Source organism: Microcoleus sp. D3_18_C2, from assembly GCF_036702395.1.
GTDB lineage: Bacteria > Cyanobacteriota > Cyanobacteriia > Cyanobacteriales > Microcoleaceae > Microcoleus.
In genome coordinates this window covers 1-51,902 of sequence record NZ_JAUBTG010000046.1, presented here as the reverse complement: position 1 = coordinate 51,902, position 51,902 = coordinate 1, and the positions used below count along the sequence as shown (strand labels likewise).

At 47.2% G+C, this 51,902-nt stretch carries 41 protein-coding genes; 26 read left to right on the top strand and 15 right to left on the bottom strand.

Going from position 1 to position 51,902, the window contains the following annotated elements; genetic code table 11:
- The first annotated feature begins 239 nt into the window (after positions 1-239).
- The gene (gene glgP, locus QUA88_RS22410; protein WP_333273896.1) at positions 240-2,798 is read left to right on the top strand and encodes an alpha-glucan family phosphorylase; all 2,559 of its coding nucleotides are present in this window, start codon (positions 240-242) and stop codon (positions 2,796-2,798) included.
- A gap of 161 nt (positions 2,799-2,959) precedes the next feature.
- Here glgP and QUA88_RS22405 read toward each other — a convergent pair whose 3' ends face one another.
- From QUA88_RS22405 to QUA88_RS22390, 4 genes are all read right to left on the bottom strand, one after another.
- Positions 2,960-3,184, bottom strand: coding sequence for a hypothetical protein (locus QUA88_RS22405; RefSeq protein ID WP_333273888.1), 225 nt, complete (start codon positions 3,182-3,184; stop codon positions 2,960-2,962).
- A 403-nt stretch (positions 3,185-3,587) separates the two neighbouring features.
- A complete protein-coding gene (gene mnmG, locus QUA88_RS22400) occupies positions 3,588-5,504 on the bottom strand; it encodes a tRNA uridine-5-carboxymethylaminomethyl(34) synthesis enzyme MnmG (RefSeq protein WP_333273885.1) in 1,917 nt (638 codons plus the stop codon).
- 226 nt (positions 5,505-5,730) lie between these two features.
- Entirely contained in the window at positions 5,731-6,060 is a 330-nt protein-coding gene (locus QUA88_RS22395; protein ID WP_333273882.1) for a transcriptional regulator, read from the bottom strand.
- Between the two features lie 13 nt (positions 6,061-6,073).
- Complete coding sequence (locus QUA88_RS22390; RefSeq protein ID WP_333051469.1) at positions 6,074-6,445, bottom strand: type II toxin-antitoxin system RelE/ParE family toxin; 372 nt, start codon at positions 6,443-6,445, stop codon at positions 6,074-6,076.
- A gap of 746 nt (positions 6,446-7,191) precedes the next feature.
- On the opposite strand from QUA88_RS22390, the gene QUA88_RS22385 reads away from it, so the two are divergent.
- The 7 genes from QUA88_RS22385 to QUA88_RS22355 all read left to right on the top strand — a co-directional run bounded on the left by QUA88_RS22385 (position 7,192) and on the right by QUA88_RS22355 (position 18,844).
- Positions 7,192-7,521, top strand: coding sequence for a hypothetical protein (locus tag QUA88_RS22385; RefSeq protein WP_039887994.1), 330 nt, complete (start codon positions 7,192-7,194; stop codon positions 7,519-7,521).
- A 198-nt stretch (positions 7,522-7,719) separates the two neighbouring features.
- Positions 7,720-9,249, top strand: a complete 1,530-nt coding sequence (gene psbB / locus QUA88_RS22380; protein WP_333051466.1) for a photosystem II chlorophyll-binding protein CP47 — start codon at positions 7,720-7,722, stop codon at positions 9,247-9,249.
- Between the two features lie 418 nt (positions 9,250-9,667).
- Positions 9,668-9,763: a photosystem II reaction center protein T gene (locus QUA88_RS22375; RefSeq protein ID WP_006635641.1), complete on the top strand. Its 96-nt coding sequence runs from the start codon at positions 9,668-9,670 to the stop codon at positions 9,761-9,763.
- Positions 9,764-9,957: 194 nt separating this feature from the next.
- Complete coding sequence (gene nrdR, locus QUA88_RS22370) at positions 9,958-10,515, top strand: transcriptional regulator NrdR (protein WP_333051824.1); 558 nt, start codon at positions 9,958-9,960, stop codon at positions 10,513-10,515.
- A gap of 640 nt (positions 10,516-11,155) precedes the next feature.
- Entirely contained in the window at positions 11,156-12,271 is a 1,116-nt protein-coding gene (locus QUA88_RS22365; protein ID WP_333051464.1) for a 30S ribosomal protein S1, read from the top strand.
- 715 nt (positions 12,272-12,986) lie between these two features.
- Positions 12,987-14,396 (top strand): adenylate/guanylate cyclase domain-containing protein, encoded by a 1,410-nt coding sequence (locus QUA88_RS22360; protein ID WP_333209233.1) that lies wholly within the window; start codon positions 12,987-12,989, stop codon positions 14,394-14,396.
- A gap of 233 nt (positions 14,397-14,629) precedes the next feature.
- The gene (locus tag QUA88_RS22355; RefSeq protein ID WP_333273877.1) at positions 14,630-18,844 is read left to right on the top strand and encodes a chemotaxis protein CheB; all 4,215 of its coding nucleotides are present in this window, start codon (positions 14,630-14,632) and stop codon (positions 18,842-18,844) included.
- 13 nt (positions 18,845-18,857) lie between these two features.
- Here QUA88_RS22355 and QUA88_RS22350 read toward each other — a convergent pair whose 3' ends face one another.
- Positions 18,858-19,700, bottom strand: coding sequence for a transposase (locus tag QUA88_RS22350; protein WP_333051458.1), 843 nt, complete (start codon positions 19,698-19,700; stop codon positions 18,858-18,860).
- On the bottom strand, positions 19,660-20,292 hold the full coding sequence (locus tag QUA88_RS22345; RefSeq protein ID WP_333051457.1) for a helix-turn-helix domain-containing protein: 633 nt from the start codon (positions 20,290-20,292) through the stop codon (positions 19,660-19,662). The genes QUA88_RS22350 and QUA88_RS22345 overlap by 41 nt, the downstream gene beginning before the upstream one ends.
- Positions 20,293-21,431: 1,139 nt before the next feature.
- Here QUA88_RS22345 and QUA88_RS22340 point away from each other — a divergent pair.
- Positions 21,432-22,172 (top strand): HAD family hydrolase, encoded by a 741-nt coding sequence (locus QUA88_RS22340; protein ID WP_333054410.1) that lies wholly within the window; start codon positions 21,432-21,434, stop codon positions 22,170-22,172.
- 341 nt (positions 22,173-22,513) lie between these two features.
- Here QUA88_RS22340 and QUA88_RS22335 read toward each other — a convergent pair whose 3' ends face one another.
- Both QUA88_RS22335 and tsaD read right to left on the bottom strand, forming a co-directional pair.
- Positions 22,514-23,005 (bottom strand): N-acetyltransferase family protein, encoded by a 492-nt coding sequence (locus QUA88_RS22335; protein WP_333054409.1) that lies wholly within the window; start codon positions 23,003-23,005, stop codon positions 22,514-22,516.
- A 232-nt stretch (positions 23,006-23,237) separates the two neighbouring features.
- A complete protein-coding gene (tsaD, locus tag QUA88_RS22330; RefSeq protein WP_333054408.1) occupies positions 23,238-24,311 on the bottom strand; it encodes a tRNA (adenosine(37)-N6)-threonylcarbamoyltransferase complex transferase subunit TsaD in 1,074 nt (357 codons plus the stop codon).
- Positions 24,312-24,641: 330 nt separating this feature from the next.
- Between tsaD and QUA88_RS22325 the strand changes: the two genes are divergently transcribed.
- The 4 genes from QUA88_RS22325 (at position 24,642) to ilvN (ending at position 27,680) form a co-directional block, all read left to right on the top strand.
- A complete protein-coding gene (locus tag QUA88_RS22325) occupies positions 24,642-25,130 on the top strand; it encodes a Photosystem I reaction center subunit III (protein WP_333037176.1) in 489 nt (162 codons plus the stop codon).
- 119 nt (positions 25,131-25,249) lie between these two features.
- The gene (psaJ, locus tag QUA88_RS22320) at positions 25,250-25,378 is read left to right on the top strand and encodes a photosystem I reaction center subunit IX (protein ID WP_333037175.1); all 129 of its coding nucleotides are present in this window, start codon (positions 25,250-25,252) and stop codon (positions 25,376-25,378) included.
- A 252-nt stretch (positions 25,379-25,630) separates the two neighbouring features.
- Positions 25,631-26,443, top strand: a complete 813-nt coding sequence (locus QUA88_RS22315) for a carbon-nitrogen hydrolase family protein (RefSeq protein WP_333054406.1) — start codon at positions 25,631-25,633, stop codon at positions 26,441-26,443.
- Positions 26,444-27,161: 718 nt separating this feature from the next.
- Positions 27,162-27,680 (top strand): acetolactate synthase small subunit, encoded by a 519-nt coding sequence (ilvN, locus tag QUA88_RS22310; protein ID WP_333054405.1) that lies wholly within the window; start codon positions 27,162-27,164, stop codon positions 27,678-27,680.
- Between the two features lie 222 nt (positions 27,681-27,902).
- On the opposite strand, the gene QUA88_RS22305 is transcribed toward ilvN, so the two are convergent.
- Together QUA88_RS22305 and QUA88_RS22300 are read right to left on the bottom strand one after the other, a co-directional pair.
- Entirely contained in the window at positions 27,903-31,340 is a 3,438-nt protein-coding gene (locus tag QUA88_RS22305; protein ID WP_333054404.1) for an EAL domain-containing protein, read from the bottom strand.
- A gap of 228 nt (positions 31,341-31,568) precedes the next feature.
- Complete coding sequence (locus QUA88_RS22300) at positions 31,569-32,711, bottom strand: transposase (RefSeq protein WP_333233951.1); 1,143 nt, start codon at positions 32,709-32,711, stop codon at positions 31,569-31,571.
- 37 nt (positions 32,712-32,748) lie between these two features.
- Between QUA88_RS22300 and QUA88_RS29560 the strand changes: the two genes are divergently transcribed.
- Together QUA88_RS29560 and QUA88_RS22295 are read left to right on the top strand one after the other, a co-directional pair.
- Positions 32,749-32,880: a ribbon-helix-helix protein, CopG family gene (locus QUA88_RS29560; RefSeq protein WP_445243008.1), complete on the top strand. Its 132-nt coding sequence runs from the start codon at positions 32,749-32,751 to the stop codon at positions 32,878-32,880.
- 137 nt (positions 32,881-33,017) lie between these two features.
- Positions 33,018-34,022 carry a zinc-dependent alcohol dehydrogenase family protein gene (locus QUA88_RS22295; RefSeq protein WP_333273891.1) on the top strand — a complete coding sequence of 335 codons (1,005 nt, stop codon included), beginning with the start codon at positions 33,018-33,020 and terminating at the stop codon, positions 34,020-34,022.
- Positions 34,023-34,471: 449 nt separating this feature from the next.
- Here the strand turns inward: QUA88_RS22295 and QUA88_RS22290 are convergent, their stop codons facing one another.
- The 3 genes from QUA88_RS22290 to QUA88_RS22280 all read right to left on the bottom strand — a co-directional run bounded on the left by QUA88_RS22290 (position 34,472) and on the right by QUA88_RS22280 (position 38,814).
- Positions 34,472-36,199, bottom strand: a complete 1,728-nt coding sequence (locus QUA88_RS22290) for an asparagine synthase-related protein (protein WP_333273870.1) — start codon at positions 36,197-36,199, stop codon at positions 34,472-34,474.
- A gap of 29 nt (positions 36,200-36,228) precedes the next feature.
- Positions 36,229-37,677: a serine/threonine-protein kinase gene (locus QUA88_RS22285; RefSeq protein ID WP_333273868.1), complete on the bottom strand. Its 1,449-nt coding sequence runs from the start codon at positions 37,675-37,677 to the stop codon at positions 36,229-36,231.
- A gap of 132 nt (positions 37,678-37,809) precedes the next feature.
- A complete protein-coding gene (locus tag QUA88_RS22280) occupies positions 37,810-38,814 on the bottom strand; it encodes a LysR family transcriptional regulator (protein WP_015174889.1) in 1,005 nt (334 codons plus the stop codon).
- Between the two features lie 237 nt (positions 38,815-39,051).
- On the opposite strand from QUA88_RS22280, the gene QUA88_RS22275 reads away from it, so the two are divergent.
- The 6 genes from QUA88_RS22275 (at position 39,052) to QUA88_RS22250 (ending at position 46,908) form a co-directional block, all read left to right on the top strand.
- Positions 39,052-39,765 (top strand): NnrU family protein, encoded by a 714-nt coding sequence (locus QUA88_RS22275; protein ID WP_333054397.1) that lies wholly within the window; start codon positions 39,052-39,054, stop codon positions 39,763-39,765.
- Between the two features lie 44 nt (positions 39,766-39,809).
- On the top strand, positions 39,810-40,187 hold the full coding sequence (locus QUA88_RS22270; protein ID WP_333054396.1) for a thioredoxin family protein: 378 nt from the start codon (positions 39,810-39,812) through the stop codon (positions 40,185-40,187).
- Between the two features lie 389 nt (positions 40,188-40,576).
- Positions 40,577-42,622: an NAD(P)H-quinone oxidoreductase subunit 5 gene (locus QUA88_RS22265; RefSeq protein WP_333273864.1), complete on the top strand. Its 2,046-nt coding sequence runs from the start codon at positions 40,577-40,579 to the stop codon at positions 42,620-42,622.
- 521 nt (positions 42,623-43,143) lie between these two features.
- Complete coding sequence (locus tag QUA88_RS22260) at positions 43,144-44,730, top strand: NAD(P)H-quinone oxidoreductase subunit 4 (protein ID WP_445243009.1); 1,587 nt, start codon at positions 43,144-43,146, stop codon at positions 44,728-44,730.
- Positions 44,731-45,003: 273 nt separating this feature from the next.
- Positions 45,004-45,819: a DMP19 family protein gene (locus QUA88_RS22255; protein WP_333273861.1), complete on the top strand. Its 816-nt coding sequence runs from the start codon at positions 45,004-45,006 to the stop codon at positions 45,817-45,819.
- A 381-nt stretch (positions 45,820-46,200) separates the two neighbouring features.
- Entirely contained in the window at positions 46,201-46,908 is a 708-nt protein-coding gene (locus QUA88_RS22250) for a methyltransferase domain-containing protein (protein WP_333054393.1), read from the top strand.
- A 212-nt stretch (positions 46,909-47,120) separates the two neighbouring features.
- Here the strand turns inward: QUA88_RS22250 and QUA88_RS22245 are convergent, their stop codons facing one another.
- On the bottom strand, positions 47,121-47,465 hold the full coding sequence (locus QUA88_RS22245) for a metalloregulator ArsR/SmtB family transcription factor (protein WP_333054392.1): 345 nt from the start codon (positions 47,463-47,465) through the stop codon (positions 47,121-47,123).
- A gap of 97 nt (positions 47,466-47,562) precedes the next feature.
- Here QUA88_RS22245 and QUA88_RS22240 point away from each other — a divergent pair, with 97 nt between their 5' ends.
- The 3 genes from QUA88_RS22240 to QUA88_RS22230 are packed head-to-tail and all read left to right on the top strand — an operon-like array spanning position 47,563 to position 49,731.
- Entirely contained in the window at positions 47,563-48,264 is a 702-nt protein-coding gene (locus QUA88_RS22240) for an MBL fold metallo-hydrolase (RefSeq protein WP_333209220.1), read from the top strand.
- A 31-nt stretch (positions 48,265-48,295) separates the two neighbouring features.
- Positions 48,296-48,847: a rhodanese-like domain-containing protein gene (locus QUA88_RS22235; RefSeq protein ID WP_333054390.1), complete on the top strand. Its 552-nt coding sequence runs from the start codon at positions 48,296-48,298 to the stop codon at positions 48,845-48,847.
- Positions 48,844-49,731: a sulfite exporter TauE/SafE family protein gene (locus QUA88_RS22230; RefSeq protein WP_333054388.1), complete on the top strand. Its 888-nt coding sequence runs from the start codon at positions 48,844-48,846 to the stop codon at positions 49,729-49,731. The genes QUA88_RS22235 and QUA88_RS22230 overlap by 4 nt, the downstream gene beginning before the upstream one ends.
- Before the next feature lie 142 nt (positions 49,732-49,873).
- Here the strand turns inward: QUA88_RS22230 and QUA88_RS22225 are convergent, their stop codons facing one another.
- Positions 49,874-50,626, bottom strand: a complete 753-nt coding sequence (locus QUA88_RS22225) for a LuxR C-terminal-related transcriptional regulator (RefSeq protein ID WP_333259571.1) — start codon at positions 50,624-50,626, stop codon at positions 49,874-49,876.
- Between the two features lie 178 nt (positions 50,627-50,804).
- Between QUA88_RS22225 and QUA88_RS22220 the strand changes: the two genes are divergently transcribed.
- Both QUA88_RS22220 and QUA88_RS22215 read left to right on the top strand, forming a co-directional pair.
- On the top strand, positions 50,805-51,233 hold the full coding sequence (locus QUA88_RS22220; protein WP_333054384.1) for a DUF6220 domain-containing protein: 429 nt from the start codon (positions 50,805-50,807) through the stop codon (positions 51,231-51,233).
- 9 nt (positions 51,234-51,242) lie between these two features.
- Positions 51,243-51,677, top strand: coding sequence for an MAPEG family protein (locus QUA88_RS22215; protein ID WP_333273856.1), 435 nt, complete (start codon positions 51,243-51,245; stop codon positions 51,675-51,677).
- Positions 51,678-51,902: the final 225 nt, after the last annotated feature.

Genomic DNA, 51,902 nt, shown 5'->3' with positions numbered 1-51,902 from the left:
CGTCCTTTTTGGACGGGCGGGACGCCCATCCCACAATAACAATTAAAATTGTAAGTTATTTAATTCGCGATCCTTAGCTGAGTTAGGGACACGGCACTGCTGTGTCATTGCAGATAGTCGATACAGATCGGCATCGCGATCGCCCCCCGCAGCTTAAAACTTAAAATAGTGTGCAGAATAACGGACTTGTACCTAAAGACAGAGGAAAATATCGCTACCCCAACATAAATGCTTTGTCTATGCAGCCAATTCGCACATTTAACGTTTCCCCCTCGCTACCGACAATTCTCGAACCCCTACGCAAGCTTGCCTACAACTTGCACTGGGACTGGAACGTCGATACCAAAGACCTCTTCCGCCGCCTCGATCGAGACCTGTGGGACTCCAGCAACCAAAACCCGGTGCTGATGCTCGGAACCATATCTCAAGAGCGACTGCAAGAAATGGCAGAAGACGAAGGCTTCATTGCCCAAATGAACCGAGCAGCCCAGCAGTTAGACGATTATCTCAAAAATCGCGCCTGGTACCGGAAACAGCGCGGCACCGAGCAGCAAGAATGCTACGCTTACTTTTCGATGGAATTCGGCTTAGTTAAAGCCCTACCCATCTATTCCGGCGGTTTGGGCGTGCTCGCAGGCGACCACCTCAAATCAGCTAGCGATTTGGGCTTGCCCTTAGTCGGTGTCGGCCTGCTTTACCAAGAAGGCTATTTTTCGCAGTATCTCAACGCCGACGGCTGGCAGCAAGAACGCTATCCGCTCAATGATTTCTACAATATGCCGCTGCACCCAGAACGCAATCCCGACGGTTCGGAATTGCGGATTGAGGTAGACTATCCCGGCCGCAAGGTGTATGCCCGGATTTGGCGAGTACAAGTGGGAACGGTTCCTTTGTACCTAATGGATACAAATATTGAACCTAACAGCCGCTACGACCAAGATATTACCGACCAACTGTATGGCGGTGATAAAACTCTGCGGATGCACCAAGAAATCATGCTGGGCATCGGTGGCGTGAAAATGCTCAAGGCATTGGGGCTGACAGTTACGGCTTATCACATGAATGAAGGCCACGCGGCTTTCATGGCTTTGGAACGCATTCGGATGCTGATGGAGGAATATCACCTGAGTTTCGTGGAAGCGGAACAGGTGGTGGTTTCGAGCAGTATGTTTACGACTCACACTCCTGTGCCTGCTGGGTTTGACTTGTTCGAGCCGGATATGGTGATGCACTATCTGAGTCACTATCCCAAGATGTTTGGCTTGTCGCAAGATGAGTTTCTGGGATTGGGCCGGGAGAATACTGGCGATTTGTCCGCACCTCTGAATATGGCAATTTTGGCAATTAAAATGTCGAGTTTTGTCAACGGGGTGGCGGCTTTGCACGGTGTGGTGTCGCGCCCGATGTTTCAGGGTTTGTGGCCGGGTTTGCCCCAGGAAGAAGTACCGATTACTTCGATTACCAACGGGGTGCACGCTCGCAGTTGTGTGGCGAAGTCTACTCAGGAGTTGTACGATCGATATCTCGGCCCGGACTGGGAAATGACCGGTAAGGACGATCGTCTATGGGACAGGCTTTCGTCGATTCCTGATGAGGAACTATGGCGCAATCACGAACGCTGTCGATCAGAGTTGGTGGTGTTCGCGCGGGAGTGGCTGCAAAAGACTTTGCGCGAGCGCGGTGCGGCCCAAACGGAAATCGAACACGCGCGGGAGGCTCTCAATCCGAAGGTGCTGACGATCGGGTTTGCCCGCCGCTTTGCTACTTACAAGCGGGCGACGCTGTTTTTGCGCGATGTCGATCGAATTATGCGGATCATGCGGGATCAAAATCGCCCGGTGCAGTTTGTGATTGCTGGGAAGGCTCACCCGATGGATATTCCGGGTAAGGAATTGATTCGGGATATCGTTCACTTCATCCGCGAGCACGAGACGATGAGCTCGATGGTGTTTTTACCGAACTACGACATTAACGTGGCTCGGATGATGGTGTCTGGCTGCGATGTGTGGCTGAATACGCCGCGCCGCCCGCGTGAGGCTTCGGGTACATCCGGGATGAAAGCTTCGATGAATGGTTTGCCGAATCTGAGCATTCTTGACGGATGGTGGGATGAGGCTGATTATGTTCGTACCGGTTGGCCGATCGGACATGGCGAGTTTTACGAAGATACTAAGTATCAGGATGAGGTAGAGGCGAATGCTTTGTACGACTTGATGGAAAAGGAAGTTGTACCGCTGTTTTACAACCGGGATGCTGACGGCATTCCGCGCGGTTGGACGGAGAAAATGAAGGATTCGATTCGCTTGAACTGTCCTTTCTTCAATACTGCTCGGATGGTGAAGGATTACGCGCGGCGGGCATATTTCCCGGTGAGCGATCGCTACCACACCATGACTTCGGATAATTGCGCTCCCGCCAAGGAGTTGTCTCACTGGAAGAAGCACGTTCTCGCGAAGTGGCACGATATTAAGATTGAGGCTGTTGATATTTCCCAGGATAAGGAAGTTAAGGTCAATCAGTCGATCGCTGTTAAATCTCGGATTAATCTGATGGGATTGACGCCTGCAGACGTGCAAGTCGAACTTTATCAAGGTTCGGTTGATGCTAACGGCGATATCATTGGTGGCGTGCCGGTAGTGATGGAGTATTTGGGAGAAGATTCTCAGAATGCTAGCCTTTATACGGCTGACATTACTTATACTTCTAGCGGTTTGCAAGGTTTGTCGTTGCGCGTTTTGCCGAAGCACGATAATCTCAGCAGTCCTTATGAAGCTGGCGTGATTCTCTGGGCACATTAAAGGAAGGAAGAAGGAAGAAGGAAGAAGGAAGAAGGAAGAAGGAAGAGGGGCACGACACGGATTCGGACACGGATACACGGATGAATTTAACTGTGTTTCCCACTTCTCCCCCTCTCTCCCACTCTCCCACTCCCTCTCTCCTTATCTTCCTTGGGGAATGACTATGTAGCCGGCTGGGAAATGATCGCCCAATACCAAATTCCGCTGGATTCCCAGTACCACCAGTGAGCGCGTATATAAGCGTATAGCAAGGCATCTCGCTGTTCTTTTAAGGCTTTGAGGGTGGCAACACTGGTGGGGCTTTCGGGAAGGTTTGAACCACCGATGAACGCTGATTCTTCTGCGGAATATTTGCGAAACTCAGACTTGGTTCGACGATTGATCAATATCTACAATATACTGGCAGAATTTCATCAATTAGAGTTGACATTCTGCCAGTTTTCCTTATTTTTGGTGTTGCTGAATACAGGTATAAATTCAAGATTTCGGAATTTTTATAAGCCCAGTATGGTGAGTTTTGTAACTTCCGATAAAAGTTGATTTATACCGTGAATCAGCAAAGCCCAGAATCTATATCCCTCAATAGGAAAGCCGCCGAACAAAATAGTGGTTCCACAATAGTCACACTTTTTCATCCTGCTATTCCATAAAATTGAAGGCAGCTTTGAGACACCTCTATAGCGCTTCTCAAAAAAGTGAGGTATGCGCTATGCCCTATGCGCTATGCCCTATGCCCTATGCCCTATGCCCATGAGTACCTCATCTTTCTGAGAAAGGCTATAGTTTAGCTTATTTACCTACACCCGCTGGCTGCTGACGGTTTCGCACTTCCAGAAAAATCAACAAAGCATTAACATCAGCGGGATTTACCCCACCAATTCTGGCAGCTTGACCAATCGTCAGCGGTTTCACCTTAGCCAACTTTTCCCGCGATTCTTTGGAGAGAGTTGTAATTGCCATGTAATCCAAATCGGCAGGCAATTGTCGGCGTTCGTGTTTGGCAATGTCATCGATTTGATTTTGCTGTCTTTGCAGGTAGCCGGAATATTTGATGTCAATTTCTGCACCATCTTTCTCAGCCAACTTCAGACTAGAATTGCCTAAATTGTAGCGTTCCAAATCCACATAATGAAAACCAGGACGACGCAACAAATCAGCAAGAGTAATTGAACCTTTAATCGCTTGTTGAGTGTCAGCAAAAATTGCCTTGCCTACTTCCTCGTGCTCTTTCACCCGCGTTGAGTACAAGCGTTCCTTCTCTGCCACAATATTAGCTTGTTTGCGATCGAACAACTCCCAGCGGCGATCGTCAATCAAACCAATTTCCCGTCCCAGGGGCGTCAAGCGTTGGTCAGCATTGTCCGATCGCAATAATAGCCGATATTCCGATCGCGAAGTCAACATCCGGTAAGGTTCCCGCAAATCCTTCGTACACAAATCATCGATCAAAGTCCCGATATAACTTTGCTCGCGAGGAAACACAATCATCTCCTGATTTTTCGCAAACCGAGCCGCATTAATCCCCGCCACAATCCCCTGTGCAGCCGCCTCCTCATATCCAGTTGTACCGTTCACCTGACCCGCGCAAAACAGCCCTTCGATCTTCTTAGTCATCAGCGTTGGAAAGCACTGAGTTGCCGGCAAATAATCGTACTCCACAGCATAAGCAGGGCGCATCATCTCGCACTTTTCCAAACCCGGAAGAGTCCGCAGCATTTGCAATTGCAAATTTTCCGGTAAACCAGTAGAAAAACCTTGGATATAAAGTTCAGGAATATCTCTACCTTCCGGTTCAATAAAAATCTGGTGACTTTCCTTATCTGCAAACCGCACAATCTTATCTTCAATACTCGGACAATAGCGCGGCCCCTTCGCATCAACCCAGCCGCCGTAGACTGGAGAAAGGTGCAAATTGTCTCTAATTAATTGATGAGTAGCTGGCGTAGTTCGAGTCAAATAACAAGGCATTTGTTCCCGTTCGATCCAAACTTCTGGATCGAAACTAAACCAGCGAACCTCTGCATCTCCCGGCTGCGGTTCCAGGTGGGTGTAATCGAGAGTACGTTTATCAACTCTTGCCGGAGTTCCTGTTTTTAACCTGCCAGTTTCAAAGCCCAAACGATTGAGAGTTTCCGTCAACCCAACGGCGGCAAATTCTCCCGCACGTCCGGCGGGCATCGACTTATTGCCCACCCAAATCGTGCCACCTAAAAAAGTACCTGTGGTCAGAATTACTGCTTTGCATTCAAAGGCGACGCCGAAGTATGTTTCGACTCCGATTACTTCTTCGTTTTTACCCAAAACTAAGTCTGTTACCATCGCTTCCCGGATGGTTAAATTCTCTTGATTTTCGACAATATTATTCATCACAGCGGCGTATTCCCGCTTGTCTGTTTGTGCTCTCAGCGCCCAAACTGCGGGGCCTCTCGAAGCGTTGAGGACGCGCTTTTGTAAGTAGGTGCGATCGGCCATTTTGCCAATTTCCCCGCCTAACGCATCAACTTCGTTAGTAAGTTGGGTTTTAGCCGGGCCGCCGACAGCGGGATTGCAAGGTTGCCACGCAATTTTGTCGAGGTTGAGGGTGAGGAGAAGGGTGCGACAGCCGAGGCGAGAAGTGGCGAGGGCGGCTTCGCAGCCGGAGTGTCCGCCACCAACTACGATGATGTCGAAACTGTCTTGGAATTCTACGGGTGTTTGTGCAGTCATTCGATTTTAGATTTTAGATTTTAGATTTTAGATTGAATAATAGACATCTGGCAAAATTAGGTTTTAGTCCAGGTAGGGAAAGGCTGACAAAATCTTTTTAGAAGATGTCTAATTGACTTCAGAGTTTAATGCGGATGCGTACTTATCGGATACGATGTTTTTGATCATCGGTCTCTAGATGCGAAAAGGTTCGATCGCTCTCACTTTAACAACAGGTGTTCCTCAATTAAAACTCTTCCTCTCCATTAGTGTAGCTGCTTTCTTCAAACATCGATGTTAATCCAGTAATTTTTACGGGGGGTCGATCTTTGAATTCTACGACAAATGACAACTCCCCACCCATTGCCGCGATATAACTTTGCAAAGTAGATACCAACAAATCCGCACGGCGTTCTAGTCGCGAGACATTTTCTTGACGCATATTTAATAATTCTGCCATGCGAATCTGAGTAAACTTCCTTGCTTTTCGTAAGTCTTGCAATGTCATTTCTTCAGCCATTAATTCAACCGATCGCTTTTCGACTATTGCTCGTTGTTCGGGAGGCAAATTATCCATAATAGTCTTCAGGCTAATTGTCATCGGTTTCTGGCTCCATTAACTTATTCAAATGGTCGGTAAATCTACTATCTGCTATCTTAATTATTTGCTTGTAAAATCGCTTCTCACTACTACCCGATTTGTCCCCAGCTACCAACAAAATCGCTTCTCTGCGGGGGTCAAATGCAAAAGCGACTCGCCAAACTCCATCAGCCGCCTGAAACCTAAGTTCTTTCATATTGGTGTAGGTAGAACCATTGAGAGTATCGACGTGAGGACGCTTGAGGTTTGGGCCAAATTCTTGTAACAGTGTGAGTTTTGCTAAAAGCTCTAATCTGACATCAGTGGGGAATTCGCTAAACTCAGAGTAAAAATCAAAGTGAAACTGAATGTTCCATGTCATTTGGATCGATTATGCCTTACATAGCATATTATAGACAATAGTCGATCGAATAACAATATTTATATGCACGCTGAAAACAACTTTGAAGGCTCGATCGATCGCGAACTCCTTCCCTAAGCGAAGAAAGATATTTAATCAGAAACCCACGACTGCGAGAGTCCTGGGTTCCTTTATTGAATAAGATTTTAGACAGGCGCACGGTATCTCAACCGTACCATACCTCCCCGTGCAGTTCGGGGCACCTGGTCTCTGACAGGCGCACGGTATCTCAACCGTACCATACCTCCCCGTGCAGTTCAGGGCACCTGTCATTTAATACCATTATATAGTATATTAAAAGGTTTGGTCAAATATCGAACGCTCATAATTGGCGCATATTAACCGAGATTAAGATGATGCGATCGACAGCCAGCGACCAAAACAGCAAAATTACCACAACCTTGTTAGGGCCCGAAGGCACATTTGAATGTTTAGAACTTTCTGACCCAAGCGAGCCGCTGTGACGAGTATTCCTCCTCGAAATGCTGGGAACTGCACTCGACTTGAAAAATCTAAGATTGGATATTTTACCGATCGACCAGACCGAAACTTATCGGACAATTCTGTAGATTTACCCAACAGCTTGCAGATTACCTACATCTTCTCTCCTCTTCCTTCGCGTCCTTGGCGTCTTCGCGGTTCAACAATTCCGTACTTTTCCAGTTTTGCGTTATGTTAGACAAAAAAATCTCAACAAGCGTACACAAGTGAAATACTTCTTCTTATCCGACGGCTGGAAAGTTGGGCGCGTTTGGGGCGTCGGCGGCGAGTGGAGTCACGCCGCCTGGAGGCGGGCGCCGGACATCCAACAGCTCAACCTCTGTCTTTCCGATCGCAACGAAAAAATGTGGCTCTACCGCGTAGAAGACGCCGTACTCATGGTAGAAGTCCAACCCGCAGTCCGTCCCGATCCCGCCGATCCCGCCAAAAATATCGGCAACGTCACCCTCACCAGACTGATCGATGCCGAGCAAGTCCTCGAACGCCTCGGGACGATCGCCGCCCGCTGCGAAATGGGCAACCCGCAACTAATGTAATGCTCAACATATTGCAATCGGTTCTAACACTCGATACACTTCTTTAAATAACTTTCATTTTTATGCCTCCACCTTTGAAGGTAGATGGCAGTCGGCAAAAGGCAGAGTTTAAACCCTGCAGGTAACTGCTGGGGATTGAGAATCTGATTTTTCCGTAAAAATAGACATCATCACTTACACCTTGGAGAACCGCAGTCAATGGGACTACCCTGGTATCGCGTACACACAGTCGTCTTAAATGACCCAGGCCGATTGATTTCTGTACACTTAATGCACACAGCCCTCGTGGCAGGTTGGGCCGGCTCAATGGCCCTTTATGAACTAGCAGTTTTTGACCCCACAGACCCAGTTCTGAACCCAATGTGGCGTCAAGGGATGTTCGTGTTGCCCTTCATGACTCGCTTGGGAGTTACGGGTTCTTGGGGCGGTTGGAGCATCACTGGCGAAGGTAACGTCGATCCGGGCTTCTGGTCCTTTGAAGGCGTCGCAATCGCTCACATCGTCCTCTCTGGCCTGCTGTTCTTAGCAGCAGTTTGGCACTGGGTATTTTGGGACTTAGAACTTTTCAGAGACCCTCGCACCGGTGAACCAGCCCTCGACTTGCCAAAAATGTTTGGCATTCACCTGTTCCTCTCCGGCTTGCTCTGCTTCGGCTTCGGCGCATTTCACCTTTCGGGACTTTTTGGCCCCGGAATGTGGGTGTCCGACCCCTACGGCCTGACCGGTCACGTCCAGCCAGTGGCGCCTGCTTGGGGCCCTGAAGGCTTCGATCCGTTCAATCCGGGCGGCATCGTGGCTCACCACATTGCAGCGGGCGTAGTCGGCGTAATTGCCGGTTTGTTCCACTTGACAGTGCGGCCGCCGGAACGTCTTTACAAAGCCCTGCGGATGGGGAATATCGAAACTGTACTTTCTAGCAGTATCGCTGCCGTGTTCTTCGCAGCCTTTGTGGTTGCGGGTACGATGTGGTACGGTTCTGCTGCAACTCCGATCGAACTTTTTGGCCCGACTCGCTATCAGTGGGACAGCGGCTATTTCCAACAAGAAATCGATCGCAGAGCTCAAGCTAGCTTGGCCGGTGGCGCTAGCTTCCAATCCGCTTACGAACAAATTCCCGAAAAATTGGCTTTCTACGACTACGTGGGCAACTCTCCTGCTAAAGGCGGTTTGTTCCGGGCCGGCGCGATGGTCAATGGCGACGGTATTGCTAAATCTTGGCTGGGCCATCCAGTATTTACTGACAGCGAAGGTCGGGTATTGTCGGTTCGCCGCCTCCCCAACTTCTTTGAAACTTTCCCAGTAATTTTGACGGACAAAGATGGGGTCGTTCGCGCTGACATCCCCTTCCGCCGTGCTGAATCAAAATACAGCTTTGAACAAAGCGGAGTTACCGTCAGCTTCTACGGTGGTGAACTTAACGGTCAAACCTTTAATAATCCTCTAGATGTTAAGAAGTTTGCTCGCGCTGCTCAAAAGGGTGAAGTGTTTGAATTCGATCGCGAAACCTTGAATTCTGACGGCGTTTTCCGCACTTCGACTCGCGGTTGGTTCACTTTCGGACACGTTTGCTTTGCTTTGCTATTCTTCTTCGGCCATATCTGGCACGGTTCTCGGACTATTTTCCGCGACGTGTTTGCTGGAGTTGAGGCTGACTTGGAAGAACAAGTCGAGTGGGGCCTGTTCCAAAAACTGGGCGACGTGACCACCAGAAGACAAGAACCTCTCTAAATTTTGCCCGCCTCTGGCTAGCCGGGAAACATCCCCGGTGTAAAAAACCCGGTTTCTTCAAGAAACCGGGTTTTTTTAGTTAATAATAAAACCAGCAATTAACTACCAGCCGGGAAGTCCCGAACCTATATTTAGAGGGGATTAATCTGAGCGCTCGGCCCCGTACCTCGTTGGGAATTACTCCTTGGGATGAAAGGTTTGTTGGGTTTTGGTACCGAAACCGACAATTATTCTTTTAAACCCCAAGATGATCGGGAAATACTCTGATACTATATTAGCAAGTGGGGGTGGAACTACCTCACTATAAAAAGCCTTTGAAAAAAAGGAAAAAGAAGCCTGCGGTCTAACTGTACTCAGTTGACCGTCAGGTTTGTTCACGATAAAATAATACGGCAAGGGAAGATAGGGAAAATTTAACATGGAAAGTGTTGCTTACATTTTGATTCTGGCTTTAGCCATAGGCGTACTATTTTTTGCGATCGCATTTCGGGAACCTCCCCGGATTGGCAAATAATTAGCTATACGCCTGCGGTAAGTCCAAAATATCCTGAACCGGACTGCGGTTAGCCCGCATCATAGCGATCTAATTTGGTGCGGGACTCTTTCACCGCTGTGTGCTAAGTGATTTTTCTAGTCCAGCCATTCATCAGACCCCAAGCGGTTAGATGAATGGCAATTTGCTGGCAATGCCTGTTAAAATCAGCAATCATGCGCTGTTCCTCCTGCCAACACACAAATAGCCGCGTTCTAGAATCGCGTTCAGCCGAATCAGGTCAAAGCATCCGTCGGCGGCGTGAGTGTTTGAACTGCCAGCACCGCTTCACAACCTACGAACGCATAGAATTTGTGCCGATTACGGTGATCAAGCGGGACGGCAAGCGCGAATCTTTTGACAGGTCAAAATTAGTTCGGGGATTGATTCGGGCCTGCGAAAAAACCGGTTTGTCTTCCGGGCATCTCGAAACTCTGGCAGAAGAAATCGAGGCACAACTTCAAGGTCGATCGCTCCGAGAAATCGCCAGTTCAGAAATAGGGGAACTGGTGCTGTTGCACCTGCGACCCCTCAGCGAAGTCGCTTATGTCCGTTTTGCCTCGGTATATCGGCAATTTCGAGGCATCCGAGATTTTGTAGATACCCTAAATCACCTTCAGAATCCCCTCAACGAAGCTGAAGATACAGAAACAGGGACAAATTTTGACGCAGATTTGCCGGATTCCGAAGCAGTCGATCGAGAAAGCCCAGCATCCTGTGCAACTCCCAGCTAAGCTCGCTTAAATTAATTTAGAGAAATATTCGCTTGAGATTGAAAACCGTGTCCCGATGAAGGCCCGGAGGAATAGCGACTCAAGGGACTCTCATTCGAGCGAGTGTTCTTTTTTCTCAGTAACAGTGCTGGGTGTGATATGATCGTCATCGGTCTAAAATAGAGTATAACTAGACAACGTAAAAACTTAACTGGATTAGTTGAGTGCGTAGTCACACCTAACGGTGTTGCAGTTTAGGAAAGCTCGCATTTGAACAAAACCTAACTAAAGCTCGGTGACTAATTAAATACGGTAGGACATACCGAAATTTACGCTTCTGGAGAAACCGACCTCTACTTAGACTGGAGTAATCCTGTCGCCAGCAAGTCGGCTCGTTGAACGAAGAATCTCAGTTTATTTATACCTGAGAGTGTCAAAATAGTCTACTTGACTCGGAATGTTAAGATTCAACGTTTTAACACAGAGTATGGAGTAACAGTAATGGCAAGCGCTGGTGTGCAGTTGCACCTGGCAAAAGTTAGCGAAAACTGACTTTAGTAAAAGATTTTGAAAAAAGTTAATCGCTTTTTCACCAAAATCTCGAATATCTGCCGGCACAAACGAAAAACATGAAGGAGAGAAATCCTAGGAAACTATTCGCATGGTCAATCTCAAAACCACAGTCAAAGACATCGGCTTTACTCACGAAGATTTTGCAGCCCTACTTGATAAATATGACTATCACTTTAGCCCGGGCGATGTAGTAGCGGGTACAGTTTTTAGTATAGAACCGAGGGGCGCTCTGATTGATATCGGTGCTAAAACAGCAGCTTACATTCCCATTCAGGAAATGTCCATCAATCGAGTGGAAAGCCCTGAAGAGGTATTGCAATCAAACGAAACCAGAGAATTTTTCATTCTAACCGATGAAAATGAAGACGGACAATTAACCCTGTCCATCCGGCGCATCGAATATATGCGGGCGTGGGAAAGAGTGCGACAACTGCAAGCAGAAGATGCCACAGTACGATCGCAAGTATTTGCCACCAACCGCGGCGGCGCACTCGTGAGAATAGAAGGCTTGCGAGGCTTTATTCCCGGTTCTCACATCAGTACCCGCAAACCGAAGGAAGAATTAGTCGCCGAAGAATTACCATTAAAATTCTTAGAGGTAGACGAAGACCGCAACCGCTTAGTATTGAGCCATCGTCGCGCCTTAGTTGAGCGCAAGATGAACCGCCTCGAAGTCGGGGAAGTCGTCATCGGTACAGTACGCGGTATCAAGCCTTACGGTGCCTTTATCGACATCGGCGGCGTCAGCGGCTTGCTGCACATCTCGGAAATTTCACACGATCACATCGATACGCCTCATAGCGTCTTCAATGTCAACGACGAAGTGAAAGTGATGATCATTGACTTGGATGCCGAGAGGGGCCGGATTTCTCTCTCAACCAAGCAGTTGGAACCGGAACCGGGCGCGATGGTCAAAAATCGCGAATTGGTATACGAAAAAGCTGAGGAAATGGCAGCTAAGTTCCGCGAGAAAATGCTGGCTCAAAAGCAAGCTAAAGCAGGCATAGACATTCCTGTAGACTCAACTGATGCTGATGATGACTTCTCCGACGAACTCGAAGATGTGCCCTCAGCAATGGAAGAGGATCTGCCGGAAGTAGCACCCGAAGTAGCACCCGAAGCAGCACCCGAAGCAGCACCCGAAGCAGCACCCGAAGCAGTATTAGATGTAGAGGAAGAAATCCCTCCTGCGACGGAAGAATAAGATCACAGTTAGTGTGATTAAAAGAGGGAAAATTCCCTCTTTTTTTTTGCCTTAAACGTCCCAATTACCAATCATTAATTACCAATTAATATCAATTCTGAAAAGTACGCGGGCATTTGTAGGGAAACGGAATTGCCCATAGGTGTCAACTTAACGTTAAACCCATAGTCCGGCAAGGGTTGAAACCCCTGGCGGACTGACGGGATGACTAACGAACTTGGCGAGCTAACAGCTTAAGTTGACACCTATGGGCATTGCTGTCTCCCTACTTAGTGGTTGACAATTAGCAATTACCAATTAGCAATTACCAATTACCAACAATTTAATATGTTCCTGCAGGCAGATGCAGCGATCGCACTTGGAATTAAAACAAGTGACAGCGCGATCGATCTGCCTAAATAAACCTAGCCTTTACGCTGCTAATTTGTTAAGATTTACAAACATCAGGGACATCCGCACAAGTGCCAACTCATCGGGAGCATCTCAATGAAAGCAGGCCTCCGCTAGAAATTGGAGTTTTGAGGCAGGAGTTTTGAGGCAGGAGGCAGGAGAGAAGAGAGAAGAGGAAGAAGGAAGGAGCCAGAAGAAGTGTTTTTACAAATATGAGATGCTCCCCAACTCATCAGCATTCTCAGGCAAAAACACACTAGACAAGCAAATTACACAAAAGAATACTTAGAAATTTCTTGCCATGAGGCTCAAAGGCAAGTGAATCATGAAAATCGGACTATTAAAAGAAAAATTAGAACAGCTCAAAAAACGTCCCAATTCGAGCAAAGGAACGATCGACCAAATCGAAAACTGGTTAATCGGTTCCCACATTTTGCAGAGATTGAGAATTAATCCTTACTACGTAGCAGGCGATACAGTCAAGAATGTTAAAAAAATTACTTCCGAATTTCTGCACGGAGTAAAAGCCGGTGTCTTCGACTTGCACTGGGATATTCACTGCCCGCACTGCAACATGATTACAGAAGAATTTAAGGATTTGGCAGACACATCAGAAATGTCTTTTTGCCCGATGTGCGAGCGCGAGTTCAACATTGATTTGCTCGATCGCGTGGAAGTCACTTTTTCCCTGAACAAAGAAATCGAAGACCCGCAACTGCGGCCCGTCTGCGCTCCCCCTCCCGTACTCCAGAGCAAACTGCAACTGGTAACACCTTTATACTGCACCGAATCCGAGATAGTTAGCTTAGAAAAAGGTCGATATCGCTACTGCTGTCCCCTGACTTTAGCTAAAGGGATTTTAAAGGTGGAAGGCGAAGAAACAGAAGAGATACAAGAAATTCAACTCCAGCAGTTGGCCGGCCCAGATTTCGATAAAAAAGAGCTTGCCGTGCGTCCGGGAAAACTCAAGATAGAATTAACTAATAGCGAACACAATTTGTCGGGGCTGATTTTGCATTCAGATGAATTGCCCGATGAATTAACTGTCGAACAACTGCCCCTGCGGCTGTCAGGAATGCAACTGCTTCATCACCCGGATTATAAGCGTTTGTTCGGCGATCGAGTAATCTCGGAAAGAGAGCGAGTCAAGATTCGGGCGATTACTATTATGTTTACTGATATTACCGGTTCTACCAGAATGTACGAAACACTGGGAGATACCAAAGCTTACAATATTGTGCGCGATCATTTTGAAATTTTCTTTGAGTCGATCGAGAAATTTGGCGGTAAAGTCATTAAAACCATCGGCGATGCTGTCATGGCTTCCTTTATCAGCAACGAACAAGCAATTATGGCTGCCGCTGGTGCTGTAGCCTGTTTGAGAGAGTATAACTCAACTCGCCAACCACAAGAGTGGATTCAAGTCAGAATTGGCATTCACCGAGGTACGGCTTTGCTGGTAAATCTTAATAATTCGATCGACTATTTTGGCTCTACAGTCAACAAAGCCGCCCGCATTCAAAATCTTTCTAAAAGTGACGAAGTTTCATTTTCCGAAGATGTTTACAGCGACGAAGCATTTTTAACAGCATTAAAAGCTGCTGGAGTCTCCGAAATTCAAAAACGAGTAGAAGATTTAAAAGGAATACAAGGCGCACAAGTCGCTTATACTGCTAGAATTAATACGGAATCAGTAATCCCGCTGTCTGCTACACTTGTCGGTGAAAAAAGCTAAGTAGGCAAGCAGATATACTACTTGGTTATTGCCAGCCTCTCGTTACGATCGCCCCAACAGCAGATAGAGTTGTTCGAGAGCGCTCAGATCATGGCTCCAACAGTATACTTACTCATTAAATGAGTTGCATAATACCTATAACTTAAGGTATACTTAAGTATAGTACGGGTTCTTCAGCGGCATCTTGCGAGAACTGTAGGTTGCTGAATAGCTGAAGTCCTCGACTTCATAGCATGACTTCTCCTCAATTATCTCCAGAAAATACACCCGAAGCCATCGCACCAGCCGCCCTCGACAGCGAACAATTAACCGAAACCGATGCCCCCTTTCCCATTGTTGGAATTGCCGCCTCAGCAGGAGGGTTGGAAGCATTCACGCAGTTACTCAGCCATTTACCGGCCGATACGGGTATGGCGTTTGTGCTGATTCAGCATTTAGATCCCAATCACAAAAGTCTGCTTAGCGAGATTCTCGCGAGAACCACCCAAATGCCTGTGAATGAGGTAAAAGACGGCGTAGCTGTAGAACCCAATCAAGTCTACGTTATTCCGCCTAACACCAAGATGGTGCTATCTAAAGGCGTCCTGCAACTATCACCGCGCGAGAAGGTTTATGGCAAATATATGCCGGGAGATGCGTTTTTTACCTCATTGGCGATCGATCGCGGGCACAAAGCGATCGCCGTAGTATTATCCGGGGGAGACGGAGACGGTTCACTCGGGCTCAAGGCAATCAAAGCAGCCGGAGGCATGACTTTTGCTCAATGTCAAGACACAGCAAAATTCGATAGTATGCCGAATACCGCTGTTGCGACAGGCAATGTCGATTTCGTTCTGCCACCGGAAAAAATTGCCGAGGAACTGGCAAACTATAGTCACAATCCCCTTCTCACTGGCCCGCTTGCCATGACAAAAGTTGAGGAATCGCCCGAACAGGGAGATGCCCTGGCTACTATTTTTGCGCTGCTGAAATCCACCACAGGCGTTGATTTTAGCCAGTACAAACCCAGGACGATCGCTCGACGCATCCAGCGACGGATGGTGTTGTACAAGCTGGAAATCTTGGATGATTACGCCCAACATCTTCGATACAATTCGGCTGAAGTCACAGCCCTGTATGAAGAAATCCTGATCCACGTTACCAGTTTTTTCCGCGATCCCGAAGCCTTTGAAAAGTTAAAAGAACTGGTTTTCCCCACGATTACCAAAAATAAATCGGCCGAAACTCCGATTCGGATTTGGGTGGCGGGATGTTCGACAGGTGAAGAAGTTTATTCGATCGCCATTTGCTTGTTAGAGTTTTTGGGCGATCGAGCCATTCAGCCACCGATCCAGATTTTTGCCACGGACATTGGCGAACACGCTATCAACAAAGCGAGGTGTGGCGTCTACTCAGAAAACCAGATGGTAGATGTTTCACCAGAACGACGTACTCGCTTCTTTATTGCCGAAGCAAGAGGTAGCTATAGAATCAGCAAGGCAGTCCGCGAACTTTGTGTATTTGCCCGACAAGACTTAGGCAGTGACCCGCCTTTTTCCAATATCGATTTAGTTAGCTGTCGCAATGTGCTGATCTACTTGGGAGAGTCATTGCAAAAAAAAGTGATGCCGATTTTCCATTACAGTCTTAAGCCAACGGGCTTTCTCCTGTTAGGCACTTCTGAGAGTACCGGAGAATTTTCCTACTTGTTTACTTCAGTGGATAAAAAGTCTAAAATTTATGCCAAAAAGTTGACTGCGACTCGTCCCCATTTTTCGTTTACGCCGAGTTCCTATCCCGTCGCTAAAGCACGTGAACGGGAGGAAGTGAAAAACAATTTTACGAATAGCTTGGATTTACAACAAGAAACTGACCAACTGATTTTAAATCGATATGCCCCAGCCAGTGTGGTTGTCAACGAGCAGATGAAAATCCTGCAAGTGCGGGGAGACATCGATCCTTACTTGAGAGTGGTAGCCGGAACGCCCGACTTAAACTTGCTGGCAATGGCAAGGGCAGGCTTGCTGGTTGAGCTTCGCACCGCGATTTATCAGGCACAAACGCAGAACGTAACCGTTAGGAAAGAAAGGGTATTGCTTGAATCGGGCGGACGATCGAGTATCGTCAATTTTGAGGTGATTCCCTTCGGGCCACCGGCGGTCGAAGGACGCTACTTTTTGGTGGTATTTGAAGAGGCTGCACCCCCCGTGCTTAACTTCAGCACTCTCCCTTCTGAAAGCTTCGAGCAAGCTGATTTAGTGCGCGAAATTGAGCTGCTGAGCCAGCAAGTTGCAGCGGCTAACCAAGAAAAAACTGCGGCTCAATCTCAACTGCAAGCGGTGATCCAGGATCAGGAAAGTCTCAACCAAGACCTCAAAATTGCCAACGAAGAAATCCTATCCAGCAACGAGGAGTTGCAAAGCACGAATGAGGAGTTAGAGACTGCCAAAGAAGAGATTCAAGCCACTAACGAGGAACTCACTACCACTAACGATGAACTTCGCAGCCGCAATACTGAACAAAGCCTGGTGAATAACGATCTGATAAATTTGCTTTCCAGTATCAATATCCCTATTTTAATGCTGACAAACGATTTACAGATTCGACGCTTTACGCCAACGGCACAGCAAATTTTTAGTGTGATTCCCACAGATGTTGGACGGCCTTTTAGCGACATCCGCTCAACTCTGAACGTTCCTGACTTGGAACAGATGATTTTGGAGGTGATTGATACTCTCCAGACGAAAGAACAAGAAGTTCAAACTTTATCGGGATATTGGTACAACCTCCGCATTCGTCCTTACCGGACAACGGAAAACCAGATTGACGGTGTGGTGATGGTTTTGCTCGATATCGATGCTCTTAAACGCAGTGCCAGAACCTTGGAGGAGGCCCGAAATTATGCTGAAACCATTGTGGAAACTGTGCAAACGCCTTTAGTCGTCCTAGATGCTGATTTCCGAGTGAATAAAGCAAATCGCTCGTTCTATGAAACGTTTCAGGTTTCATCCCCAGAAACAGCGCAATCTTCGCTGTTTGAATTGGGAAATGGGCAGTGGAATATCCCGCAATTGCGATGGATTCTGGAAGATATTCTGGTTAGTGATGTTCAGCTTGAAAACTTTGAGTTGGATCACCTGTTTGAGCAGATCGGGCAGAAAACCATGCTGCTGAATGCTTGTAAACTTGAACGAGAAGATCAAGCTTTAATGATTCTGTTGTCGATCGAGGATATCACGCAGCGCAAGCAGTTTGAGACTGTACGATCGCAGTTATTACTGCAGGAACAGTTGGCCCGCCACCAAGCAGAAACAGCCAACCGTAGTAAAGATCAATTTCTGGCGAATCTATCCCACGAATTACGCAATCCTTTGACTCCGATTCTGGGCTGGGCACAAATTCTGCGTTCGGGGAAACTGAAGGAACCAGACGTTACTAAGGCTTTAGAGGTGATCGAGCGCAGCGCGAGAGCCCAATCTCAGTTAATCGAAGATATCCTGGATATTTCTCGGATTACGAGTGGTAAGCTTCAACTGTGCATTTGTCCGATCGATCTGCGGTTAGTGGTGCAAGCTGCGCTGGAGGGGGTTCAATTATCAGCCGAAGCAAAAAACATTCAAATTGTTTCGCAGTTGATTTCTACGACTGTTTTAGGGGATATCAATCGCTTGCAGCAAGTTGTGTGGAATCTTCTGTCGAATGCGATTAAGTTTACTCCGCCGGGGGGACGAGTGGAAATCATGCTATCGACGATCGAGGATCATGCTCAACTTCGAGTCAGCGATACGGGAAAAGGCATTGATGCACAATTTTTGCCCTATATTTTCGATCGTTTCCATCAAGGCGATTCCAGCAGCGTTAAGGCAAATCAAGGGCTGGGATTGGGTTTATCGATCGTGCGTCACCTGGTTGAATTGCACGGGGGAACGGTGCAAGCCGAAAGTCCGGGTGAGGAACAAGGAACTACAATGACTGTGAGATTGCCGTTGCGATCGCTGCCTCAAGAGTTGACATCGGCGATCGATTTAAAGTCAACTGCTTTGGTAGGGCCTTTAAACGCCTCTAGCGATCGCGTCCCCTCTCTAGAAGGCTTGCACATCTTAGCCGTAGACGATCAGATCGATACCCGCGACTTTTTACAATTTGTGCTTGAAGGCTACGGGGCTGAGGTTTTGGCAGTTGCATCTGCCAGAAGTGCGATCGCTGCTTTGACTGAAAATCCGGGCAGATATGATGTGCTCATCTCCGATATCGGAATGCCAGAGGAAGATGGGTATTTCTTAATTCGAGAAGTGCGATCTCTTGCTGCGGAAGCCGGAGGAGAAATCCCAGCCGCGGCGCTGACTGCCTATGCGAGCGATAAAGAACGCGAAATGGCGATCGAAGCTGGTTTTCAAAGGCATATGGTTAAGCCGATTCAGCCGGTTGTACTAGGATTAATGGTGGCTAATTTAGTAGGACGATTGTGAACGAACCTGACGGTCAACTGAGTACAGTTAGACCGCAGGCTTCTTTTTCCTTTTTTTCAAAGGCTTTTTTGAGTGACGGAGTTCCCCCGCCACTTTTGTAACTCAGACCAATTTTTCTTATGAGTTTGGCTGAATTTTCATCTCGATCCAAAGATTCTCCACATTGACAAGAATGCCACCGTTCCGATAATTCTTTCGGGACTTTGTTGAGGCAGTTCCAACAGTGCTGGGAAGTTCCCTTTGGATCAACAAATAAAACACTTTTACCTAGTTTCCAGGCGACATATTTCAGAACGTTGGCGAATTGCCCGTGAGCAGCATCAAGCATGGATTTATTCAAACCACTCTTAGCTGACTGACCGTTAGGCAAATAAACCAAATTACCATTCTCAATATCAGTCTTGGGCTTGGCACGTCTAGTTAGATTTTTGACGCTCAAATCTTCAACAACTAAAACCTCACACTTGCTAAGTAGCTCATGTGCAGTTTTAAATTGAAAATCTAATCTAGCTCTAGCTACGAACTGATGGAGTTGGGAAACCTTGTCCTTGATTATTTTCCAAGGTTGAGAACCCTTGACTCTATTAGCTAACTTCGCTTGAAGCCTTGCTAATTTCTGAGCCGATTTCCTCAAAAATCTAGGATTCTCAACTCTTTCGCCATTGGAAAGATAGACGTAATTAGTGACTCCCAAATCAATGCCAACAGTATTTTCGACCGTCGGCTGAATTTCTGCAACCGTTACGGGAACCGTTTTATCTTCTAGCGTCAGGGAAATATACCACCCATCCGCTTCTCTGATAACTGTACCCGTCTTAACTTTGAACTTTGTTGGTATTGGACGGTGGAAAACCATAGGCACGCTTACCTATTTTGGCGAGACTAATACAAATCCTATCTTGCTCGTCCTTGACAATATCTAAGTTATCTAGTTGAGGATAAGTGAAGGATTTGTAGTAGTGAAGCCCTTTGAATCTGGGCTGACCTCTACGATTGCCGTTTTTATCGGGCGTGGTGAAATTTGAAAAGGAAGTTTCAACTCTGTTGACGACATCTTGCAAAACCTGAGAATCCAACGCTTTGTAGTCAGGAAATAGTTTTTTAGTGTTTTTCAGGTCAGCTAATTGTATCGTCTGCCACTGTACATATCCGCCTTCAATGTTTGAGAAAACATCACCTTTCCTGGTTAGAGGATTGCCTGACTCATCCTTTTTTCTGCCATCCCTAGTTTGCAATCTAGTCAAGGGAATATTTCGATAAATCTCCTCAACAGGGACTATCGAAACAATCAATGGGCAGGCGTTGATAGGTGTTCTCGTGGTTTCCCACCACCTAAATCTTTCGCCGATTCGGTAGTTGTACTGCCGACGGCAGAGTTCTAAATGAGCCACAATAGTTGATAGTTGGGGCTTGGTTGGTTTGAGGCGGTATTTGTAAGTGAGTTGCATTTTTAGCTTCTTTTTTCGACCTACCTTAATATACCATTTCTTTTGTTTTAATATCTAGGAAGTACATCATAGTTAAAGGTACTCGCAATGTCTAATTGTCGGTTTCCGTACCTACACCCGACGAGCCTTTCATCACGCGGGCGTAATTTATTCGGGGTACTTCGCGCAGCGCTCAGATTAATCCCCTCTAAATATACCGAGGGACTTCCCGGCTGGTAGTTAAATATTTTGTATGATATCATGTCCGGTCGATCGATCGTAATATCCGGCCGGGGCGGGTTTATTGAATTTGGGATTTGTGTTGAAGATCAGGGTGAACCCGCCCCTACAGAAATCATGTCAATTGAGCGTGATTCTTGGAGGGGCGGGCGATGCCCTGAGTGTAGTCGAAGGGTTCACCAACAATACCTGCCAATAATTGACAATCTCAAAAACCCGCCCCGGCCACTGATATGATCTCCGGTCATCGAGCGCGATTTTCGTAGGGGCGGGTTCACCAACAATACCTGCCAATAATTGACAATCTCAAAAACCCGCCCCGGCCGCCATGTTATGGTTCAATACTCTTCTGTAGGTGGGCTCCGAGCGTAGCGCACCCTCCGTTTCACGGGCCCAACCTACGCACGATCGGTTTTTTTCACCGAAAAACGAGCGGGAAGCCCCTGGCTTTAGACATGGGGAGGAACGTGGCTGCGACTTATTTAGTCGCCTTAAAATAATTGCACAAATTTAATTGAAATGATACACTAATTACATCGATTAAGAATAACCATCTACGTGTTGAAATAATTTAATAAGGTGAAACTCCTGAGTTGGTTCGTCTCGGCTTGACCGTAGCCTGACCAAACAAGTAACAGTGAATTATTGAGCGTACCTATCTGGCGTTGCGATGGACTCTGAAAGTATAAAAAGCTAAAAGTATACGCAAGGTTTGGACTCGTTCAAGCTGAGTGGGTAGAGGTGCCTTGATAACGCCTTTGAAAGTTCTTTTATGGAATACGTCAAGAATCCCCCCGATTCATCGGTGGGGAGTATCAAACTAACCCAAGCGTATTGTATTATGGTTAATCGATCGCACATGATATTGTAGGGACACAACATTGTTGTGTCCTGATATAAATATTACGGAGTTCAGATTCTTGGTAACTATTAAATGTCGGGGCATTACCTTCTCGAATATCCAAGCCGTAATCTTTGACAAAGACGGCACTCTAGAGGATTCTCAAGAATTTTTGAGATTGTTGGGGATTAAGCGATCGCGCCTCGCAGACGCTCAAATTCCGGGCGTTGGAGAGCCTTTACAAATGGCTTTCGGCATCGAAGGTGGCAGCATCGACCCCACAGGCTTGCTGGCCGTCGGTAGTCGTAGGGAAAATGAGATTGTGGCGGCGGGATACATCGCCGAAACCGGCAGGGGATGGCTAGAATCTTTAACTATTGCGCGTCGCGCTTTTGATGAAGCTGACGAAATGTTTAAAAATAGTGCAGTTTCTCCTTTATTTGTCGGCAGTTTGGAAGTGCTGAAATATCTTTCGGAAGCGGGTTTAAAACTGGGAATTCTTTCGGCTGCTACAACAGAATCGGTGCAGAAGTTTGTGAAACACCACGCATTAGCTGACTACATTCAGTTAGAAATGGGAGTTGATTCAACGCTTCATAAACCAGACCCGAAATTGTTTTTGCAAGCTTGTGAGAAACTCGGAGTAAATCCCGCAGCAACTTTGATGGTGGGAGATTCAGCGGGCGATATTCAGATGGGTAAAAATGCGGGCGCGGCTGGCTGTATCGGGATTTGTTGGGGAAAGGCCCAGGTTAGTCATTTGGAAAATGCTGATGTGGCGATCGCATCTTTGGATGAAATTACAATTTTACCAGATTGAGCCAGGGAAACGGCAATGCCGTTTCCTCCAAATTAGGACACGGCATTGCCGTTTCCCTACAAATCAAGACAAGGTGTTGCCGTTTCCTCCAAATTAGGACACGGCAATGCCCATTGGTGACAACTTAACGTACAACCGATACTCCGGCAGGGGTTTCAACCCCTGCCTCAAAGCGAAAGTCCTCTTAAGAGGACTGAGAAGAAAAATTTAAGATTCATTAGTCCTCTTAAGAGGACTTTCGCTATTAGACAGGGAATTCATTCCCTGGCGGACTGACGGGCGGACGGAATGATTGGGCGGACTGACAGTTTAAGCTGACACCAATGGGCATTGCCGTTTCCCTAAAGACAACGCAAACCCAGAATTACGACATCTCTTTCAACGCCGTCAAGTTCGGCAACTTGCGGCAGATATCCCCACCGCTGAAAGCCAAATTTCTCAAACAATCTTACACTCGGCTGATTGTGAGCAAAAATTATTCCTATGAGAGTTTTTAGCTTCAATTCTGGACTCCGCACAATTGCCGATTGCAATAATTTTTGTCCGATTCCGCAGCGTTGGCGATCGGGTGCGACGTAGATGCTAACTTCTGCTGTATGCTGATAGGCAGCGCGTCCGTAGAAAATCTGCAAACTCAGCCAACCAACAATATTTTGTTCTGATTCCATTACCCAAATCGGCCAGGAATTTGGGGAGTGTTCTCTGTACCACGGGAGGCGGCTTTCGACTGAGACTGGTTTTAAATCGGCTGTGGCCATTCTGCCCGGTATTGCTGCGTTATATATTTGGACAATTGCTGGCAAATCGCTTTCTTTTGCGGATCGGATTTTCATCGTTGGGTTGACTGTTGACTGTTGACTGTTGACTGTTAACTGTTAACTAATGATATTATGTCCTGTCGATTACCCTTAATACGGTAGGGGCGGGTTCACGAAAAACATCTGCCAATAATTGACAATCTCAAAAACCCGCCCTTTTAATCGCGGTCACTCGATCGGATATGATATGACTGTTAACTAATGACTAATAACTAATGACTAATAACTAATGACTAACAACTAATGACTAATGACTCTTGTACAGTTCCATAATATCGCTGACAGCCATTCTTGAATTTGCTCCCAAAGTGAGTGGTGATGTGTGTCCTCGCTGCAAGTGTTCTGCCGCCGCACAGCCGATCATTGCTGCGTTGTCTGTACAATATTTTAATGGCGGAAACAATACCCGCAAGTTGTGTTTGGCTGCTGCTGCTTGTAAGTGTTTTCGCAGTCCGCTGTTTGCTGCAACTCCGCCGCCGACTACAATAGTGGTAAGCCCGAAATTTACGGCACAGTCGATCGCTCTTTTTGTTAAACCCTTAGCTACAGTTTCCTGAAAGCTGGCCGCAATATCATTAATTGTAGAGGCAGTCAAGATGCCTTCCTCACCCACATTGTTATTTTGTTTCTTGAGTTTCTGCACTAATTGCAAAACAGCAGTTTTCAACCCGCTAAAACTACTGTCGTAAGGATGGTAGCCACCACCGGGCAAGGAAATTCTGCCTTCTGGTAGAGGGTATGCTTGGGGATTGCCAAGGGCGGCCAATTTGTCAATCAGCGGCCCGCCGGGATATCCTAGCTGCAACAGTCTCGCGACTTTATCAAAAGCTTCGCCTGCGGCGTCGTCGCGTGTGTGTCCTACTGTTTCATAAACGCCGCAATCTTTGACGTAAATAAAGCTAGTGTGGCCCCCGGAAACTAACAAACACAAAAACGGTGGCTGCAAGTCGGGTTCGGTAAGGTAAGAAGCGTAGATGTGTCCTTCGAGGTGATGGACGCCTAAAAAAGGTTTTTGATGGACTATTGCCAAGCTTTTCGCCGCTGTCAGCCCGACTAACAATGCACCTACTAAACCGGGGGCACAAGTCGCTGCAATGCCGTCAATTTCTGACCAACTCAGGTTTGCTTCACCGAGACACTGGGCAATTACCTGATTGAGCATTTCTAGGTGACTCCGCGAAGCGACTTCCGGTACTACCCCGCCAAACTGCTGGTGGATTTTAATTTGCGATGCTACAACATTGCTGCAAACTTGACGATTCTTAACAATTGCTGCTGCTGTTTCGTCACAACTTGTTTCGATTGCGAAAATGGTTGCCATTAACTGCTAATTTTATTTGATAGGTTAGTTATTGCTAGCTTAACTAATTCGGCGCAAGTCCCCCGCTCTACCTGTACTCAGGTTATTGTTAAGGGATTTTTGCCCGATCGACAGGTAAGACCATCATCGGATGCAATGAAGGAATATCCTCGCGGTATTGCTAGCTCAGCATTGACCTATGAGAACGGGAATCCCTCATTCTATTGGACTTTGCCACATCAATGATGGATACTTTACACTGTCAACAAACACGGTAATCTGGATTCCAGATCGGCAAGTTGAAATGCTTGTACAAAAACTTATTGTTTTGTAACAAAAGGAAACAATTCCATGCGACGATTGTTTGCTGCAATTTTAGTGTTGAGTGTCTGGATCAGTTTTGCTCCAGTTGCTTCGGCTTACAATTTAGTGCCGTGCAAGGACTCTCCCGAATTCAAGGAACTGGCTAAAAATGCACGTTCAACCAATGGCGACCCCGCATCTGCGAAAGCAAGATTCGATCGCTATTCTCAAGCTATGTGCGGCCCGGAAGGATACCCGCACTTAATCGTAGACGGCAACTTGAGCAAAGCAGGGGACTTTTTGATTCCTAGCATACTGTTCTTGTATATCGCAGGTTGGATTGGTTGGGTGGGCCGTTCTTATCTGCAAGTTACCAAGAAATCAGCAACCCCAGAGGAAAAAGAGATTATTATCGACGTTCCTTTGGCAATCAAATGTATGCTGAGCGGCGTTTTATGGCCTCTGGCAGCTCTCACATCAATCACCAGCGGTGAAATGTTTGCGAAGGACGACGAAATTACTGTTTCCCCCCGCTAAAATTGGGAAATGGAGAAGAGCTAATAGCTAACAGTTAAGTAGTTAACTAGAAAATAGCAATTAGCGCGCTAGACCGATCGGCAATTACCAACTGTCTGGAATTTTCAGGAGCAGAATTCATGCAATACTTTGTCAAGTTTCTTTCGACAGCACCAGTATTGGCTATCCTTTGGATATCTATTCAAGCTGCGGCTTTAATTGAATTTAACCGCTTTTTCCCCGACCTGCTTTTCCATCCGATGCCGTAAGATTTGAAGGAAATTAGGTTACAAAACCTAGGAGTAAAAAGTTGAGAGTTTTGAGTTTTGAGTGATGAGTTACAGGCTAATTTAAAACTCAAATATCAAAACTCTCAAACCATACCAGTTCGGGCAAAACCAGCGCCGAGATGGGTAAAACCCAAGGATCTAAACTATTTAGTTATCAAATTAGTTCCCAATGGCTAATGACTAATGACTAATGACTATTGACTATTGACTATTGACTAATATTTTGAATCGATGAAGTCTTATCTCGCCGCAGCAATTCAAATGACTAGCTTGCCTGACCTGCAAAAAAATTTGGTTCAGGCAGAGGAATTAATCGACCTGGCAGTGCGTCGGGGTGCGGAGTTAGTTTCCTTACCAGAAAATTTCTCGTTTATGGGCGAAGAGGAGGAAAAGATTGCTTCAGCAGAGGCGATCGGCATCCAAAGCGAAAAATTCCTCAAAACGATGGCCCAGCGGTTCCAGGTAACGATTCTGGGCGGCGGATTTCCAGTGCCGACGACCGGGGGGAAGGTATACAATACTTGTTTGCTGGTAGACCCAAACGGCACTGAAGTGGCAAGGTACAGAAAAGTACATTTGTTTGATGTGAATGTGCCAGACGGCATTACTTACAGGGAATCGAACACTGTGAAAGCTGGTGAAGATTTGCCCCCTGTTTATGTGTCGCCGGATTTGGGCACCCTAGGACTTTCGGTGTGCTACGACGTGCGGTTCCCGGAGGTGTACAGGCATTTGTCGTACAAGGGGGCTGATATTTTGTTCGTGCCGGCGGCGTTTACTGCTTACACTGGCAAGGATCACTGGAAGGTTTTGTTGCAAGCTAGGGCGATCGAGAATACTTGTTATACGATCGCACCTGCACAGACTGGACACCACTACGGCCGCCGTCAAACACACGGTCACGCGATGATTGTAGACCCTTGGGGTGCCGTTTTGGCGGATGCTGGAGACGAACCGGGTGTGGCAATTGCAGAAATTAATCCCGATCGACTAGAACAAGTCCGCCGCCAGATGCCATCTCTGCAACACCGGGTTTTTCTCTGAAGGAATTTTGAGACCAATTGGTCTCAAAATTTCAGTCCCAGTGGGCCGCCCGACCTTTCAAGTTTTTATTCGCTCAAGTAATTGTGTAGGTTCGTACACAAAAAAACTTAGATCATGTGCGTGCGATCGACAAAAATAAGCGGGTGGGGGCGGATTTACGCCGATCTATGAGTGATATTGTCGATCGGGCGTTACTAGGCGCCCCGACAGCTTAATATATTGTTTTTTCCTGGAAAGGAACGGCCAGTAACTCGCGATAAAATGTCTAAGGCAGGTTGAATGGGCGTGCACTTCTGGTCTCAGGCGAATGGGCGAAAGTAGAATTGCACGAAATGCGTCTTTTTGGAGAATTGACATCCACCCCGACCGTCGCGGACGGGGATTCCCAAACCTCACGATTTGAATTTCTGCTTCTTCGCAACTGCCTCCACCCTAAAAGAGATTTGGTCTTATGTTCGCTCCACAGACTAACCCCGCAAGAGAAAGCGGTTTTTATGTGTCGAATACCAAACGGAATTCTTCTTCGTTTTGATTCTAGGGATGTTTACCATTGCCCTATCCTCTTGAACCGGTCTACCGATTTTGCTTCGCCGCCAGCACCTCGGGCTGAACTTCGCTCGTATAGGCTGTTTGATCCATCGTCTCGGGTGGGTCGTTGACCAATTATATTGTAATATAAAGCCGTCCTAAAAGGACGAGGTTTCTACCCAATTTTCTGATGAAACACACTCTTTCGGTTTTAGTTGAAGATGAAGCGGGTGTCCTCACTCGAATTGCTGGTTTGTTTGCCCGTCGGGGTTTTAATATTGAAAGTCTGGCCGTTGGCCCGGCGGAACAAGGGGGAGTGTCTCGGATTACGATGGTTGTACCCGGAGATGACCAAGTTATTGAGCAGTTGACAAAGCAACTGTACAAGTTGATTAACGTGCTTAAAGTTCAGGATATAACGGAAATTCCCTGTGTGGAACGGGAGTTGATGTTGCTGAAAGTTAATGCTGCTAGCGGGACGCGATCGGAGATCATTGAGTTAGCTCAAATTTTTAGAGCGCGAGTGGTGGATATTGGTGATGATACGCTGACATTGGAAGTTGTCGGAGATCCCGGTAAAATGGTGGCGATCGTCCAGGTGCTGAATAGATTTGGGATTAAGGAAATTGCTCGTACTGGGAAAATTGCCCTGACGCGCGAGTCGGGGGTAAATACTGAGTTTCTCAAGTCCTTGGAAGCGAAAGTTTAAGTCATTAGTCATTAGTCATTAGTCATTAGTCATTAGTCAGAAGGAATGTTTTAACTTTTAACTTTCGACTTCTTATTACCAACTACCAATTACCAATGGCTGATGACCAATGACTAACGACTCCTGACTAATTAGGAATGAGAATTAAATAACTTCCACAAGATTGTGGGACGCCCATCCCACAATAACAATTAAAATTGTAAGTTATTTAATTCGCGATCCTTACCATTGGGGTTGACTTTCTATTAAAAGTGTGGCTGCGATGCTGTCTATCGGCTTTGAGAAAAAGTATCCTTGTCCGTATTCGCATTGCAGCGCTCTAAGTAAATTAAGCTGTTCGCTGGTTTCGATGCCTTCAGCAATTACATCCATGCCTAAATGACTGGCTAAAATTAAAATAGTCTGTACAATCGCTTCGTTTCCTTCATCTTCAGTCATGCGGCTGACAAAAGCTCGATCGATTTTTAAAGCATCAGTTGGAAAAGTGTGCAGGCGGCTCAAAGAAGAATAGCCAGTGCCGAAATCGTCAATATATAATTGAATTTGTAAATTTTTCAATTCCGCGAGGATAGCCACTGCTGATTCGGCATTCTCCATGATGACGCCTTCAGTAATTTCTACCTTTAAAGTGCGGGGGTCAAGCTGAGTTTCTTGTAAAATGTCGCGAATGCGATCGATTAAATCCGGTTGTTTAAATTGTTGGTTAGAAAGGTTGACGCTGACAGTCAACGGCGGATTTTCGGGGAATTTTTGGTGCCACTCGTGGATCTGATGGCAAGCCGATCGCATCATCCACCAGCCAATAGGTATAATCAATCTAGTTTCTTCAGCTACTAAAATAAACTCGCCAGGAGCTACGACACCCCGCTGCGGGTGATACCACCGCAGCAGCGCTTCAAAACCGCTGATTCTACCAGTAACAAGAGAGACGATAGGCTGATAGTAAAGCTGAAATTCCTGGGAGTCTAAAGCGCGTCGCAGGTCGTTTTCCAGTTGCAAAAGGGCGACGGCGCGAGTGTGCATACTTAAGTCAAAAACTTCGTGGCGAGCTTTGCCCAATCCCTTAGCATGATACATGGCCGCATCTGCATCTCGGAGCAGTTCTTCAGGCCGATCGTACAACATTGGGAACGGGACATTGGGAACAGGAGAGTCGGAAGATAAGCCAGACAAAGAAGTTTCCCGATCGATATTTCCCAAATTTTCGGGACTCGACAGTTTGCTAGTTTCCCTTGGATATCGAGGCAAACCAGAACAAACAATCCCAATGCTAGCACTGGTAAAAACTTGATATTCGTTAAGGTAAAAAGGCTCTGCCAGTTCCGCTTGCACTCGTTCGGCAATCTGGATCGCATCCTCGGTGCTTTTGATATTTTCCAGCAAAATAGCGAATTCGTCGCCACCAAGACGCGCAACGGTATCTCCAGCGCGCAAACAGATTCCCAGGCGCTGCGCGATCGCGATGAGCAACCGATCGCCCACTAAATGCCCCAAACTGTCGTTAACAACCTTAAAGCGATCGAGATCGATAAACAGCACCGCAAACAAAATTTCGGGGCGGCGTTTGGAAAGATCGATCGCGTGCCCCAAGCGATCCATAAATAAAGCTCGGTTGGGCAAACCGGTTAGCATATCGTGCAAAGCATCGTGTACCAACTTATCTTCTGCTATTTTGCGGAGGGTAATATCTTCGACAGTGCCTTCGTAGTAAAGTAAATTTCCGTCAGGATCGCGAACTGCCCGGCCGTTCTCGGAAACCCAGATAGTAGTGCCGTCAGCGCGGTAAACTTGGGACTCGAACTCAGACACAAAACCGTGTTTTTCGATCGCGCGCAAAAACTCGACACGGCGGTTGGGATCGAGGTAGAGTTGGCTGTCGATGTTGCGTATGTTCGCGATCAAGTCGGCGGCCGAGGAATAGCCGTAAATTCTCGCCAAAGCAGGGTTAGCGCTGAGGTAGCGTCCGTCGGGCGTTGTCTGGAAAATGCCTTCGATCGCATTTTCAAAAATACTGCGGTATTTCTCTTCGGCCTGTTGCAGCGCGAATTCTGCCTGCTTGCGATCGGTGATATCGGTCAACGTGCCGAGATAGCCTAGAACTTCCCCGCTTTTGGTAATTTCTGGCACTGCTTGCCAAAATACCCAGGTTGTCAACTCACCGTTGCAAAAGCGGTACTCTAACTTACATGGCAACTTGTCTATGACAGCGCGATACCACTGGCTCAAAACACGCTCGCGGTCTTCGGGATGCAAACTTTGCGCCCAACCTTCGCCGAGTGCCTTTGGCGCAGTCAGTCCCGCCATCTCCAAAAATCGCTCATTGACGTACAAGCAATCTCCAGCAGCATCGGCGCGGAAAATCCCGACCGGCAGTATTTTTGCCAAGGTGTAATAGCGATATTCGCTTTCTAGCAACGCGCTGGCAGCTACTTTAGTCTCTGTGATGTCAAACATTGCGCCTTGAAGGATGACAGACTTGCTTGCTTCATCGCGAACTGCGGTAGCTTGATCGCGGAACCAGACGACTCGACCGTTGCGGGCGATCGCGCGGTATTCTGAAACCAGCGACCCCTCGCAGAAGATATCTTCTCCCTCGCTGAATTTCTGTGTGGCGTTTTCCACTAACACGCGATCGCGGTCTTCTGGGTGAACGAGTTTCAGCCACAGGTCGGGATCTGCTCTCCATTCAGCTACAGAATAACCTAGAAAAGTCTCAATTTGCGGGCTGATGTAAAGTTTGGCAGCCTTGCGGTTGAGGGGAGAAATGTAGGTGACAGCGGGCATTTGTTCTACCAGGGCACAGTATTTCGCTTCTACAGTAGACAGTGCTGCTTCTAGGCGCTGCCGCTCTAATTCAGCGGCCGCCCGTCCAGCAAAGATACTGAGAATTAATCGGAATTTGGCAAGATGTGCTTCCACCAGGGGTCGATCGTGAAAAATACAAATAATCCCTAAAGGTTCGCCGTAAGAGTTTTTCAGCAAGACTCCCAGGAAACTGCGCGCACCCGTAACTACCGGTCTGCGGTCTTCTGGAAAGGTTTCCCCGAGGTAGTCTGGACAGGAATACATTCCCTCCTCCAGCACCCGCGCTTCGGGAGTATTGGCAGTGTCGCACTCAAAATTTGGCTGCTGCTGTCCGTCGCTCCAAAAACTGATAAGTTGCAATCTATCGGCAGCAGTATCGGTGCGTGCCTTCGACTTAATCGATTTGGCAGCGACGGCGGTGCGAACTCCGAGTGCTGAGGCTAAGTGGCAAACTAAGGCATCAAAGAATTCTGCTCCCCCCGGCGAATCAGTACCTGCTAGGATTTCGCCCAGTAAATCTTCCTCTAATTGCGCGGAAGCAGTAACTTTGGGAGGATTCTCGGCATTCGGGCGATCGGGATTTTGCCCCATCGAACCCGCAATGCTCAGACTTAGCGTTTTGCTATTTCCAGGCCCCAGAATAGGCGAATAATTCACACTTAGGCGCTGTTGCTTAGCCAAGAATACAGCGCGACCCATACCTAAAACTTTACCCAAGAAGCTGTCAGTTGCCGGCAACCGATTTGAGTTGGGAAAAATCACAAAGTTTTTCCGAATTTTCAATCCGGCAGATAAATCATCGTTTAATTGTGGCAACTGCCGTTGCTCTTCGGCCGGCGGCAGACGGGGGGGCATTGGCTGCCACTTAAGATAAATCGCGGACGCCAAGGCTAAAATCGCCGATAATCCCAGAAGATATGCAAAAATCTCAAAGTAAAAAAATAAATTTAGATCGAACATCGATTAACACCGCTCGAAAATTGTTGTAGTTATCTGAAGCCAATCTATTTAAAAATAACTAAGTATCTTGAAATACTCACCGACTATCAGGTGCGGTGATTCTTGACGCTTCACAGGGTTCTGCTAACCGTTGCTAGTCTGACAATCCCTCTGCGTCCGTTTAGAGTCGTGGCGATTCCCCATCCCGACTTGTTCTATATTCCTAGAAGCGTTTTTATCTCTGTCTTGCTCAGTACCACAACTCAGGCAAAGCACTGAACGAATAGACAAATCGATTTTACCCCATTTAAAGCCACAGTCCGCACAAACTTGACTGGTAGGTTCCCACCTGCTAATTACTTGAAACTCTCTGCCAAACTTTTCGGATTTGGCTTCACAGAGAGTTCTAAACTCCCTCCATCCTTGCTGACTAATTGCCCTTGAAAGTTTCCGATTCTTTAGCATTCCTGACACGTTCAAATCTTCCAGAATAATCACTTGGTTTTCGTTGACTATTTTGGTTGACAGTTTGTGTAGGAAATCTTTACGGGTATCGGCAATGCGATTATGTAGTTTAGCAATTTTAATTCGAGTTACATTTCTTCTTTTAGAATCTTTGGGCTGACGGGCCTCTTTGCGCTGGAGTTGGCGAACTTTTCGGTCTAACTTTTTATAACTGGGACTTTTAGCTTTTTCACCCTTACTCATTACTGCAAAAGTTTTAATCCCTAAGTCAATTCCGATACTTGGACTCTTAGCCTCAATTTGAATTGGCCCAAGCTCTACAACAAAACTCAAAAAATAGCGGTTTGCACAGTCTTTGATTACTGTGACAGAGCTAGGTTTAGACGGCAATTTCCTAGACCATATAGGGTTGACGATTCCTATTTTGGCTAAATAGACACCATTGCCTTTAAAAGAAAAACCACCGCGAGTAAGTCTTGCCGACTGGCTGCTAGTCCTTTTTTTGAACTTAGGATAACCAACCTTGCGTCCCTTTCTCTTGCCCTTACAGGAGTCGAAAAAGTTCTTAAATGCTGTCTCTAAATCGGCTACAGACTGCTGTAGTGGAATGTTTGACACTTCCCGCAACCAAGCTCTTTCGATTGTCTGCTTTGCCTGAGTAATTACTATTTTCTGAAGCTCTGCGGATTTGGGCTTTTTCTCTGATTGCTTGCACAGCGCTAGAGCATCGTTCCACACTACTCGCACACAACCAAACAACTGAGCTAAGCTCTGTTGCTGTTGGTCGGTTGGGTAGAATCGGTACTGGTATCTTGCTTTCATGTTATTATCTTAGCATAACTGACGGCATATTGACGGCATGAAAAAGTTAACTATTAGATGTTCTGATGAAGAATATGAGAAACTTGCGGAATATTGCAAGCTTACGAATAGAACGCAAAACGATGTATTCAGGGAGCTTATTAGGAAAATAAAGATAAAGCCGTCCTAGAAGGCGATGTACTGAGCCCTTCGGCGGATAAACTCCGCCGAAGTGACGGGGCTTGTATCCCAGTTTCTTGGTCATGAATGAGTAACGCATACAAGGTAGGATTGCAGGTGAAAGCGACAAGAGAGTTAATATCCCTGATGAAAGCAATCGTTTTTGAAACGCCCGGAAGCCCGTCCGTATTGAAACTGCAAGATATCCCCGCCCCTACTATACAAAGAGAAACTGAAGTTTTGGTGCGGTTGCGAGCGGCGGGTATCAATCCGATAGATACTAAGTTGCGATCGCGCGGCACTTTTTACCCGGACAAAACTCCTCACGTTTTGGGGTGCGACGGTGCAGGAGTCGTAGAGGCTGTCGGTGCTGGTGTGCAAAGTTTCCAAGTGGGAGACGAGGTTTTTTTCTGCAATGGCGGTTTGGGCGGGTCGATCGGTACTTATGCCGAGTTTGCCGTTGTAGACCAACGTTTTCTCGCCCTCAAGCCTGCTGCTTTAAGTTTTGCTGAGGCGGCGGCGGCACCGTTAGTTTTAATTACAGCTTGGGAATCGCTGTACGATCGAGGGCGCTTGCAAGCCGGTCAAAAAGTCCTGGTTCAAGCTGGTGCCGGCGGTGTCGGCCACGTCGCGGTACAGTTGGCGAAGTTGCAGGGTGCAGAGGTTTGCACGACTGTTAGTTCGGAGGAAAAAGCCAATTTTGTCAAGCACTTAGGTGCAGATTCAGTTATTTTATACAAAAATACCAATGTTGTCGATGAGGTTTTGACTTGGACTCAAGGACAAGGAGTTGATTTGGCTTTCGATACTGTCGGGGGAGAAACTTTTTACCAAACTATTCCGGCTGTGAAGATTTATGGAGATTTAGTAACCATTTTGGAACCCGATCCAGCTTTGGGCAATTTGAAAACAGCGAGAATGCGGAATCTGCGAATTAGTCTGGAATTAATGTTGACACCAATGCTGGAAGGTTTGGTGGAGGAACAGGAACAGCAGGCTCATATTTTGCAGAAGTGTGCTCGTTTGTGCGATCGCAACTTGCTAAAAATTCACGTCAGCAAAACTTTCCCTCTCGAAGAAGCGCAAGCCGCTCACGAACTGTTAGAAACAGGCTCAGTAACCGGTAAAATAGTGCTTGAAATTGGGGGTTAAAAATGCGAATTGTTAAATTTGTGGGTTGAAGAATCGCGGGCGATTTCAATAGACTGTTGGCGAATTAAAAAAGCCTGAAACCAAACATCCCATAATCATCGCAGGAGAGCTAAAGCAATTCTTGCAGGAGTCGTAAACTTTTTACCCCACCCCAACCCTCCCCTTACCAAGGGGAGGGAGCAAGAAATTGACAAATGATTTAGGATGGCTATATACAGCGTATCCCAGGTTTATGAAATACACTGTATATCAAATCCGTTGGCATCGGAATGATTCATCTGTCTCTTCCGTTTCTCTGTATCCTCTGCGCCCTCTGCGGTTTAATTCGGTTCTATAAACAAGAGCGAAAACCGCATAGGGAAAATGCCATTGTCGATCGACAAATTGGGGCGTCAACTGCTGAAGTTGACACGACGAAAGGCACAGCGCCGTGTCCTAATTTCGGGTAACTAACGGCGATTAACTTGTAACCAAATTTCCAGCGTCACCAGCAGCCACAGCTTCAGCCCATAGCGGGGAAAAACTTCCCCACGATAGTTTAGCCACTCGCGAATTAGTGTTCGATCGACGTAAGGCGCGATCGCCGCATGACGATTCAGCAACAACGATCGCGCTTGCCGCTGCCAATCCCTCAAAAACCACTGCTGCATCGACATCACCATGCCACTTTTCGGACGGTTGACAATGACATCGGGCAGTAAATCCGCCACAGCAGCCTTGAGAACCGCTTTTTCCTGCGCGCCCGAAAGCTTGTACTCTGGTGGAATTTGCAAACTCAGTGCCACCATCCGCGCATCAAACAAAGGCGATCGAGCTTTTAGTCCCGCCGCAGCCGTGAGATTATTCACCTTGGTCAAAATGTAATCGGCTCCTTTAAACTCAATGTTGAGCCGCATCAGCCGATTCAAAAACGTCGTTTCTGTCTGTTGCAATTCCTCAGCAAAGACGGAAGGCGCATTCTTCACCTTTTCCCAAACCTCCGGCTTCAGCAAACGTGGCAAATCCACATAGCATTTTTGAAACGAAGTCAAGTAAGCTGCGATCGCATCTGGTTTACCCTGAATTGAACCATACAAACTATTCAGCAGCATCGGCTTATTTTTCGGCCCGCCAAAGCACGGATCGCCACCTTCGCCATTGAGTACCACGTCTGCAAATTGCTTTGCCGATCGCCCCAGCAGCAAATTGGGAACCGTCAAGCCTTCCCCCACCGGATCGTCCATAGCAGCCAGCGTTTCCGGTAGCAACTCCCAAATTTGCTTTGGCGAAACTTCTAAAATATGGTGCTCAGTGCCACAATGTGCTGCGACGATGTTGGCAAATTCAATCTCGCTGGGATATTGAGCGCCAAAGTGCATAGAAAAAGTGTGTACCGGACGATCGTGCAGCCTTGTGGCGATCGCGGCGACGCAACTTGAGTCTATCCCGCCCGAAAGGTATGCTGCGACTGGTTTTCCCGCTGGTAGCGCTGACTGCACCAGTTGTTCCAAAAGCGATCGCACTTGTTGACTGTGCCATTCCAAAGGGCGATCGGCATTAGTAATTTGCTCCTGCGGTTCCCAGTATCTTTGCGCCTTAACATCCGGTAAATACAAGTAGCTACCAGGGCGCAACTCTCGCACCGCTTCCCACAGCGTTTGTGCTCCGGGTACAAAAGCACAGCACAAATAGTCGCGCAAAGCAACCAAATCGAGTGTGCGATCGTGATAGGGATTGAGCGATCGCAGTCGAGGTGCAATATGGCGAGTCGTTCCCGTGCGAGTGTAATACAGCGTTTTTGCTCCCACGCGATCGCGCCCCAGACACAAGGTTTTCTCCTCTCGATCCCACACAGCAAGGGCAAATTGTCCTTCCAATAAGCTCAAAGTTTGAGGGCCGGATGTTTCCCATAACTGTCCGACGATCGCCAAATCGCTCAATCCATCAGTATCAATTTGTTGTTTGACTAGCAAAGTGCGATCGAAGCAGCAGTCGCCTACCAGCACAAATCGCCGATCGGGGCTGAAGGTGGGTTGAGCGCCGATAATGGCAAAACCGGACGTTTCCCAAGTTGCAGGGTGCGATCGGACTTCTGGGCCCCAAGCAATGACCCAATTCGGGTAGATAGACTTCTGAGTCTGCATTTTAAATAAAACATCTCCCATAATTATTGTGGAACAGGCATCTTTCCTGTTCAAAACAGGCTTTTCTACAGGTGACTATTAGCTTAAAAAATATTAGAAAGTAACTTATAAATCAACCGAAAAATAGCTGTTCCAGCGATCGCACCCAAAGCACCCAACCATCCCACAAACAACACGCCAGTGATCGGAGAATTCGGATAAATCGCACCTGCAGCCGTCTGTAAAACCGGGAAAAACCACAGCAAAGCCACAGTACCAGCGCCAATAATCAACATCTCAGTTTGTTCGATCGCCCTGCGATACTGGCCGTAAATCAAACCCGCCACAATCATCCCCAACAATCCGATACTCAAGCCAGGAGAGGGCAGCAAACTCGTCAGGGCGATCGCCAGCACCCCCGCCTCAAAACCCGTAAACGCCGCCCCCGACAAAACCTCCCAAATCGAAAAAGTCGCTCTCTGCGAAGGTTGCAGCCCTCCGGGAGGTGTTGCAGGAACCCGTACAGGATGAGGCGGCAGAGTTGGTTGAAGAGGTATGGGAGGCGGCGCCACCACGACTGTAGGTGGTTGAGAAGGTTGTTGAGGCCCAGACATCAGAGCCGCTTCCACCTCACTCGCAGATTGAAACCGCTGGCTGGGAGCTGATAATAACATTCGATCGAGAACATGAGCCAAACCCGAACTTACCTGCACCCGCGACTGCCAATTCCACTCATTTCTGTAACTATCAAAAAGCTCCGTCGGTTGCAAACCACTCAGCAAAGTAATACAAGTCACAGCCAAAGCATACAAATCCGTTGCCGGATAAACTTCTTGCCCGCTCATCTGTTCTGGCGGAGCATAACCCAAAGAATAAATACCAGTCGAAGCTTTTACACTTCCAACACTTTGTGTTACTTGTTTAACCGCCCCAAAATCTAATAAATAAAGCCGACCGTTTTTACCCCGCATAATATTAGCAGGTTTAATATCCCGGTGAATCGAACCGCGAGAGTGTACAAAATCGAGAACCTTCAAAATTTCCCGCAGCACCTCCACCGTTTCCGCCTCCGAAAATCGGCCTTTAACAGCTAGTTCATCCTCCAAATTTTTACCGTCAATAAATTCTTGAACCAGATAGAAAAACTGATCGTTTTTTCCCGGCTGCAAACTCGTAACAGTCAGCTCAAAAAACGCCAGCAAACTCGGAATTTGCGAATGTTCGTTTCCCAGTTCTTCCAGCACCGCCGCTTCCCGTTCAAACAGAGTTTGAGCGATTTTTAGCTGGGGCGGAGTCAGACTTACCGACGGCTGCAAAAGTTTAGCAACGCACTGCCGCATCGCGGGAGTATCCCGGTCTCTGGCCAAAAACGCCGCCCCAAAACCGCCTTGACCCAACAACCTCACGGGCAAATAGCGGCCCCTCAAAATCAGGGGCATCCCGCAAGCGGTGCAAAACTTTTGCTGCACCGTTTTCAGCCGCGAACTGTCATCGAGGTCGGGAAAAGAGTTTTGAGGGCGCGGGCAGCCCGGGCGGGTGCAGTAAACTTCCATTTTTGTTTGCTAAGAAGAGGGAAGAAGGAAGAGGAAAGAAGGAAAAGGGAAGAACGAAGAAAAAGTGATGGTTAAACCAGATTTCGATTTCTCAACTCACCGCGAACTGCTAACTGCCAGCGACCTAAGAGATTAACTTCCCGCCGAATTGGGAGTTGCTATTTCTATGAATCCCAAATCGAGGGCAGGGGGTTCTTTCTTCTCCAGGATGGTCGAATAAGTAGCAAACTGGGGCAAAATTTCATTGCTGAAAGCCTCTGCTGCTTTAGAACGGTAGCGGTTGGGGTTGTAAATCAGCGACAAAATGCGAGTTACCAAAACTTCGTCCATTTGAGATTTGTGCAAGACGCCCATGAGCAACTCTTTTTCGATCGCCGAAACCGAGACAAATGCAGCTCCCAGCCCCGACTGAACGGCATTTTTAATGGCTTCGATCGAATTTAGTTCCATCTCTATTTTCAAGCGGCGCGTGTCAATGCCGCAGCGAGTCAGTACCTGATCGATTACTTTGCGGATCGTAGACTGCGAATCGAGGGATATAAACTGCAATTTGTAAAGGTCTTCTTTTTGGATAGTTTCTTGTTGTACCATCGGGTGAGATGGAGGAAGAATCAGAGCCAGTTCGTCCTCAGCGTAAGGAACAATTTCTAAAGCTTCTACAAGTTCGGTAGGAATTTCTCCGCCAACAATTGCCAAATCGATTTGCCCGTTTGCCACACTCCACGCCGTGCGGCGGGTCGAGTGAACGTGAAGCTGTACTGCTACATCCGGGTACTTTTGGCGAAACATCCCAATCATCCGGGGCAGCAAATAGGTTCCCGTTGTTTGAGAAGCGCCGACGATCAAAGTACCACCTTGGAGATTTTGCAAGTCTTCCAGGGCTCGACAAGTTTCCTGGCAAAGCGATAAAATTTTCTCGCCGTAACTCAGCAGCAGGTGTCCGGCTTCGGTTAGTTGCGCCCGCCGCCCCCCCCGGTCAAACAGCGGCACGTCCAATTGTCTCTCTAAGTTTTGCACCTGCAAGCTAACTGCGGGCTGGGATACATAGAGGCTGTCCGCGGCGCGTTTGAAGCTTCCTTCAGAGGCGATCGCCTTGAGAATGCGTAACTGGTCTAAAGTGAAAGGAAGGTCAGACATATATCTAAATTGTCAGTTGTCAGTTGTCAGTTGTCAGTTGACGGTTGACGGTTGACTGTAGGCAGCGAACAGCTTTCCAGCGAACAGTCAACAGCGAACAGTCAACAGCGAACAGCGAACAGTCAACAGTCAACAGCGAACAGTGAACAGTTAACTGACTGATAACCGCTGAATGCTCCCATAGATACTTTGTGACACAAATTGGCCGAGAATCAATAACTTTTCTTAATATTTGCAATGACGATCGACTTGGCGCTCGACTCCCACTTAGTTATTCTGGGTCTATTACTGGTTTTTGCGATCGCCCACAGCGGTTTAGCAGCCCTCCGGCCCAAAGGTGAAAAGCTGATCGGGCCGAGACTTTACCGCGTTTTGTTTGCCCTTGTCAGTTTGCCGCTAGCCGTCATTCTGATTGTCTACTTTTTCAACCACCGTTACGACGGCGTACAGCTTTGGCAAGTACAGGGATTACCCGGAGTTAAACCTGCAGTTTGGATACTTTCGGCAATTTCCTTTCTGTTTCTGTACCCAGCAACTTTCAACCTCCTAGAAATTGCCGCCGTCCAAAAGCCCCAAGTTCACCTCTACGAGACTGGCATCATTCGCATCACTCGTCACCCGCAAATGGTGGGACAAGTGATTTGGTGCGTGGCCCACACCCTGTGGATTGGCACTAGCTTTACCCTCGTCACTTCCATCGGTTTGGTACTTCACCACCTGTTCGGAGTGTGGCACGGCGACAGACGACTTCAGGCTCGTTTTGGAGAATCCTTTGAAACCATCAAATCTCGAACCTCAATCATGCCTTTTTTGGCAATCATACAAAAGCGTCAAACCCTTGATTTGCTTGAGTTTCTGCGCCCTTCCTACGTAGGTGTAGTCATTTTTACTGGTTTGCTGTGGGAAATTCATCCTTTTTTGATGCGTGTCACTAGGAACATATACTGGTAGCATGATCCCTAGGATAGAAAAAAATTATTAAATTTTGAGGGCTCATGGTGTTGTCGGTTAGCGAACGCACTTTTGCACAAGAGGTTTTTCAAGCCTCTACCCCCGTTTTAGTTCACTTTTCGGCTCCTTGGTGCGGTTTGTGCCGCGCGATCGACCCCACGCTTAAGACTTTTGAAGCACAGTGGGCAGGAAAAGTCAAGCTCGTAGGGGTGAATGCCGATCAATGTTTCAAGTTGGCCCACACTTATCGGCTGACAAGTCTGCCCACGCTGATTTTGTTTGAGGGCGATCAAGTTCGATTTAGATTGGAAGACTACCAAGGACGCGAGGAACTGCGGCGGACTCTGGATGCCTGGATGCTGGCCGCTCACGTAGTTTCCCCATCTCAACGGCTGCAACTTCAGGAAGTAGCCAACAGGTAACGGCTGCAAGTTATTCGGCTTTTAGGTAGAAATCAGAAGCAATTCCTCATTTGTCGATCGGCCACCTGAGCGCCAAATGTCGCATTCCTGAACCCCGAAACAGTGTTTTTTACAAAAATATAGTGTGAAGCGCCAGGGTATCGGTTAAAAAACCAGGTTTCTTGATTTCTTTCCGTCCAAGCTCGATTTGTCAGTCTATATTTGGGCATAGATTTAAGGCGAACTAGATCGATCGGCTCGATCGGAAAATAGGCAGTAGGTCTCAAGCGTTGTCGATCGACAACGCTTGAGAATTACAACAAGTATTTCTGCCGGGTCGCGCAGGCGTGTGTCACAATTGTTTACAGTTTTGGCCATATCTAGTAGAAACTTTAAACTACCTATCAGTCATGGAACTGCTTTATCAATACGCTTGGCTGATTCCTGTCCTGCCACTGGCAGGCGCAATGCTAGTAGGTCTAGGCTTAATCACCTTTAACCAGGCAACCAACAAACTCCGACAAGCGAATGCGATATTAATCGTGTCCGCACTCGGAGGGTCAATGGTACTCTCCTTCGCATTGCTGTGGAGTCAACTACAGGGCCACGCACCCTACACCCGCACTATTCAGTGGGCTTCTGCTGGCAACTTCTCGCTGAATATGGGCTATATCATCGACCCGCTGACGGCGGTGATGCTGGCGATCGTCACTACGGTCGCCTTTTTGGTGATGATTTACACCGACGGCTACATGGCTCACGATGACGGCTACGTGCGCTTTTACGCCTACCTGAGCATCTTCAGCGCCTCAATGTTGGGTCTCGTAGTCAGCCCGAACATCGTTCAGATTTACATTTTCTGGGAACTCGTAGGTATGTGTTCGTACCTGCTAGTCGGATTTTGGTACGATCGCAAACCCGCTGCTGACGCTTGCCAAAAAGCTTTTGTCACCAACCGCGTCGGCGACTTCGGCCTGCTGCTGGGCATCCTCGGCATTTACTGGGCCACCGGCAGCTTTGAATTTGAGGTGATGGGCGAACGCCTGCACTCCTTAGTAGAATCCGGTGCTCTTTCGGCGACTCTGGCGACAATCTTCGGCGTCCTCATATTTTTGGGCCCAGCAGCCAAATCCGCTCAATTCCCCCTCCACGTCTGGCTACCAGACGCAATGGAAGGCCCGACACCGATTTCGGCCTTAATCCACGCCGCGACAATGGTAGCCGCCGGCGTATTCCTGATCGCTCGGATGTACCCAGTGTTTGAAGGGCTGCCGGCAGTCATGAATTTGATCGCCTGCACCGGCTGTTTTACGGCATTTATGGGCGCTTCGATCGCGATTACCCAAAATGACATCAAAAAAGGCCTCGCCTACTCCACCATCTCCCAACTCGGCTACATGGTGATGGCAATGGGCGTCGGCGCTTACAGTGCCGGACTTTTCCACTTGATGACTCACGCTTACTTCAAAGCAATGCTGTTCCTGTGTTCAGGTTCAGTGATTCACGGGATGGAAGCAGTTGTAGGCCACAACCCGGCTCTGGCTCAAGATATGCGAGTCATGGGCGGCTTGCGGAAATATATGCCGATTACCGCTTCTTGCTTTTTAATCGGAAATTTGGCAATCTGCGGAATTCCGCCGTTTGCTGGTTTTTGGTCAAAAGACGAAATCCTCGCCAGCGCCTTCTCCGCAAATCCCGCTCTGTGGGCTGTTAGCTGGCTGACGGCCGGGATGACCGCGTTTTATATGTTTCGGATGTATTTCAGCACCTTTGAGGGCGAATTCCGGGGCAATAACAACGCTATCAAACAGCAACTTCTGCAACCGGGTTTAGTTTTCGGCCCGGGAGCGATGAACGTTAAGGAATTGGCATCAACTGACGACAGTCACGATGAGCACGACCATTTGCCTCACGAATCTCCTCTGACAATGGCTCTGCCGTTAGTGTTGCTGGCAGTACCTTCTGTGTTTATCGGTTTTCTCGGTACGCCGTTTGCCAATTATTTCGAGCAGTTTGTTCGCGCGCCTGGGGAGTCTCTCGAAGAAGTTTTGGAACACGCTGCTGAGTTCAATTTGACGGAATTTTTGATTATGGGCGGAAGCTCTGTAGGTATTGCTTTGCTGGGCATTACTTTGGCTTCTCTGATGTATTTGAGCCGTAAAATTGACCCAAGTGCGATCGCCCAAAAAATCAAACCGCTTTACGAGTTCTCCCTGAACAAGTGGTATCTCGACGATATCAACGATTTTCTCTTTGTCAAAGGCAGCCGCCGTTTAGCGCGGCAAGTCATGGAAGTTGATTTGCGAGTCGTCGATGGTGTCGTCAACTTAACAGGGTTTATCACCCTGGTTAGCGGCGAAGGTTTGAAATACTTTGAGAGCGGTCGCGCTCAATTTTATGCTCTGATTGTGTTTGTCGCAGTTCTGGGTTTTGCGATCGTTTCTGGAGTCGGTTAAATCTGTAGAGATACGGCATTGTCCATTAGTGTCAACTTTCCCGGTAAAACCGATAGTCCGATAGTCCGACAGGGAATGAATTCCCTGTCTCAAAGCTAAAGTCTTCGCTATGAGGACTGAAGAACTCCTTAAACCTCTTATTGTGGAACAGGCATCTTGCCTGTTCAATACTGGCTTTTTTGGAGATATCTATTAGTCCTCTTGAGAGGACTTTCGCTATTAGCCAGGGAATTCATTCCCTGGCGGACTCGCCCAATTGCAGATGAGCGGCTGAAGTTGACACCAAGGGGCAATGCCATTTCTCGCCAGAAGATATTTTAAGAACGGGCATTAGCTCAATAACTCACAATTGACAATTAGCAAAGAGAAATAAATCTTTCATTAAACTTAACTGTTGCGATCGCATAATTTGTCCAGATAATAGCAAAAAAAAATGTTCCGTCTAAAGAAAGTATAAAATTTAGGCTAAAATTGGCAAAATGTGTTTAAACCTAATAACTGATGGATCATTTTAAAACGCAATGGATACAGCTAACTTTCCCTGGTTAACAACAACAATTCTGTTTCCCATTGCTGCGTCCTTGCTGATTCCTTTAATTCCCGATAAGGATGGCAAGACGGTGCGGTGGTATGCCCTAATTGTGGGTTTGATCGATTTTGCCCTACTTGTTTACGCTTTTTACACTCAGTACGACTTCAGCAATCCAGATTTGCAACTGGTAGAAAGCTATACTTGGGTGCAGCAACTCGATTTGAATTGGTCGGTGGGTGCTGACGGTTTATCAATGCCGCTGATTTTGCTGACTGGTTTTATTACTACTCTGGCTACTTTAGCTGCTTGGCCTGTCACCTTTAAACCGAAGCTTTTTTACTTTTTGATGCTGACAATGTACGGCGGCCAAATCGCAGTTTTTGCCGTGCAGGATATGTTGCTGTTTTTCCTGGTTTGGGAACTGGAATTAGTCCCGATTTACCTGATTTTGTCCATCTGGGGCGGCAAGAAGCGCCTCTATGCAGCAACTAAGTTTATCCTATACACCGCAGGCGGTTCGCTGTTTATTTTGCTGGGCGCGCTGACGATGGCGTTTTACGGCGATACGGTGACTTTCGATATGCGGGCGATCGCAGCTAAAGATTACGCCCCCAATGTAGAATTGCTCCTTTACACAGGTTTCTTAATAGCTTACGGTGTCAAACTGCCGATTTTTCCGCTGCACACTTGGCTCCCTGACGCTCACGGGGAAGCAACCGCACCCGCCCATATGTTGCTAGCAGGAATTCTGCTAAAAATGGGCGGTTACGCTTTACTGCGGATGAATGCGGGAATGCTCCCGGATGCTCACGCTACCTTCGCACCCATCTTGGTAATTTTGGGTGTGGTTAACATTGTTTACGCCGCCTTAACTTCTTTTGCTCAGCGCAATTTGAAGCGAAAAATTGCTTATTCTTCGATTTCGCACATGGGGTTTGTGCTGATTGGGATAGCTTCGTTTACCGATTTGGGAATTAGCGGTGCAATGCTGCAAATGGTTTCCCACGGTTTAATTGGGGCGAGTTTGTTCTTCATGGTAGGTTGCACTTACGATCGCACTCACACCCTGATGCTCGATGAAATGGGCGGTGTGGGGCAGAAAATGCGTAAGGTTTTTGCGATGTGGACTGCTTGTTCTATGGCTTCTTTGGCTTTGCCGGGAATGAGCGGTTTTGTAGCAGAATTGATGGTATTTGTGGGTTTTGCAACGAGCGATGCTTACAATCCGGTGTTTAAGGTTTGTGTGGTATTTCTAGCTGCTGTCGGGGTGATTTTGACTCCGATTTATCTGCTGTCGATGCTGCGTGAAATCTTCTACGGGCCTGAAAATAAGGAATTGTCGGATCACGAGGAATTGGTGGATGCGGAACCGCGAGAAGTGTTTATTATTGCGGCTCTGTTAGTGCCGATTATCGGTATCGGTTTGTATCCTAAGATGCTGACTCAGGTTTATGATGCGACTACTGTACAGTTGACTGCAAAGTTGCGCGATTCTGTGCCGTCGCTTGTGGCTAAGGCTGCTGCGGATAAAACTCTGTCTCTGCGTGCTCCGGCGATCGAGCCGAGTAAGTTGTGATTTGAACTGGATTTAGGAATAAAACCCCCAAACTTAATTTTTAAAATGGTTTGGGGGTTTTGTATATATCGGCTCGAAGTAAATCGATTAGATTGGGATTTTTAAACCGCAGATTTCAGCAGATAAACACAGATGAACGCTGATGTAATTTTCAGTATTGTCGTTCCTCAAAAAGCATAAAAGAGCATGATAGGCTATATTCGATGTTGCAACTGCAATATAATTAATAGTTGGGCAAGATAAAAAGTTTTAGCCTAAGAGGGAGACGGAAAAATGAGTGACGACATACTTGGCTCGAAAGATGCGGTCGTGCTCTCAGCGGAAAGCATGAATAGCGATGATATCCGCGCGACGATCCAATCAAATATTGACTTTGTGAATGCACTATTTCAAGAGCTTCTGAATCTCTCAGAAATTTCTCACGACGCACTCCTCAGTTACTACGTTGATTACTACCTCGGGCAGGTGAATAATGGCGGTTTTGCTCAGTTTGTCTACAACACAAGGTGGCAGCCTGCTGTCATCGCGCTAGTTAAAGAAGGCCTTGGGAAAATCGGCGCGACACAACATACCGATCTTTTTGCAAAAGGAGAGGCGCTGGTTACAGCACGAAAGACAAAGTTAGCATCGTTCTTTTCGAGTGAGTTATTCGGCGAAAATGCTGAGAGAGACAGGCTAAATGGCATAAATGAGGACTTTTATTCGATCGAACAAGAGGAGAGTCTCGAACGATTAAATGCTAACTGGTTAAAAGCGCGCCCCGGCCTGATTGTTGTAGCAGAAGATCGAATCCAACAGGAAGTCACTCGACGAGCATTGAGTATTTCCGATCGCGAGGCCCGGCTCGCCCAGGCCCGTGTTGCCGAGCCGAGATACATGAAACTGATACGAGCCTTGTGCGATGCAGCCGGCCATAAGCTTGAGCGCGTTACGGCAGGCGATACTATGAATGAGTACGGTGGCAAAAGAATACTCGCTTGGCACTTTATTACTGACAATGGGCATCACTTCATGGTGGAGGCTGACGGGAAGGCAATGATGTTTTCTGGAAAGTCCAAGGAACAGATTGCGGAGCTGGTAGTCGTATAATTATGCAGCCAAATTAATAGTTAGGTTGATGCACTATCTTTTTTAGTCTTTACTCTTAATTGTTCTTATTTCTATACTTGCTAGAATAAAAGGGAATACTAACCGAACTGCAAAGCGTTATTGTTCTGCCAAGAGTGCGATATTTGTTAAGGGCGATCGCACCCTCGCAAGTTGTAATTTGAACCGGATGCCAGGAAGAAAACCCCAAAACATCGATGATTAAACGGGTTTTGGATTTTTCTATGGTGTTTTGGGCGATCGAGATTTTAGGAGTCTTATTACTTTTGTTTTGCCGGAACCCCGTAAGTGTTGAAGCGAGGCGCTAAAATCCAATTCAGATAGCTATTAAAATACAGATTGCAAGCTTATTGGCTTTCCAGAATGCAAAATCAAGAGTCACCTATTGTTTTCGATCGAGAACGCGCTTCTTCCTACGACAAAAGATTCGCTAAATTGGCTCCGATGCGCGACGCACTTCATTTACTGATCCGCTTTGTACTTTCTGAACTTCCTACCGATGCACGGATTCTCTGTGTCGGTGCGGGAACCGGCTTGGAATTGATTTATCTGGCTCAAGCGTTTCCACAGTGGCAGTTTACTGCGGTAGAGCCTGCGGCACCGATGCTTGACATCTGTCGCCAACGCGCCGAAGAGTGTGGTATCGCGTCACGTTGCACTTTTCACGAAGGCTATCTCGATTCACTGCGCGCATCGGACTCTTTCGATGCGGCGACTTGCCTTCTAGTTTCTCACTTCTTTATGCAACAAGATGAGCGGCGCAACTTTTTTAGTCAAATTGCTTCACGACTTTGCCCTAACGGATATTTGGTCAGTGCGGATGTGGCTTCCGATATGTCTACTTCAGCGTACCAAAGCCTTTCCGAGGTTTGGCAGCGGATGCTGAGGTATTCCGAAGTGCCTGCTGAGGAGATTGAAAAGTTTTGTGCTTCTTATGGTCGAAATACTGCTGTGCTACCCCCACAAGAAGTCGGATTAATAATTGCATCCAGCGGCTTTGATACACCTGTATTGTTCTTACAAACCCTTCTGATTCATGCCTGGTATGCTAGGCGAACACCACCTCGCTAGAAGTGTAGTTATCAACAGCCGCTGAAAAATCTCGTGAAGTGGACTGACCAAAACCAAGTGTGAGGTTGCAAAGTTTTCTGGAGGCCCCAGAACCGAGTCGCGGCAAAGAGCGATCGCAATACTCAATACCCAATACTTCAAAATTACCAGTGGGTCGATCGCTCCTGGGATAGAAACAATTAAGCGTGTCTAGACGCTGCAATCAGGGGCGGTTAGAGTTGACGCAATCTGTCGAGGTTTTTTAACTGTTGTGACTGTTCTTGCAATCGAGTTTCGAGCTTCTGACACACAAGTTCGCATAAATCAAAAATCATCGGGTCAGTGATTTGATAGTAAACACTGACTCCCTGCTGCTGCCGTTGAACGATGCCTGCCTGGGTCAAAATCTTGAGGTGCTTGGAAACATTGGCTTGCCCCAGCCCTGTTTCTTCAATGATTTCAGTGACATTTTTAGCACCACTCTTAAGCGCGCACAGCAATTGCAGGCGGCTAAGCTCTGATAAAACTTTGAAGTAGTCAGCCACCTGAGCGAGAGCGGAAACTGGGATTTGAGACATAAGCAGGAGTGAATAGATTTTGAGCGAGACTTGTTTTTTAGACAATACTACTATATAGTAATATTATCACTAAAGATGTAATGAGAGGCTGATGCCTATGCTGTTTCGTCAACTTTTTGACCGGGAAAGCAGTACCTATACTTATCTGATTGCCGATCGCGCTTCCGCAGAAGCCCTATTGGTCGATTCAGTGTTGGAACAGGTGGAGCGAGATATCAAATTGCTGAAAGAACTGGGTTTGACATTGCGTTATTGCTTGGAAACTCATGTTCATGCCGATCACATTACCAGTGCGTCTCAACTGCGGGAAGCAACAGGCTGTGTGAGTGTGGTTCCAGCCCAAGCACAGGTTAACTGTGCAGACCGTTTTATCCATCCAGGGGAAACGCTACAGCTTGGAACTGTGGAAGTGCAGGCGATCGCCACGCCAGGACACACAGATAGCCACATGGCATACCTCGTCAATGAAAGTCACTTGCTGACCGGGGATGCGTTATTGATCCGTGGCTGTGGACGCACGGATTTTCAAAGCGGGGACGCCGGAACCTTGTTTGATTCAGTTACTCAAAGATTATTTACCTTGCCTGATTCTACCTCGATCTATCCAGGACACGACTATCGCGGGCAAACTGTTTCTTCCATTGAGGAAGAAAAACGCTGGAACCCTAGGTTTACAGGGCGCAGTCGGGATGAGTTTATTCAATTTATGAATGCACTGAATCTGCCCAACCCTCAAAAAATGATGGAAGCCGTGCCAGCTAATGAACGGTGTGGCAACCTCACCTCAATTTCTGCCTAGACCTTTGATCTATTTTATTTGGAGTACAACTATGACACTGACTAACGATTCTCAACTTCAAGAAATTGATGCTCAAACCTTGAAACAATTGCTTGAGGAAAACGCCGTAACTTTAGTGGATGTTCGGGAATCTGCCGAATATGCAACTGAACGTATTCCCGGCGCAAAATTGCATCCACTGTCACAATTCGATCCAATTCAAGTACGACCGTCTGAGGGACAAAAACTCGTTCTCTACTGTCAATCTGGAAATCGCTCTGCCAAAGCCGCCAGACAATGTTTAGACGCAGGATTCAATTCTGTGATTCATCTGCGTGGTGGAATTCCTACTTGGAAAAATGCAGGCTATCCGATTGAAAAAAGTCAAAATGCGCCGATTAGCTTGTTTCGGCAAGTGCAGATTGTTGCAGGCTCATTGGTTTTTGTGGGAACAGTTTTAGGGGTATTTGTCTCACCTAATTTTTTACTTCTGAGTGGATTTGTGGGTGCTGGCTTAGTGTTTGCTGGAATCACTAACACCTGTGCGATGGGAATGCTACTGGCAAAGTTACCTTACAACCAACAAGCCGGAAATAAACGATGATCTGGATAATTGGACATTTCCTGGCAGTTGGTATTGGTGTGAGTTTAGGCTTATTGGGCGGTGGTGGTTCTGTGCTAGCACTGCCTGTGCTGGTTTATGTGATGGGTGTTGCGCCTAAACCTGCGATCGCCATGACTTTGATTATTGTCGGGACTGTTAGCTTATTGGGCAGCATTCCCCATGGGCGGCGCGGTAATCTTAATCTCAAAACCGCAGTAATTTTTGGAACTGCAACCATGTTGGGGGCTTACCTCGGTGCAAGAATTGCGACGCTGCCGTTCATTACCAGCGCATTCCAGATGACCCTATTTGGATTGTCGATGCTGATTGCCGCAGGCTTGATGATTTATCGCACCACCTTGTCAAAGACGGTAGTATCTAGTAAGGATGAGCTAGAGGCTATCGAGTACGTCAAACCTGTTTGCAAATACTGCTGGCTATGGCTGATGACTGAAGGGATTGCAGTAGGGATTTTGACAGGATTAGTCGGTGTGGGTGGCGGGTTTGCGATCGTCCCTGCCTTGGTTTTATTGGGAAACGTACCCATGCGACAGGCGATAGGGACTTCTCTGCTAATTATTGCGTGTAATTCGGTCGCGGGTTTGCTAGGTTATTTAGGGCATATTTCCTTAGACTGGAATCTCACGGTTTCATTCACCTTTTTAGCTGGATGCGGAACGGTGATTGGGGCTTATCTTGCACAGTTTATTCCAGCGCAACAACTTCAAAAAGGCTTCGGTTACTTTCTGCTAGTAGTCGCCACATTCGTATTAGTCCAAAATCGTGATAGCTTACAGGGAATCAAAAAGTCATCTGCTGACGAGCCACCTCACAACGCACTCTCTTCAAACGGACGGGAGATGTCGGCTGTGATGCCGAGGTAATCTGCCACCACTCATCTTAGCCCTTAGATCGCGATCGCCCTATTCAATACTTCAAAATTACCACTAGATCGATCGCCCTTCAATTCAATGCGTTAGCGAAGCTTGCAGAAGAGGATCGCTCTTAGGGTTTCTAGCCTTAAGTTTATTGGTGAGTGTTCTGCATCAAGTTGGATGGAGACATTTTTACGGTTGGCAAATTATATTTTGTCGCCGAAAGCTGTGCAACCATTTCTGCACGAGACGAAACCTCAAGCTTACGGAACATTCGCTTCAAAGCTTGCTTTACTGAATTCTCAGTAATCCAAAGTTCCCTCCCGATTGCTGCGTTGGTTCGCCCCAAAGCAACCAATTCGGCAATTTGCAATTCACGAGGCGTTAGGCGTGAAGTCTTGAAAGGTTGGTGTTGCGATTCCCTACGGGATAGCTTCGCCGCGCGTACTGTTGCAGCCCAAACAGACAAATGCAAACAGATCGCACTCAAATCGGCTAGATTCTCTGTATCGAAAGCGGGCATGGATCGATCGCGCGTACAACCCACTACACCCATTAATTGACCGCGACTGACGATCGGCCCCGCCATCACGTGCCAATGATCGGGACGGGGACAAATCATTGTCCAAACCTTGGGAGATGATGTCACTAATGCTTCATGGACAGGAGCATGGCGCTCCGCTAAATAACGTGCAACAGGATTATGTTCGATCGATAGCGCAACTTTCAATGTTTTCTGAAAATTGCTATCGGCTAAAGGAAGTCCATCGAAGAAAAAGATTCCCGATCTTTTAGCTGCAAAATACTCACCGATTTTGGGCAGGATTTGCGATCGCAGCTCTTGTTCATCCTTCACCTGGTCGATCGCTTCAAATAAAAGCTGCAAGGGACTTGTCATGCTCATGGTGTCAACCGATTTTAGATTTTAGATTTTAGATTTTAGATTTTAGAATTGACCCCACGGAGGAATCTGGGGGCTTGTAACCAAATTGCTTGAGTGTCAAAAAGAGTACCCGATCGAGGTCTGGAAGCATGGCAATACTCAGTTTATATTACCCTTATAATCTCAAAAACAACTTGACATGATAACAAGTTTGGAAACCGCTCGCGATCGCACTCCCACACGTGGGATACTCATCAGCTTTTATGTGACTTCAATCATCTTTAATGTCTGCTTGATTGCTCAGTTATTAACGGTTGGAGTTGCCTACTTCCATAATCCTGCATGGTGGAATATTCATCTTTGGTTCGTGCGAGGGTACAGTGGGCTGTCATTAGTATTACTGGGATGGTCGTTAATCGCCCCATTCTCACGCAGAATACGACATCTCGCCGCCAGTTTGCCAATCCTGCTTGGACTACAATTTTCCAGCATTCATCTCAAAAGTCCTCTTCACCTAGAGATACTCCATCCTCTAATTGGATTTACGTTACTCTATGTTTCTTCCAGCCTTGTACATTCCATAGGGCGCACTTTATCGCCCACAAACTATCATAACAATCAAATTTGAGAGGTAGAAATGACGCAAGATACAATTTTCAGTCCCTTCTTTGCAACAGTGTTTCTAACTTTCCTCGTCTGGGTGTATATGTACATCCGCCGTATCAGTTTTATCACCAGTAGAAAGCTCACCCCAAAAGAGCTTGCTGTACCGGGAACACTGGCACAAATTTCGCCACCAAGCGTATCCAATCCATCGGATAACCTAAAAAACCTGTTCGAGATTCCGGTACTTTTTTATGCGCTTGTCCTGTACCTGTTCGTCACGAAGCAGGTGGATACAGTGTATGTGAACGCCGCGTGGGTATTCGTCGTGTTTCGCACATTGCATAGTGCTGTTCATTGCACATTCAATCTCATCATACTTCGGTTCTACCTCTATCTATTTGCCACGCTCGCGGTGTGGTTCATCGCGATCCGCGCAGCACTTATGCACTTTGGCACAATTAATTAACCTCGTTCCAATGAGGTAGAAGTTATCAACAGTCGCCGAACAATGAAGGTGCAGCGGAAAGCCCACCCTGTTTCTGCGTGTAGGTTTGGGGTCTTGCGGGGCGGTCTGCCACTGAACCAAGTCGTTAGGTCGCGATCGCAATACTCAATAAGGATCGCGAATTAAATAACTTACAATTTTAATTGTTATTGTGGGATGGGCGTCCCGCCCGTCATGAGTGGACGG

Coding starts and splice junctions, on each gene's coding strand:
- QUA88_RS22260 (WP_445243009.1), top strand. CDS start 43,144: ATGGATACAGCTAACTTTCCCTGGTTAACAACAACAATTCTGTTTCCC.
- QUA88_RS22285 (WP_333273868.1), bottom strand. CDS start 37,677: ATGGAAGTTTACTGCACCCGCCCGGGCTGCCCGCGCCCTCAAAACTCT.
- QUA88_RS22250 (WP_333054393.1), top strand. CDS start 46,201: ATGCAAAATCAAGAGTCACCTATTGTTTTCGATCGAGAACGCGCTTCT.
- QUA88_RS22295 (WP_333273891.1), top strand. CDS start 33,018: ATGAAAGCAATCGTTTTTGAAACGCCCGGAAGCCCGTCCGTATTGAAA.
- QUA88_RS22360 (WP_333209233.1), top strand. CDS start 12,987: ATGAAAATCGGACTATTAAAAGAAAAATTAGAACAGCTCAAAAAACGT.
- QUA88_RS29560 (WP_445243008.1), top strand. CDS start 32,749: ATGAAAAAGTTAACTATTAGATGTTCTGATGAAGAATATGAGAAACTT.
- QUA88_RS22215 (WP_333273856.1), top strand. CDS start 51,243: ATGACGCAAGATACAATTTTCAGTCCCTTCTTTGCAACAGTGTTTCTA.
- QUA88_RS22235 (WP_333054390.1), top strand. CDS start 48,296: ATGACACTGACTAACGATTCTCAACTTCAAGAAATTGATGCTCAAACC.
- ilvN (WP_333054405.1), top strand. CDS start 27,162: ATGAAACACACTCTTTCGGTTTTAGTTGAAGATGAAGCGGGTGTCCTC.
- QUA88_RS22315 (WP_333054406.1), top strand. CDS start 25,631: ATGAAGTCTTATCTCGCCGCAGCAATTCAAATGACTAGCTTGCCTGAC.
- QUA88_RS22280 (WP_015174889.1), bottom strand. CDS start 38,814: ATGTCTGACCTTCCTTTCACTTTAGACCAGTTACGCATTCTCAAGGCG.
- QUA88_RS22255 (WP_333273861.1), top strand. CDS start 45,004: ATGAGTGACGACATACTTGGCTCGAAAGATGCGGTCGTGCTCTCAGCG.
- QUA88_RS22225 (WP_333259571.1), bottom strand. CDS start 50,626: ATGAGCATGACAAGTCCCTTGCAGCTTTTATTTGAAGCGATCGACCAG.
- QUA88_RS22390 (WP_333051469.1), bottom strand. CDS start 6,445: ATGACATGGAACATTCAGTTTCACTTTGATTTTTACTCTGAGTTTAGC.
- QUA88_RS22335 (WP_333054409.1), bottom strand. CDS start 23,005: ATGAAAATCCGATCCGCAAAAGAAAGCGATTTGCCAGCAATTGTCCAA.
- QUA88_RS22300 (WP_333233951.1), bottom strand. CDS start 32,711: ATGAAAGCAAGATACCAGTACCGATTCTACCCAACCGACCAACAGCAA.
- tsaD (WP_333054408.1), bottom strand. CDS start 24,311: ATGGCAACCATTTTCGCAATCGAAACAAGTTGTGACGAAACAGCAGCA.
- QUA88_RS22375 (WP_006635641.1), top strand. CDS start 9,668: ATGGAAAGTGTTGCTTACATTTTGATTCTGGCTTTAGCCATAGGCGTA.
- QUA88_RS22220 (WP_333054384.1), top strand. CDS start 50,805: ATGATAACAAGTTTGGAAACCGCTCGCGATCGCACTCCCACACGTGGG.
- QUA88_RS22345 (WP_333051457.1), bottom strand. CDS start 20,292: ATGCAACTCACTTACAAATACCGCCTCAAACCAACCAAGCCCCAACTA.
- QUA88_RS22245 (WP_333054392.1), bottom strand. CDS start 47,465: ATGTCTCAAATCCCAGTTTCCGCTCTCGCTCAGGTGGCTGACTACTTC.
- QUA88_RS22350 (WP_333051458.1), bottom strand. CDS start 19,700: ATGGTTTTCCACCGTCCAATACCAACAAAGTTCAAAGTTAAGACGGGT.
- QUA88_RS22270 (WP_333054396.1), top strand. CDS start 39,810: ATGGTGTTGTCGGTTAGCGAACGCACTTTTGCACAAGAGGTTTTTCAA.
- QUA88_RS22325 (WP_333037176.1), top strand. CDS start 24,642: ATGCGACGATTGTTTGCTGCAATTTTAGTGTTGAGTGTCTGGATCAGT.
- nrdR (WP_333051824.1), top strand. CDS start 9,958: ATGCGCTGTTCCTCCTGCCAACACACAAATAGCCGCGTTCTAGAATCG.
- psaJ (WP_333037175.1), top strand. CDS start 25,250: ATGCAATACTTTGTCAAGTTTCTTTCGACAGCACCAGTATTGGCTATC.
- QUA88_RS22275 (WP_333054397.1), top strand. CDS start 39,052: ATGACGATCGACTTGGCGCTCGACTCCCACTTAGTTATTCTGGGTCTA.
- QUA88_RS22365 (WP_333051464.1), top strand. CDS start 11,156: ATGGTCAATCTCAAAACCACAGTCAAAGACATCGGCTTTACTCACGAA.
- QUA88_RS22395 (WP_333273882.1), bottom strand. CDS start 6,060: ATGGATAATTTGCCTCCCGAACAACGAGCAATAGTCGAAAAGCGATCG.
- QUA88_RS22230 (WP_333054388.1), top strand. CDS start 48,844: ATGATCTGGATAATTGGACATTTCCTGGCAGTTGGTATTGGTGTGAGT.
- QUA88_RS22240 (WP_333209220.1), top strand. CDS start 47,563: ATGCTGTTTCGTCAACTTTTTGACCGGGAAAGCAGTACCTATACTTAT.
- QUA88_RS22305 (WP_333054404.1), bottom strand. CDS start 31,340: ATGCCCCCCCGTCTGCCGCCGGCCGAAGAGCAACGGCAGTTGCCACAA.
- psbB (WP_333051466.1), top strand. CDS start 7,720: ATGGGACTACCCTGGTATCGCGTACACACAGTCGTCTTAAATGACCCA.
- QUA88_RS22355 (WP_333273877.1), top strand. CDS start 14,630: ATGACTTCTCCTCAATTATCTCCAGAAAATACACCCGAAGCCATCGCA.
- mnmG (WP_333273885.1), bottom strand. CDS start 5,504: ATGACTGCACAAACACCCGTAGAATTCCAAGACAGTTTCGACATCATC.
- glgP (WP_333273896.1), top strand. CDS start 240: ATGCAGCCAATTCGCACATTTAACGTTTCCCCCTCGCTACCGACAATT.
- QUA88_RS22265 (WP_333273864.1), top strand. CDS start 40,577: ATGGAACTGCTTTATCAATACGCTTGGCTGATTCCTGTCCTGCCACTG.